Source organism: Streptomyces sp. NPDC060031 (assembly GCF_042736805.1).
Classification (GTDB): domain Bacteria; phylum Actinomycetota; class Actinomycetes; order Streptomycetales; family Streptomycetaceae; genus Streptomyces.
Map to the genome: position 1 here is coordinate 55,003 of NZ_JBHWVM010000001.1, position 56,266 is coordinate 111,268.

The following is a 56,266-nucleotide window of genomic DNA, read 5'->3' on the forward strand; positions in this document are numbered from 1 at the left end:
GGGGTGCCAGTGGTCCACTACATCATCCGACGCCAAATAGGCGTGAATGTCTGGGTTCTTCTGGATCAGCTCCATGGACCCGGAGCATAGCTACGCCCTCGACCGTAGATCAATAGATTTACAGTCGAGGGCATAAACATGCGTCCATCGGAGCTAGCGGGCCAGCTCTTCCTTCAGCGCCTGGAGGAAGCCGTCCACGTCTTCTTCCTGGGTGTCGAAGCCGCACATCCAGCGGACGTCACCGGCGACCTCGTCCCAGAAGTAGAAGCGGTAACGGTTCTGCAGCCGACGCGACACCTCGTGCGGCAGGCGCGCGAACACCGCGTTGGCCTGCACCGGGTAGAGGATCTCGACCCCGTCCGTCTCCCGGACCCCCGCCGCGAGCCGCTGCGCCATCGCGTTGGCGTGCCGGGCGTTGCGCAGCCACAGGTCCTTCGCGAGCAGCGCCTCCAGCTGCACCGACACGAAACGCATCTTGGAGGCGAGCTGCATCGACATCTTGCGGATGTGCTTCATCTGCCGGACCGCGTCCGGGTTGAGCACCACCACGGCCTCGCCGAACATCATGCCGTTCTTGGTGCCGCCGTACGACAGCACGTCCACGCCGACCGTGTTCGTGAAGGTGCGCATCGGCACGTCGAGCGAAGCCGCGGCGTTGGCTATCCGGGCCCCGTCGAGGTGGACCTTCATGCCCTTGCCGTGGGCGTGCTCGCAGATCGCCCGGATCTCGTCCGGGGTGTAGACCGTGCCCAGCTCGGTGTTCTGGGTGATCGACACGACCTGCGGCATCGCCCGGTGCTCGTCCTCCCAGCCCCACGCCTGCCGGTCGATGAGCTCGGGGGTGAGCTTGCCGTCCGGGGTCGGGACGGTGAGCAGCTTGAGGCCCGCCATCCGCTCGGGCGCGCCGCCCTCGTCGACGTTGATGTGCGCCGTCTCGGCGCAGATCACCGCGCCCCAGCGGTCGGTCAGGGCCTGGAGGGCCGTGACGTTCGCGCCGGTGCCGTTGAAGACCGGGTAGGCCTCGGCGTACGGGCCGAAGTGACTGCGGATGATCTTCTGCAGGTGCTCGGTGTACTCGTCCTCGCCGTAGGCGACCTGGTGGCCGCCGTTGGCCAGCGCGACGGCCTCCAGGATCTCCGGGTGGACTCCCGCGTAGTTGTCGCTCGCGAAACCGCGCACCGCCGGGTCGTGGTGCCGGCGGGCGTCGGTCTTCGCGGAAGCGGTCCTCACGGTTGCGGAGTGAGCCACAGACGCTGTCCGTTCACATCGGGGGCGGGCCGCTCCCAGACGCCGGCGATGGCCTCGGCCAGCTCCTTGACGTCGGTGAAGCCCGCGAACTTCGCATTGGGACGCTCGGCGCGCATCGCGTCGTGCACCAGTGCCTTGATGATCAGGATCGCAGCCGCGGCGCCGGGACCCTCCTCGCCCCCCGCCTTGCGGAAGGAGTCGGCCATGGCGAGCGTCCAGGCCTCGGCGGCCGCCTTGCCCGCGTTGTACGCGGCGTTGTTGGCGACCGGCTTGTGCGCACCGGACTGGCTGACCAGGACGTAGCGGCCGCGGTCGCTGCGCAGCAGCCCGTCGTGGAAGGCGAGCGAGGTGTGCTGGACCGTGCGGATGAGGAGCTTCTCCAGGAAGTCCCAGTCCGCGAGGTCGGTGTCGGTGAACGAGTTGCTCCCCCGCCACCCGCCGACGAGGTGCACGACCCCGTCGATGTGCCCGAACTCCTTCTCGGTCTGCTCGGCCCAGGCCTTGGTGGCCGCCAGATCGAGCAGGTCGACGGTGTCACCGGTGATGGTGGCGCCGCCGTGCGCGTAGCGCGCCGCGTCCACGGCCTCCGCGAGCCGTCCCGCGTCGGCGTCGGACGCGACCACCACGGCGCCCGCCTCGGCGAGGCGGAGCAGGGTGGCGCGGCCCGCGGGCCCGCCGGCCCCGGCCACCGCCACCACCGCGCCGTGAAGCTTGCCGTTGCCGTTCGAGGAGCCGTTCATCTGTGCAGCCTCCTGGGGTGAAACGCTCACGCGGCGACCTGCGCTGCGTTCTCGGCGTCCGCGTTGTGGGCCGTGATGCCCCGGGTCGAGGCGATCACGCCCTTGAGCTTCTTGGCGAGGGCCTCATAGAACATGCTGAGCGGAAACTCGTCCGCAAGCACGTCGTCCACGAGCTTGCGGGGCGGCTGCGTCGTGTCGAGGGCGTCGGGGCCCTTGGCCCACTTGGATCCCGGGTGCGGGGCGAGGTAGGTGGAGACCAGCTCGTAGGCCTTGAACCAGTGGACGAGCTTCGGGCGGTCGATGCCGGCCCGGTAGAGGTCCTCGATCTCGGCGCAGAGCTGGTTGGTGACCTGCGGGGCCCGCATCCAGTCGATCTTCAGCTTGTTGTCCGTCCAGCGTACGACGTCGTGCTTGTGGAGGTACGCGAAGAGGAGCTGGCCGCCGAGGCCGTCGTAGTTGCGGTTGCGGTCGCCGGAGACCGGGAAGCGGAACATCCGGTCGAACAGCACGGCGTACTGCACGTCGCGGCCGTGCTCGTTGCCCTCGGACTCGAGCTTCACGGCCTCCTTGAAGGCGGTGAGGTCGCAGCGCAGCTCTTCCAGGCCGTACATCCAGAACGGCTGGCGCTGCTTGATCATGAAGGGGTCGAAGGGCAGGTCGCCGTGGCTGTGGGTGCGGTCGTGGACCATGTCCCACAGGACGAAGGCCTTCTCGCAGCGCTCCTGGTCCTCGACCATGGCGGCGATGTCCTCGGGCAGCTCGATGCCCAGGATGTCGACCGCGGCCGCGGTGACCTTGCGGTAGCGGGCGGCCTCGCGGTCGCAGAAGATGCCGCCCCACGTGAAGCGCTCGGGGGCCTCGCGCACGGCGATGGTCTCCGGGAAGAGCACGGCGGAGTGGGTGTCGTACCCCGGGGTGAAGTCCTCGAGGGTGATGCCGAGGAAGAGCGGGTTGTCGTACCGGGTGCGCTCCAGCTCGGAGAGCCACTCGGGCCACACCATCTTCAGCGCGACGGCCTCCAGATTGCGGTCCGGGTTGCCGTTCTGCGTGTACATGGGGAAGACGACGAGGTGCTGCAGCCCGTCGATCCGCTCGGCGGCCGGCTGGAAGGCCAGCAGCGAGTCCAGGAAGTCCGGCACGCGGAAGCCGTCGGCCGCCCACTTGCGCAGGTCGGCGACGAGCGCCTGGTGGTACGCGGTGGCGTGCGGGAGCAGCGGGGAGAGCGTCTCGACCGCGCCGATCACCCGCTCCACGGCGGCCTCGGCGGTGGCCCGGGCGGGAGCGCCCTCGGCCTCGAAGTCGATGGAGCCGTCCTTGGACTGCCAGGGGCGGATCTCCTCCACGGCGGCCTTGAGCGCGGGCCACGCGGGGTGGTCCACCACCCGCGCATCGGCGGATATCACGGTACCGCCGGTACCCGGCACAAGAGTTTCCGTCATGTCACTTCCTCCACAGGAGAACCTCACGTCGAGACAGCGTAAGCATGTGAGGCTCTTCCACTCAAGAGGCAGCACGGGAAATTATCCTGCACTACCCCCTTCTCGACCGGAATTCTTCCCGTCCGTCAGGGTGGAAGCGATTACTCCGCCCAATTTCTCCAAAGCCCGCCGGGCGGGCGGGAGTACGTCCGCCAGCGCGAGGAATCCGTGGCACATCCCGGGGTGGCCGTCCAGGGCGGAAAGGACGCCGCTGTCGATCAGCCGGTAGTGGTACGTCTCACCCTCGTCCCGCAGCGGATCGCACCCGGCGACCAGCACGTGGGCGGGCGGCAGCCCGCTCAGGTCGGCCGCGAGCGGGGAGGCGAGCGGGTCGCGGCCGTCGCCGCCGGGCCCCAGGTACTGCTCCCAGAACCAGCGCATGTGCGCGGCGGTCAGGAAGTAGCCGCTGCCGTCGAGACGGTACGACTCGGTGTCCTGGCCCGCGTCCAGCACGGGGTAGAGCAGCAGCTGGAGCGCGACCGCCGGTCCCCCGTGGTCCCGGGCCAGCAGCAGCGAGGCGGCGGCGAGGTTCGCGCCGGCGCTGTCCCCGGCGACCACCAGCGCCGCCGGGTCGCCGCCCAGCTCGGCCAGGTGCCCGCCGGCCCAGCGCAGGGCGGCGAACGCGTCCAGTGCGGCGGCGGGGAAGCGGGCCTCCGGGGCGCGGCGGTAGTCGACGGAGACGAAGACCGCGCCGGAGGCCCGGCAGAGCTCCCGGACGAGGGTGTCGTGGCTGTCGAGGTCGCACAGGACCCAGCCGCCGCCGTGGCAGTACACCACGGTCGGCCGGGGCCCCGGCCAGCGCCGCGGGTCGGGGCGGTAGATCCGTACCGGGACCGGCGGCGCCCCGGCGAACCCGGGGACCTCGCGGTCCAGCACGGCGCCCACGGCGGGCGGCGGGCCCGGCCGCGCGTCCTTGCCCGCGGCCCCGGCGGCGAGGACCCGGCGCGCCTCGACGGCATCGGTGACGGCCCCGCCGAGATCGGGGAACCGGGCGGCCATCGCATCGACGTACGGCCGGGCGGCGGGATCGAGCCGGTCGGCGGGGGCGGGCGGCGCGGCGGGCCCGGCCCGGCCGGGCCCGCGCATCTCGGCGGCGCTCACGCGTCCCCGCCCGCCGTCCGCCGGTCCGCGAAGTGCGGGATGACCTTCTCGCCCCACTGCCGCAGGGTCTCCAGGCAGGCCTCCTGCGGCACGGTGCCCATCTGGATCAGGCACATGATCTCGTCGGCCCCCGCCTCCCGGAGCCGCTCGACGTAGGCGATGGCGTCGTCCGCGCTGCCGTACGCGTGGTCGGCGTTGAAGGTGGCCGTGGAAGCGGGCCGGACCGGAATGTCCTGCTCGTTCAGCCGGGCCACCACCTGCTCGGCGGCCCTGCGCATGTCCGCCGCCTCGTCGGCACCCTCGACCACCGCCTCGTCCGGGACGCCGGCTCCGCCGTACCAATGGCCGATCGACTGGGCGAAGAACCGCTGCCCCCGGGTGCCGATCCGGCGCGCCTCCTGCGGATCGTCGAGCACGATCGTCGGACACAGGACCGAGAAGTGGTCGTTGACGACGGTGGACACGAAGCGGCCCCCGTCCCGCCCGGCGATCGCGGCGTCGTAGACGGACCGCATCGCCGCGATCGACTCGGGTCCGGCGAAGCCCATCACCAGTGCCCCGATCCCCAGTTCCGCCGCCTGCACCAGCGTCTCGCCCCGGCTGCACGCCAGGAACAGCGGCGGATGCGGGCGCTGCGACGGGCGCGGCAGGATCGGGTGCGGATCGATGTCGATCAGCTCCCCGTGATACTCCAGCTCCTCCTCCTGCCAGGCCTTTCCGATGATCCGCAGCGCCTCCTCGACCTCCGCCGCCGTGCGGTCCCGGTCGACCCCGCACAGCGAGGTCTCCTGCACGGTGCCCCCGCGTCCGGCGCCGAGGTCCAGGCGCCCGCCGGACAGCAGGTCGAGCATGGCGGCCCGCTCGGCGACCCGGACAGGGTGGTTGAAGTTGAAGGGCATGCACACGACTCCGTGCCCGATGCGTATGGTGTCCGTCCGGGCCGCCACCCAGGTCAGGAAGATCTCGGGAGCACTCATGTGGGCGTACCACTTCAGCGAGTGGTGCTCGACCGCCCAGATCCGGTCGAATCCCATCCGCTCCGCGAGCACCGCCTGCTCGACGCAGTCGCGGATCACCTGATGCTCCCGTGCCACCGTCGGGTCTGCCAGCTGAGCTTCGAAGATCACGGAGAACTTCACGATGCCTCCAGGGTTGCGTCCCGTGCCCGGCCTTACTTCAATAAGGAATATGACTAGTAGTCAGACGTCGAAGAAGCAAGAGAAGAGGCAGGCGGACCTGCCGCCGACCGCGTGGGCGGTGCTCGGTCTGCTGTCCTTCCCCGGGGAACGGACCGGGTACGAGCTGAAGAAGTGGGCGGACGCCTCGCTGCGCTTCTTCTACTGGTCGCCCGCCATCAGCCAGATCTACGCCGAACTGCGCCGCCTGGAGGAGCTGGGTTACGCGGCCTCCGCGCGCTCGGGGCCGGAGGAGGCGCGGGCCAAGCGCCGCTACGCCATCACCGAGGCCGGGCGCGCGGCGCTGGCCGGCTGGGCCCGCGACACCGCCGAGGCCGGGCCCCCGGTGCTCAAGCACGGGCTGCTGCTGCGCGTCTGGCTCGGGCACCTGGCCGAGCCGGAGCGGCTGCGCACGATGGTGGAGGAGCACCTGGAGCGCACGCGGGGCGAATTGGCCGCCGTACGGGAGGCCATGGAGCACGCGGGCGAGGTGCCGCAGTGGGCCTTTCCCGCGCTGGCGCTGCGCTGGAGCGAGCGCCAGCACCTGGCGGAGCTGGAGCTGGGCGAGGCACTGCTCGCGGACCTCGCGGGCCTCGCGTCGCACCTCGCCGCCGACCTCGCCGCCGGGGCCGGTCCGGCGGCGCCCGGCGGGGCCTTCGCCGCGGGCCGTCAAGCCGATGGGGACGCGCCCACGCCCGGGTGACGCCGCAACACCGCGACGGCGCGCGCCGCGGCCCCACGGCCCGGACGGGCAACGGCCGAAGGGCACGTACGGGCCGCCGCACGGGCGGTCTCATCGCACCCGCGGCGCACTAGCATGCGTCCTCACCGCGCGCGGCCGGTAGGGACACCGCGACCGCGCGGGGAGCCGCCGTCGACGGAAGCGAGAGAACCTTGACTTTCCTCACCATCGGTCACCGCGGGGTCATGGGTGTCGAACCGGAGAACACCCTGCGGTCGTTCGTCCGCGCGGAACGCTCCGGCATGGACGTCATCGCGCTGGATCTGCGACTCAGCAAGGACGGCGCCCTGGTCGTCCTGCACGACGCCGAGGTGCACCGGACCACCGACGGCTCGGGAGCCGTCGCCGACCTGACCCTGGCCGAGCTGCGCGAGCTGGACGCCGGTGACGGCCAGCACGTGCCGGTCCTGGAGGAGGCCCTGGACGCCGTCCGGGCTCCGCTCCAGGTGTCGGTCCGGGACCAGGGCACCGCCGGGGTGCTCGCGGAACTGCTGCTGAGCCGCGACCTGACAGGGCGGGTCGAGGTGGCCTCCTTCGACGACGCGGTGCTGGGCGAGGTCGCCCGGCTGGTGCCCGGCGTACGGACCAGCCTGTACGCGGACCGGCCCGAGGCCGCCAGCGGGACCCTGGTGGACCGGGCGCGGACCGTCCGTGCGGGGACGCTCGCCCTGAACATCCGCCGGATCAGCCTGGAGGCCGTGGAGGAGGCCCACGCGGCCGGGCTGCGGGTGACCGGCTGGACGGTCAACACCCTGGAGCAGCTGCGGCTGGCGCGCGCACTCGAACTGGACGGCGTGGTCACCGACTTCCCGGAGATCCGCAGCACGGGCCGCTTCACCGCCTGACGAAGTCCGCCTACAGCGACTTGACCAGCAGCTCGAAGGCCAGGTCCGTGCGGAGCGGGACGCCGAAGCGCTCGTCCCCGTAGGGGAAGGGGCTCATCTCACCGGTGCGCCGGTAGCCGCGGCGCACGTAGTAGGCGATGAGCTCCTCGCGTACGTTCACCACCGTCATCCGCATCTCCTTGGCGTCCCACTGCTCCCGGGCGCGGCGCTCGGCCTCGGCGAGGATCTCCTTGCCGAGTCCGCCGCCCTGGAGCCCCGGGCGGACCGCGAACATCCCGAAGTAGACGTGGTCCCCGCGGTGTTCGAGCTGGCAGCAGGCCACGAGCTCGCCGCCGCGCTCCACGACGAGGAGGGTGCCGTCCGGGGTCTCGATGACCCGGCGGACGCCGTCCTCGTCGGTGCGCTGCCCCTCGAGGTAGTCCGCCTCGGTGGTCCAGCCGCCACGGCTGGCCTCGCCCCGGTACGCCGATTCGACGAGCGCCACAAGTTCCGGCACGTCGGACTCGACGGCGCTGCGGAAGCTCAGGGTGTGGGATTCGGCGGTCGACATCGGGTGGCTCCGTTCTCTGCCTGGCATATGACATGCCCGGTCCGGCACGGAGAGCCTATCCCTGTCCGGCGTGCGGACCTCCCCGCCCGGGCATCTCTTCCGGTGACGCCGACGAACCGGGAGGTTCCGCCGTGCACGGTCCCGCGATGTCCCTCTCCTCCTCCGTCTCCGCCTGGCTGCTGGTCCTGCTGTGCGCGGGGAGCGGTGCGTACTGCCTGGGACGGGTGCGCAGATCCGGGAGCGGGCCGCGCGGCGGTTCGGCGGCCGGCGGGGAAGCGCTGATGGGGTTCGGGATGGCGGTGATGGCGCTGCCGCTCGGGATCGGCGGGGGCTGGCAGGTGCCCGTCCTGTCTGCGGTCTTCTGCGCGGCCGCCCTGCACTCGGTGTGGCTGCTGCGGGACGGGGCGCACCACACCCACCACCTCGTGGGCTCGCTGACGATGGTCTACATGGCCTTGGCGGCCGGCTCCGGTCCGGGACACGGGCACGGGCATGCGCCGACGGCCGGACTGCCGCTGCTGACCGGGCTGCTGCTCGTCTACTACGCCGTGTACGTGGTGTTCGGCGGGGCCCGGTTGGTCACGGTGGGCGCGGGCGGCGGCGCGGGCGGCGGGCGGGGCGGGAGCGCGGAGCTGCTCCGGGCCTGCCGGCTGGCGATGGGGACGGGGATGCTGGCGATGCTGCTGGCCATGTGACCGCCGGGAGGGGAGCCGCGGCGGAGTGTGCTGCGTCACCAATCGCCCGGACCATACCCGCAGGTAGCCGGGCGCTCATAAGGTGGGGACCATGATGGTCCCCGCAGCACTCCTGCTGCTCGGCGCCCTGACCGCGGTGCTCGCCCCCCGTCTGCTGGCGCGGGCCCGGTGGCCCGAGCATGAACCGGTCGTCGCCCTGTGGGTGTGGCAGTGCGTGGTGGGCGCGGTGCTGCTGTGCTTCGCGCTGTCGATGCTGCTGAGCGCCGCGGCCGCCTGGCAGGCGGTACGGGGCCGGCTGTTCGCCGCCGCGCCGACCGGGGTGGTCGACGCCTACGCCCTGGGCGCCGCGGGCGGCGCCTGGGCGGTCGGCACCGCGCTCGCGCTGGCCGGCGGCGGGCTGTGGACCGGCGCGATGCTGACCCGGGAGGTCCTGCGGGCCCGCGCCCGGCGGCGCGTACAGGGGGCCGAACTGCTGCTGCGGGCACCGCTGTTGCCCGGGGAGGATCCCACGGGAGTACGGCTCGTCGTACTGGAGGGGCAGCGGCCCGCGAGCTGGTGGCTGCCCGGCGCCGCCCCTCGGCTGGTGGTCACGACCGCGGCGCTGGGCCGGCTCAAGGGCAGCCAGCTGGATGCCGTGCTGGCGCACGAGCAGGGGCACGCGGCGGCGCGGCACGACTGGCTGCTGCACTGCTCGCGGGCACTGTCCGGCGGGTTCCCGCAGGTGCCGGTGTTCGCGGCGTTCGAGGAGGAGATGCACCGGCTGGTGGAGCTGGCCGCGGACGACGTGGCCTCGCGGCGGTTCGGGCGGCTCACGGTCGCGCTGGCGCTGGTCGGGCTGAACGAGGACAGCGGGGTGTTCGGGCCCTACTCGACCCCGCAGGCGCACGTCCCGCAGCGGGTCCGGCGGCTGCTGTCGGCGGCGCCCCGGCTGTCGGCGGGGCGCAGGGTGCAGCTGACGGCGCTGGCCACGCTGGTGCCCGCGGTGCCGCTGCTGGTGGCTTTCGTACCGGCGCTGAGCACTCTGGCGTAACCGCCGCGCGGATCGGCCCGGATGCGGCCGGGCCGATCCGGCAGCAGGCTGGGGGCATGGAGCATGCGCCGATCGTCGTGCACCGGATCTCCGCGTCGGGCGGCCGGCGGGTCACCATCCGCGTGCAGGGGACGGAGACCCCTCTGGGCCTCGCCCATTCGGATGCGGACGTGATCGAGTTCCTGCGCCGGATCGAGGTGCCGGAGCCGGACGAGGTGGTCCTCGGCGACGAGTCCGCGCTGATCGAATGGCAGGGCGACACGCCGCACCAGTACGAGCCCGAGCCGCCGACGCTGGACCTGCCCTGACCTGAAGTTGCGCGTGCGCGGATGTCGTGCGGATGTGCCTGCCCTGGGCGATCCCCCGCGTCGCCCAGAGCAGACGGCCCCGCGCGCTGAGTATATTGGCTGGAAGCCAGTCAACGCAGGAGTAAGCATGTCCCCGCGCAGCGCATCGGTCAATGAAGAATTGCGCAGACGTTCCCGCGAGCGGCTGCTCCAGGCCACGGTCGATCTCGTCGGCGAACGCGGCTACGAGTCCACGACGCTCGGCGACATCGCCGACCGGGCGGGGGCGGCGCGCGGCCTGGTCTCGTACTACTTCCCGGGCAAGCGGCACCTGCTCCAGTCGGCCGTGCACCGGCTGATGCACCTCACCCTGGAGGCGGCGCTGGAGCACGAGCCGTGCAGCGACGACGGCCGCGAGCGGCTCGCCCGCGCCATCGACGCGATCCTGGGACTGGCCCGCGACAACCCGCTGCTGATGCGCACGCACATGGCGGGCATCCTGCAGGCCGAGGGCTTCGTGCAGTGCCCCGAGCAGCAGCGGCTCGCCGAGCTGCTGCGGGACACCGTCACCCGGTACGGCTCACCGGACGTGGACACCGACTACCCGCTGCTGCGGGCGCTGCTGATGGGCGCGGTGGTCGCGGTCCTGCTGCCCGGCGCGCCGATGCCGGGGCCGCGGCTGCGGGCCGAGTTGTTCCAGCGTTACGGGCTGGACTGGGAGCTCGGTGTCCCGCCGGACGGCGGACCGCCCGACGGAACGTTTCCGCGTTGATGACCGGCATGACCGGCCGCTGCCGCTACCGGTACTCGGGCTGGCTCTGTACGTTCAGCCGGTCCAGCCACACCCACTTCGCGCTCTCGGTGCGCCAGTCGTCGAGCCGCAGCACGTCGAGGCCCTTGGTGATGTCGTTCGAGTAGATGTGCCCGTTGTAGTAGTACGCCGACCAGGAGCCGCCGACCTGCAGCGCGTCCGTGCTGAGCGGGCCGCGTTCGAAGTAGCCGATCTCCTTGGGGTTGGCGGAGTCGGTGAAGTCCCACACCGAGACGCCGCCCTGGTACCAGGCCTGCACCATGATGTCGCGGCCGCCGCCGACCGGGATCAGCGAGCCGTTGTGGGCCACGCAGTTCTCGGTGTCGGCCTGGTGGCGCGGGATCTTGAAGTAGCCCCGGAAGACGAGCTTGCGCTGGTCGCCCCGGCCGGTGATGTCGTAGATCCCGTCTGCGCCCCGGTTCGGGCCGGTGGCCTCGTTGCAGGTGGCGCCGCCCCCGCCGCCGAGCTCGTCGGTGAACACCACCTTGTTCGCCTGCTCGTTGAAGGTGGCCGAGTGCCAGAACGCGAAGTTCACGTTGTCCTGCACCCGGTCGATCACCCGCGGCTGCTCGGGCTTGCTGATGTCGAAGAGGATGCCGTCACCCATGCAGGCGCCGGCGGCCAGGTTCTTGGACGGCAGCACCGTGATGTCGTGGCAGCCGGTGGTCTTGGAGACGCCCGGGTTGGCCGGCCCGCCCGGGTTGCCGCCGTCCGGGAAGAGGATCGGGAAGGAGACGACCGCGGCCCGGGTCGGCGCCTTCTTCGGAACCTTGATCACCGAGATGCCGTCGTGCGGCGGCTGGCAGTCGGGGAACGCCTCGCTCGGCGAGTACGAGGACACGTAGAGGTAGACGTCCCCGCGGTCGCCCGGCACCAGGGAGTGGGTGTGCGAACCGCAGTTGGTCTCGACGGACTTGATGTACTTGGGGTTCTTCTTGTCCTTGATGTCGAAGATCTTGATGCCCTCCCACGAGGACTTCTCCGTGGCGGGCTGCGAGACGCTGTTGCAGGAGTCGTCGCTGCGCGAGGAGTCGGTGGAGAGGAAGAGCAGGTCCCCCTGGACGGAAATGTCGTTCTGGCCGCCCGGGCAGAGCACCTGGGAGACCGTTTTGGGGGCCTTCGGGTTGCCGATGTCGTAGATGGTGAACCCCGAGTAGTTGCCCGCGTAGGCGTACTTGCCCTGGAAGGCCAGGTCGGAGTTGATGCTGGTGGGGTCGGTACTGGGGATGTTGGCCAGCTGCTTGATGTTCCGGCTGTGGACGATCTCGTCCTGGCCGGGGATCTCGCCGGGTGCGAGCTCCCGGCCGTCCGGGGCGGCGTTCGCGCCCTGGCGGGAGCCGGCGCCGCCGGGTGTTAAGTCCCCCGGATCCGGGCTCGCCGATGCCGGGCCCGCGGCGAGGAGCGTGGCGAGGAGTCCGGCCGCCGCGAAGGCGGCTCCCGCCAGGCTCCGGGTCCCCACTCTGCTGGTGCGCAACGAGGTCATTGTGCCTCCCATGGGAGTCCTGTCGGTTCCGCTCGGGATGGGAACGGAACCAGGACCCCGGCAGTATCTTCCTTTCATGGACATGGCAAAAGGCTTACTCCGTCGAATGGCCGGGGCCGCCCTGGCCGCTTCCTTGCTCCTCGCCCTCGCCGGCTGCGAGGAGGAGGGCGGCGAGAACGGGACGAAAGACGGCGCCGCCTCGGTGATCGCGCCGGGCAGGCCGGGCGAGAACTCCCGCACCCTCTCCCCCGAACAGGCCGCGAAAGAACGGCCCGACGACAGCCCCAACGCGGCCGACCAGACGTACGTACGGAACATGGTCGAGCACCACCGCCAAGCCCTGGAGATGAGCGCGCTGGCGCCGGACCGGGCCTCGGCCGAGGGGGTCAGGCGCGTCGCCGAGCGGATCACGGCCGCCCAGCGGCCCGAGATCGGCGCGATGGAGCGGTGGCTGGGGCGCTACCCGGCACCCGCCGCCACCGAAACCGGCGGCCACGAGCACGACCACGGCGCGATGCCGGGCATGGCGACGCGGCAGCAGCTCGACGAGCTGGCGGCGGCCAAGGGGCCGGACTTCGACCGGCTCTTCCTCCGGCTGATGACCGCCCACCACGAGGGCGCGCTGAAAATGGCCGGCGAGGCGCTGTCCGGCGGCAACAACGTCGCGGTCGAGGAGATGGCCAACGAGGTCGTGGCCACCCAGAGCGCCGAGATCCACCGGATGCGCGCGATGAGCTGACGCCGTGGGTACCCGGTGGCATGCTGGGAGCACCTGCGGGAGGAGCTCCGCCGTGCTTCGTATCGCCGTCGTCGGATCGGGCCCCAGCGGGGTCTACGCCGCTCAGACACTGGTCCAGCAGCGCGAGGTCCCGGGCGTGCGCGTCGACGTGCTCGACCGGCTGCCGGCACCGTACGGGCTCGTGCGGTACGGGGTGGCCCCCGACCACGAGAAGATCAAGTCCCTGCAGGGCAGCCTGCGCACGGTGCTGGAGGACGAGCGGATCCGCTTCCTCGGGAACGTCGAGGTCGGCGGACCGCAGCTGCCGACCGCCCGGCTCCTGGAGCTGTACCACGCGGTGGTGTACTGCGTGGGCGCCGCCCGGGACCGGCTGCTGGGGATTCCGGGCGAGGAGCTGGCCGGGGTGCACTCCGCGACCGCCTTCGTGGCCTGGTACAGCGGCCACCCGGACGCGGCGGCCGAGGCCTTCGACCTGCCCGGGGTGGACGCGGCGATCGTGGTCGGAGCGGGCAACGTCGCCGTGGACGTGACGCGGATCCTGGCCCGCGGCGTACCGGAGCTGGCGCCGACGGACATGCCGCACGCGGCCCTCGGCGCGCTGGGCGCCAGCGGGGTGCGCGAGGTGCAGATGGTGGCCCGGCGCGGTCCGTCCCAGGGCAAGTTCACCACCAAGGAGCTGCGCGAGCTGGGCACGATGCCGGGCGTGGACGCCGTGGCGGACCCCGCGGAGCTGGCCCTCGACCCCGCCTACGCGGACCCGGGCGCGGCCCTGCCCGCGGTGAACCGGCGCAATGTGGAAGTGCTGCGCGGCTGGGCCGCCGAGCCCCCGCGGGACGGCGGGCGGCGGATCGCGCTGCGGTTCTTCCTGCGCCCGGTGGAGGTGCTCGGCGGCCCGGACGGCCGCGTGACGGCGATGCGGTTCGAGCGGACGGTTCCCGACGGCCGCGGCGGGGTCACCGGGACGGGCGGCTACGAGGACATCCCGGCGCAGCTCGTCCTGCGCTCGGTGGGGTACCAGGGCGTCCCGCTGCCGGGCCTGCCGTTCAGCGAGGCCACCGGTACGGTCCCGCACGCGGCGGGCCGGGTCGTGCGCGCGGGCCGCGCCTCGGTCGGGGAGTACGTGGCGGGCTGGATCAAGCGCGGCCCGACGGGGGTCATCGGCACCAACCGGCCCTGCGCCAAGGAGACGGCCTCCTCACTGCTCCAGGACGCGGGGGAACTGGCCCGGCGCGCGCTGCCGCAAGATCCACTGGAGGCGCTGCGGGAGGCGGGGCTGCGGCCGGTGGAGTGGCCGGGCTGGCTGGCCATCGAGGCGGCCGAGGCGGAGCTGGGGCACTCGCTGGGCCGCCGCTCCGTAAAGATTCCGGACTGGGAGGGCCTGCTGGGCGCGGCCGCGGGCCGGGCCGGCTGATCAGCCGGCGAGCCGTGCCTCCTCGGCGGCGGCCGCCGTGAGGACACTGTCCAGGAGCCCGGGGAACAGCTCCTCCAGGTCGGTGCGGCGCAGCCCGTTCAGCTTGGTGGTGCCGCGGTAGCACTGGCGTACGACACCGCTCTCGCGCAGGACCCGGAAGTGGTGCGTGGTCGTGGACTTGGTGACCGGGAGCTCGAAGTACGAGCAGGCCAGCTCGGCGTCCGTGGCCGCGAGGTCGCGGACGATGGACAGCCGGACCGGGTCGGAGAGGGCGTGCAGGACGCCTTCGAGCCGGATCTCCGCGGCCTCGGGGTGGGCGAGGGCGCGGGCCGCGTCACGTTCCGCCATGTCCGTGCTCCACTCGCTGGGGTGATCCGGGGTCGGGGTCCATCGTACGAGAACCGTCGTAGCACCGGAGGCTGCGCCGGGGTGGAAGTGCGGCGCGGGGGGCGTGGGCTCCGCGCCGCACCCGGTTCACCAGGAGCGGTGGTACTGGTCGGGCGTACGGATCTCGGCGCCGAGCTCGGCGGCCGCGCGGCGGGCCCAGTACGGGTCGCGCAGCAGCTCCCGGCCCAGCAGGACGGCGTCGGCCTCGCCGTTGGCCAGGATCTTCTCGGCCTGCTCCGGTTCGGTGATCAGACCCACGGCGGCGACGGGGAGGCCGGTCTCGGCCTTGACGCGTGCCGCGAAGGGCACCTGGTAGCCGGGGCCGACGGGGATGCTCACGCCGGGCGCGAGGCCCCCGGTGGAGACGTCGAGCAGGTCCACGCCGTGCTCCAGGAGCAGCGCGGCCAGCCGGACGGTGTCGTCGGCGGTCCAGCCGTCCTCCTCCAGCCAGTCGGTGGCGGAGATCCGGAAGAACAGCGGGAGTTCCTCGGGCCACGCGGCCCGTACGGCGTCGACGACTTCGAGGGCGAGGCGGGTGCGGTTCTCGAAGGAGCCGCCGTACGCGTCGGTGCGCTTGTTGCTGTGCGGGGAGAGGAACTGGCCGATCAGGTATCCGTGGGCGCCGTGGATCTCCACGACCTGGTAGCCGGCGGCGAGCGAGCGCCGGGCGGCGGCCGCGAACTGCTCCACGACCTCCCGGATCTCCTGGGCCGTCAGCTCGTGCGGGACCGGGTGGCCCTCGGCGAACGGCACGGCGCTCGGGGCGCTCGGCTGCCAGCCGTGCGCATCGGGTCCGACGGGGCGCCCGCCCTTCCAGGTGCGGTCGGTGGAGGCCTTGCGGCCGGCATGGGCGAGCTGGATGCCGGGGACGGCGCCCCGCGCCTTGACGAAGGAGGTGATCCGGCGCAGCGCCTCGACCTGGGCGTCGTTCCAGATGCCGAGGTCGTACGGCGAGATCCGCCCCTCGGGGGCGACGGCCGTCGCCTCCTGGATGATCAGGCCGGTGCCGCCGGCGGCGCGGGCCGCGTAGTGCGCGAAGTGCCAGTCGTGGGCCACTCCGGCGTCCGGGCCGAAGGCCTCGGCGCTGTACTGGCACATCGCGGCCATCCACACCCGGTTCGGGATGGTGACCGAGCGGATGGTCCACGGCTGGAACAGGGCGGCGAAGGCAGCGGGGGCAGCACTCATGAGGACTCCGTAAGTTGTTGGGTGGCCCCGGGGACCGGCGTCTAAGTACGAGAGTCACCGTACTACGAAATCCCTCGTAGTACGAGACCTCCCGTACAACCGGTCCGCCGCACGCGCGGCGACCGGCCGCTGTCAGTGGCCGGGTGCACACTGGCGGAAAGCTGCCGTGCAGGACAACGACGTCCGGAGGTGTCGGCCATGACCGACGTAGTGCTGCTCGCCGGAACCCGCAAGGGACTGTTCATCGGCCGCCGGAGGGACGGCGGACCGTGGGAGTTCGACGGGCCCCACTTCAACGCCCAGGCCGTCTACGCGGTCGCCCTCGACCGGCGCGGCCCCGCGCCCCGGCTGCTGGTCGGCGGGGACAGCTCGCACTGGGGGCCGTCCGTCTTCAGCTCCGACGACCTGGGCGCGACCTGGCGGGAGCCCGCCGCGGCCGCGGTGAAGTTCCCCAAGGACACCGGCGCCTCGCTGGAGCGGGTCTGGCAGCTGCATCCGGCCGGCCCCGAGGCCCCCGACGTCGTCTACGCGGGGACGGAGCCGGCCGCGCTGTTCCGCTCGGCCGACCGCGGCGAGTCCTTCGAGCTGGTGCGGCCGCTGTGGGACCACCCGACCCGGTCGGGATGGGTTCCGGGCGGCGGTGGCGAGGGCCTGCACACGGTGATCACCGACCCGGCCGACCCGGACGCGATCACCGTGGCGGTCTCCACCGCCGGGGTGTTCCGGACCCGGGACGGCGGCGCGAGCTGGACCCCGTCCAATGACGGGGTCTCGGCCGTGTTCCTGCCGGATCCGCATCCCGAGTTCGGGCAGTGCGTGCACAAGATCGCCCAGGACGCCGGGGACACCGGCCGGCTGTACCTGCAGAACCACTGGGGCGTGTACCGCAGCGACGACGCCGGGGCCCGCTGGAGCGACATCGGCGCCGGGCTGCCCTCGGACTTCGGCTTCGCGGTGGCCGCCCATCCGCACCGGCCCGACACCGCGTACGTCTTCCCGCTCAACGCCGACTCCGACCGGGTCCCGGCGGGCCACCGCTGCCGCGTCTTCCGCACCCGGGACGCGGGAGCCACCTGGGAACCCCTGACGAAGGGACTGCCCACCGGGGACCACTACGGCACGGTGCTGCGCGACGCGCTCTGCACGGACGACGCGGACCCGGCGGGGATCTACTTCGGCAACCGCAACGGCGAGCTCTACGCCAGCCAGGACGACGGCGACAGCTGGCAGTTGCTGGCCGAGCACCTGCCGGACGTGCTGTGCGTGCGGGCGGCCTTGATCGGCCAGTAGAGTGACCCGACGTGGCAGCACGACCGTTGAACGAGATCGTCGAGCCGGGCTGGGCCCGTGCTCTGGAGCCGGTGGCGGGGCAGATCGCCGCGATGGGCGACTTCCTGCGCGCCGAGATCGCGGCGGGGAGAACGTACCTGCCGGCCGGGGTGAATGTGCTGCGCGCCTTCCAGCAGCCCTTCGACGAGGTCCGGGTGCTGATCGTCGGCCAGGATCCGTACCCCACGCCGGGCCACGCGATGGGCCTCTCCTTCTCGGTGGCGCCCGACGTCCGCCCGGTGCCGCCCAGTCTGGACAACATCTTCCGCGAGCTCCACGCCGACCTCGCGATGCCCCGCCCCGACAACGGCGACCTGACCCCGTGGACCCGGCAGGGCGTCCTGCTGCTCAACCGCTCTCTGACCACCGCCCCGCGCAAGCCCAACGCCCACCGGGGCAAGGGCTGGGAGGCCGTCACCGAGCAGGCGATCCGGGCGCTCGCGGCGCGCGGCAAGCCGCTGGTTTCGGTGCTGTGGGGTCGCGAGGCCCGCAACCTGCGGCCGCTGCTCGGGGACTTGCCGGCCGTGGAGTCCGTCCACCCCTCCCCCATGTCCGCCGACAACGGGTTCTTCGGCTCCAGGCCGTTCAGCCGGACCAACGACCTGCTGGTACGGCAGGGCGCCCAGCCGGTGGACTGGCGGCTGCCGTCCTCCGGTTGACCGAGCAGTTGAACGATTGGTTGAACCGTATATGACATTCCACGGATAAATACGGACAGATGCCGCCCGATTGGGCCCTGCCCGAACACCCCGTTCCGATAAGCCAGTAGCATGCGGCGCCATGAGCTCCCCCACTGGGCCCGCAAATGGCCTGCCCGTACGAATGCCGCGACCCCGCCAGACCGGACGGCACCGCCGGCCCGAGCCCGCGGTGGCGCCCGAGGGCGCGCCCGCGCTGGTGCTCGCCGTGCCCGGTGCCCCTTCGGCCGCCTCGCGGGGGCTCGCGGACGAGATCATCAGCATCGGCCGCTCCGAGCTGCCGGGCCTGGACGCCCGCGTCGGTTTCCTCGACGGTGACGACGCCACCGAATTCCCGTCCCTGTCCGGCGTGCTGACCGCCGTCGCGCAGGAGCGTGTCGCGCGCGCGGAGTTCGCCCGCGCCGCCGGGCACGAGGTGCCCAAGCCGACCGGCCCCGACGCCGTGGTCGTGCCGCTGCTGGCCGGCCCCGACGGCGGCCTGCTGCGCCGCATGCGCCAGGCCCTGATGGACTCCTCGGCCGCCGCCGAGCTGGCCGACGTACTCGGTCCGCACCCGCTGCTCGCCGAGGGCCTGCACGTGCGGCTGTCCGAGGCGGGCCTGTCCCGTGCCGACCGGGCCCGGCTCTTTTCGGTGACCACGGCCGCCGACGGCATCATCCTGGCCACCACCGGCGGCGAGGAGGCCGTGAAGGCCGCCGGGATCACCGGCATGCTGCTGGCAGCCCGCCTCGCGGTTCCCGTGATGGCGGCCGCGCTGGACGAGGAGGGCTCGGTGGCCGCGACGGCCGAGCAGCTGCGCCGCGAGGGCTCCACGCAGCTCGCGCTGGCCCCTTACCTGATCGGCCCGGAGGCCGCCGACGGCCTGCTGGACACCGCGTGCAAGGAGGCCGACTGCGCCACCGCCGAGGTGCTGGGCGCGTACTCGGCGCTCGGCAAGCTCGCCGTCACGCAGTACTCCGCCGCGCTCGGCCTCGCACCGAGCGCCGCCGCCCGCTGATACCACCGCGTGCGCGACGAGGGCCCGTACCCCGGGATCGACGGGGGTACGGGCCCTCGCGCGTACGGGCTTCGAAGCGGGTCGGGTCAGCCGAAGACCACGCACGTGGCGGCGGGCACCGCGACCGAGCCCGCCCGGCGCGGCTGCCCGGTCAGCGGGTCGACGTCGAACCAGGTGACGTCCCCGGAGCGCTCGTTCGCCGCGTACAGCCGACGCCCGGCGGGGTCGGCCGCGAGGTCGCGCGGCCAGCTGCCGCCGCACGGCACGGTGCCGGTGAGCTGCGGTTTCTCGGCGCCGCCGGCCAGGGAGAAGGTGGCGATGGCATCGGCTCCGCGCACGGCAGCCCAGACGAAGCGGCCGTCCGGCGAGGCCACGATCGCCGAGGGGTAGGCCCGTACGCCGCCTGGAGCGCCCGTGGAGGCGACCGGAACCTCGCCGACCGGTTCCAGTCGCCCGGACTCCGCGTTCCACCGGCAGACGGTCAGCTGCGGCTCCAGCTCGTGCAGTACGTAGGCCACCTCGCCTGCCGGGTGGAAGACCAGGTGCCGGGGGCCGGTCCCGGCACGCAGCACGGTCTCGGAGTGCACCCGCAGGCTCCCGTTGGCCGGGTCGGACGCGCAGATCCGTACCGAGTCGGTGCCCAGGTCCGTGCTGAGCACCCAGCGGCCGCTCGGGTCGGGCAGCACCTGGTGGGCGTGCGGCCCCTCCTGCCGGCCCGTGTCGGGGCCGGAGCCCTGGTGGGTAAGCACGGAGGCGGGACCCGCGATGCCGCCGTCGGCGGCGAGCGGCAGGCTGCTGACGCTGCCGGAGGTGTAGTTGGCGGTCAGCAGCCGGCCCCCGGCCAGGCTGAGATGGGTGGGCCCGGAGCCGCCGACGCGCACGGCCGGCCCGAGGGCGGTCAGCCCGTCGGCGGTGGCCTTGAAGGCGCCGGCCGCGCCCCGTTCGGTCTCGCTCACCGCGTAGAGCACGCCGGTGCGCCGGTCGTGGGCGAGGTAGGAGGGGTCCGCGAGGACGTCGGTGGCCGTGAGCGGGGTGAGCGCTCCGGTGAGCGGATCCACGGCCGCGGTGGTGACACCGCGACCGCCCCCCGAGGTGAACGAGCCGATCCAGGCCCGGTGTCCGCCGCTGTGGTCCGTACTGTTCGCGCCGCCCACGGGATGTCCCTCTCCGCCGTTCCGGATCCGTTCGGAGCGACGGTAACAGAAGGGTCTAGACCAAATCCCGCCCTTGGGCCCTTTCCTGAGCGCCGTCGTGGTGCACGTAGGCGGTCGCGCTCGGCCGGTCCTCGTACGTGCGGTGGAAGACCGGGGTCGCCGATCCGGAGATCGGGGGCACGATCCAGGACCAGTCGGCGCCCACGTCGCGGCCCTTGCGCTCCTCCTTCTCCAGATGGGCCAGGAAGCGGCGGGACTCGGTGTGGTGGTCGGCGATGGTGACGCCGGCCCGGTCGAAGGAGTGCAGCACCGCGCGGTTGAGCTCGACGAGCGCGCGGTCCTTCCAGAGCGAGCGGTCGCTGGTGGTGTCGAGGCCGAGCCGTCGGGCGACGGCCGGCAGGAGGTTGTAGCGGTCGGTGTCGGCGAGGTTGCGGGCGCCGATCTCGGTGCCCATGTACCAGCCGTTGAAGGGGGCCGCCGGGTAGTGGACGCCGCCGATCTCCAGGCACATGTTGGAGATCGCGGGTACGGCGTGCCAGCGCAGCCCCCAGTCCGCCCAGCCGCCCCCGCCCGCTTCGGCGTCGGGGTGCTCGATCGGCACCTCCAGCACGGCGTCCGCGGGGGTGTCGAACCAGCGGGGCTTGTCGTCCACGCCCTGGACCACGAGCGGGAGGAGGTCGAAGGGGGTGCCGGCGCCGCCTTCCCAGCCGAGCCGCAGCAGGGCCTCGGTGAGCGGCGCGTTGCGGGCATCGCCGACGGTTATGGAGTGGTGGTCTCCGTAGCCCGCGTACCGGACGAGCTGTTCGCTCCAAATCAACGGGCCGGGGCGGTCCGGGGTGTCGGGCGCGAAGACCGTGATCGTGGGGCGGACCCGGCCGCCGTTGGTCGCCTCGCGCAGGTGCTCGAAGCACTCGTCCGCGATCCGGTCGGCGTCGGTGAGCTCGCGGCGGTCGCGCACCCTCAGCGAGTTCCAGTACAGCCTGCCTATGCACCGGTTACTGTTCCGCCAGGCCACTCGAGCCCCATGAGCCAGCTCCTGCGGCGTGTGCCGGTAGGTACCGGTCTCCGCGAGCTCGGCCCGTACGGCGGCGAGCCTGGCACGCGGGTCACCGGAGTCCGGATGCTCCCGATGGAACAGCCGGATGAACTCCTCGGCCGCTTCCCACACCTGAGCGGTGGTGGAGCGCTGTTGAAGTATTTCCATTCCGGGCGGTTACCCCCTGTCCTACCAGATCCACCCTGTACATGCCGGATGAATGTGCAATGAACAATCACCCGTTGTACATGCCGCAGGTCAACGCCGTACGACGAGAGCGTGGGGAGCACTCCTCCGAGTGGTCTTCATCGATGGGGCTGCGGGAGGGGGCTGACGCGACGTAACATCCGCCCACCGCCCGGGCCCTGCCACAGGGGTCGGCCGCGCGGTCGGGCACGGTCAGGCGCGTGGTCAGGCGCTGATGACCAGCGGGGAGCGCGGGTGGGTCCGCAGCGGGCCGTGGAGGGCCGCCAAGGCGTGCTCCAGGCCGTGCAGATGGACGAGGGCGGGCTCGGCGGCGGCCGGGCGGGGTGCCGCCGGAGCGGCGAGTTCCGCGGCGCTGCCCGGGGCGGTCAGGGCTTCCACGGCCGCCTCCACGCGCCAGCAGGCCGCCGCCAGTCGCGCGTCGTGCGAGGCCTGCGGGTCGGCGGCGACGGCAACCAGCCCGCGCACCTCCCGGGCACAGTCGTCGAGCAGCGCCAGGACCTGCCGGGCCCTGGCCTTGCGGGCGCGCAGGGGGCTCAGCGGGTGGACGAGGGGCGCGAGCGCCATCCGCACCCGGCCCAGCAGCAGTTCGAGCTCGGCGGCGTGCGGGGCCGGATCGGCCGCCGGGTCCCCGCCCAGCCGGTCGAGGGAGGCGGCGGTGGAGGCCCGTACGCAGTGCAGGGCGCGCTGGATCCAGGCGTCGTTGGCGGCATGGGTGGTCACCGGGAGGACGAGGACGACCGCGAGGGACGCGCCCAGCGCGCCGACCGCGGTCTCCTCGAAGCGCAGGATCAGCAATCCGGGGTGGAGCACGCCGAGGAGCCCGTAGAGCAGGCCCGCCATGACGGTGACGAAGAACATCATCCAGGAGTAGGAGGGGGCGGCGGTGTAGAAGATGCCGAAGACGCATACGGCGACCAGTGCGGCCGTGGGCGCGGGGGCGCCGTGCAGCGGAACGGCGACCAGCAGTCCGGCGGCGATGCCGACGACGGTGCCGAGGACCCGGCGGAAGCCGCGCACCAGTGTCTCGCCGCGCGAGGCGGTGTTGACGAAGATCCACCACGCGGTGCCGACGGCCCAGTACCAGCGGTCCTCGGAGAGCACCTGACCGATGCCGAGCGCGAAGGCGCAGGCGGCGGTGGCCTGGAAGGCCTGGCGGGTGGTGGGGCGGGCGAGCCCGGTTCCCGGCAGCGCGGGCGGGGCGGCGGCGGGCGGGGTGCGCCGCTCGATGGGCCACAGCCCGAAGCGGACCGCGCCGGCGGACAGCAGCGCCAGCCCGACGGCCGCGTACAGCTCGGGCAGCTGCGCGGGGACGGCGTGCAGGAACTGGGTGACGAAGAACATCATGAAGCCGAAGATCCCGAGGGCGTGCCCGCGCGGGCCGAAGCGGCGGGCGTAGACCCCGGCGAAGACGACGGCCAGGAAGGCGGCGTCGCGGGCGAAGGGCACCCCGTGCAGGGTGGTGGCCAGCGCGAGGACGGGGAAGCCGGCGACGGGCAGCAGCGCGGTGGTGACCCGCTGGGCGCGCAAGGTCGAGTCGAGCACCGTGAAGAGCGCGAGCAGGGCGGCCAGCCCGCCGGTGATGGAGGCGGTCAGGGACAGGCCGGACAGCTCCGCGACGGCCACGGCCGCGGCCACGCCGATCACTGCGCGCAGCGAGTTCCTGAGTCTCACACGCCCCGGATCCGGAGCCACGAACATCCTCTTCACGGCGGTGTGCCGCCCCCCTTGCGATGGTGCACGCGGGCCCGCGTCCGCCCGGGGTGGTGGGCGGGGTACGGGCACAGCGAAGGCGCCGCGCTCCGGACCGGCGTCGTTGCCGTCCGGCGCCGCGCGGCGCCGTAAGTACTTGGATATGACACAGATAAGCACCTGTGGGCCCACTGGCTCAAGTCAAGGGCTTCGCACTGGTCCATTGGCATGGTCGGACGGGCCTTCTCCCGGCCATCCGGATGCCAACGGACCTACGGCTGATCCGCGTCACCCGTCGGAACGCACAGCACCGGCACCGGTGACAGGTGCAGGAGCTTGTGGGGGGTGGAACCGAGGAGGGCGCCGCGGATCGGGCTGTCGCCCCAGCTGCCGACGATGATCACGCGGGCCCGGTGCCGCTCCGCCGCGTCCAGCAGGGCCTGGGCCGGTTTCTCGTCGACCACCTCGACCGCGGAGGGGACACCCGCCTCGTCGGCCGCCGCCACGGCGCGGGCGAGCGCGCTGCGGCCGGCCTCGCGGACGGCTTCGCGGTGGGCGCGGTGCTCCTCCCCGGTCGCGCCGGGGGCGGCCGCGCCGTAGACGAGCACCAGCGGCTCGCCGAAGGCGGCGGCCACCTCCAGCGCCACGCGCAGGGCGCGCTCCGCGCCGGGCGACTCGTCGTACCCGAGGACGACGGACATGGGGCGGCCTCCTCAGGAATCCGGCTCGGACTCCGGCTTGGACTTCGGCTCGGAATCCGGATCGGACCCCGGCCGCGGCTTCGCCTTCTTGGCGTGTACGAGCGCCGGGTCGGCCACCCCGCGCCGCTCCTGCCAGAAGCGGCCGTCCCGCAGCCTCCAGAAGCACATCACCAGCACCCCGACGACGGCGATGGCGATGCCGATGACCAACGGGGGGCCCAGCCCGAACCAGGCGATCCCGCCCGCCGAGTTCTCCGGGTTCGACATGTCGCCGATCGACTCCACCAGCAGCCAGGCCAGCAGGCCCGCCCCGAGCACCGGCCCGAGGCCGATGAGCAGGAAGTTGTGCACGCTCTCCAGGAGGTGGCGGCGGTAGTAGACGGCGCAGGCCAGGCCCGTGAGCGCGTAGTAGAAGGAGATGAGCAGGGACAGCGCGGTCAGCGAGTCGAGCAGCGCGTTCTCGCTGATCTGGTTGACGACGAGGTACCAGCCGATGGCGATGGCGGCCACCCACCACGTGCTCACGTCCGGGGTACGGAAGCGCGGGTGGATGTGCGCGAGGTGCGGGGGCAGCGCGTGCCGGCGGGCCATGGACAGGGCGGTGCGCGAGGCGGGGATGATCGTGGTCTGGGTGGAGGCGAGGGCGGAGGTGCAGACCGCGAGGAGCACCACCCAGTCCCAGCCGCCCATGACCTCGTGGGCGAGCACGGCGAAGACGGCCTCCTCCTCCCCGGCGTTCTCGGCGAGGAACGTGGTCCCGGCGTAGCCCACCACGGCGAAGCCGACGGACAGGTAGGTGACCAGCAGCACCACCGTCGACCAGATCCCGGCCTTGCCGGGCGCGGTGGCGGAGTCCTCGACCTCCTCGGTGAGGTTCACCGCGGACTCCCAGCCCCAGTAGATGAAGACGCCGAGCAGCAGTCCGCCGGTGAGGGCGGCGCCGCCGGCGCCGAAGGGGTTGAGCCACCCGATGGAGGGCTCGATCGAGTCGAGGGTGCTGGTGTCCGCGTAGATCCGATAGATGGCCACGACGGCGAAGACCAGCAGGAAGAACACCTGGGCGAGGATGAGGACGTCCTGGAGGTGGGCCGACATCTCGGTGCCGATGACGCAGATCAACGTCATCACGAGGATCACGAGGACGGCGAGGCCCTGACGGACGGCCTCGTTCGCGGCCCAGCCGTCGAGGCCCGCGGCGAGCAGGCCGAAGTGGACGGCGACGTCGGCGAGCGAGCCGATGACGAGTACGCCGGTCATGGCGATGGCCCAGCCGCCGAGCCAGCCCGCCCAGGGGCCCATGGCGCGCGTCACCCACGAGAAGGTGGTTCCGCAGTCCTGGTCGACCTTGTTGAGGTAGTAGAACGCGGCGGCGATCAGCAGCATCGGCACGAAGGACACCAGCATCACACCCGGTGCGTAGATCCCGGCCAGGGCCACGATCGGGCCGATGACGGCGGCCAGCGAGTAGGCGGGCGAGGTGGAGTTCAAACCGATGACGAGCGCGTCGAGGAAACCGATCGCGCCGGCCTTGAGCCCCGCGTCCGCCTCCGGGAGCACGCCCGCCGGGTCGCCGCCCTCGCCTTGGTGGGCCATGTACGCATCGTCACGCAGGGGCCGTCGGCGCGCGAGGCGGGAGGGCCTTCAGGGGCTGGTGTTCCAGCCCGCGATCACCGGGAGGCCGTGTTCGGTGGAGAGCACGCTGAAGGTGCCGGTGCGCAGCAGGAAGAGCCGCCCGTCCTGCGGCGGCAGTCCCAGGTAGCGGGCGGTGAGCACCCGCAGCAGGTGGCCGTGGGCGACCAGGACGACGTTGCCGCGGTCCTCGCGCAGCACGTCGGCCGCCCGGGCCAGTACCCGGTCCGCGCGGGCGCCCACTTCGGCGGCGCTCTCGCCGGGGTGCTCCGCGTCCCCGGGCGGGACCCCGTCGGTCCACAGGGACCAGCCGGGCCGGTCCCGCTGGATCTCGGCGGTGGTGACGCCCTCGTAGCCGCCGTAGTCCCACTCGTACAGGTCGGGGTCGCTCACGCCGCCGGCGAGGCCGGCGAGGTCGGCGGTCGCGACGGCCCGTCCCAGCGGGCTGGTCAGGACGAGGGCCGGCTGCCGGTCCCGGAAGAACGGGGCCAGCGAGAGGGCCTCATCGACTCCGCGCGCGGTCAGCGGGACGTCGGTACGGCCGGTGTGCCGCCCGTTCGCGCTCCACTCGGTCTCTCCGTGCCTCACCAGCAGCAGGTCACTCACGTCTCGGACCTTAAGGCCTGCGGCGCGGTGGCGCCGGGGTTGCGGCGGGCGTGTCCCGTCGGATTCGATGCGCAAACGATGCGAGTTGGCCCCGCGCCCCTCGATGGCGAGGCTCGGGACATGGACGAGGTGGAGCGCGAGGAACGCGTCGCGGCCGGTTTCGCGGCGGGCGACGAGGCGTGCATGGAAGCGGTCCACCGGCGTTGGCGGCCGCTGGTGCACTCCCTCGCCCGACGCGCGCTGGGCGACGAGCGGGAGGCCGAGGACGTGACCCAGCAGGTCTTCCTGGCCGCCTGGCGCGGCCGCGGCGGCTACCGCCCGGGCCCCGGCGGGCTGGGGGCCTGGCTGACCGGGATCACCCGGCACAAGGTGGCCGACGCCCTGGACGCGCGGACCCGGCGGGCCCGGGTGGCCGACGCCGCCCGGCGCTTCGGTCCCCGCCCCGGCCCGCAGCCGGAGCCGGAGCAGGTCGTGGAGCGGGTGGTGGTCCTCGGCGAGCTGGCCCGGCTGCCGTCGGCGCAGCAGCGGGTACTGAGCCTGGCGTTCTACGGGGACCTGACTCAGACGCAGATCGCGGAGCGCACCGGGATGCCGCTGGGCACCGTCAAGAGCCATATGCGGCGGGCGCTGCACGTGCTGCGCCGGTCACTGCGGACGTTCCCGCCGCAAGCGATTCGATGACGGCCAGGCCCGAGCGCAGCCCGAACAGCCGCTCGGTGCGCGGGGCCGCGCCGCGGGTCCCCCAGCCGGGCCCGGCCAGCAGCAGCGCGGGGTGTCCGCGTGCCCCGCGCGGCCCCCACTCGATGGCGGCCACCGACCGGGCCAGGGCTTCGTCGGCGGTCGTACGGGACTGCGCCCACAGCACGACGGCCCGCGGGCCGGTGCGTCGCACGGCCTCGCGCAGGGCGTCGGCGGGCAGCGCCGCGCCGAACATGCGCACGGGCAGGCCGCGTTCCCCGAGGGCCGCGGTCAACGCCTCGATCGGCAGGCTGTGCTGCTCCCCCGGCGCGCACGCGAGGAGCAGCGGCCGGGTCCGAGGCCGCTCCGCCACGGGGCGGATCCGGCTCATGGCCGCGGAGATCTGCCAGGACAGCAGGTGTTCCACCTCCACGTAACGCTCCCCGGCCGAGGCCCACTTGCGACCCACCGCGTGCAGGGTCGGCGCGAGCACCTCCTCCCACGCGGTCACCAGGCCGTGCTCCGCCAGGGCCGCGGCCAGCAGGTCCGCCACGGCCGGCGCGTCGAGTCGTACGGCGGCCCGTGCGAGTCCCCTGCATGCCGGGCGGACCTCCCCCAGGGGAAGGGCGTTGGGCCCGCCCGGCGCCCCGGCCGCGGCCCGGGGCACGCCGACGGCCCCGGGGCCGGGGGTCCCGCCGAGGGCGGCCCGCGCCGCCTCGGACGGGGGCACGCCCTGCGCGGTCAGCCGGCACATCAGCTCCAGGCGGGCGATGTCCCGCGGGGTCCAGCGGCGGTGCCGCCCGTCCTCCCGGAAGGCGGGGCCGATGGCGTAGCGGCGCTCCCAGGACCGCAGGGTGGTCGGCGAGACCCCGAGGTGCCGGGCGACGGCCCCGGTGCTCAGCGCGGCGTCGGGCCCGCCCCGAACGGGTCCGGTCGGCGCGGGGTCGGGCGGCGCGGGGTCGGTCGGCGGGGGTTCGGTCGGCGGCTCGGGGTCCACCCGTTCACGGTACGGCTCGGCCGCCGGGCGGGAGGTCACTCGAGGCCGCGCCCCCGCCGGAAGCGGTCCAGCCCGTCGGCGAGCCCGGCCACCGGCTCGGGGTAGTCGTACCGGGCCCGCTCCGGTGCGGGCAGCCGCCACGGCTCGTGCACGCGCGGTGCGGGCAGGTCGGCGAGTTCGGGGACCCAGCGGTGCACGTAGGCGCCGTCGGGGTCGTACTTCAAGCCCTGGCGGACGGGGTTCAGGACGCGGTTGGGCCGGGTGTCGGTGCCCGTTCCGGCCACCCACTGCCAGTTGAGCTGGTTGTTGGCGAGGTCCCCGTCCACGAGCAGGTCCAGGAAGTGCCGGGCCCCGGTCCGCCAGTCCACGTACAGGGTCTTGGTGAGGAAGCTCGCGGCGAGCAGCCGGCCGCGGTTGTGCATCCAGCCCTCGTGGCGCAGCTGTCGCATGGCCGCGTCGACCACCGGGTAGCCGGTGCGGCCGTCCTTCCAGGCCCGGGTCTCCTCCTCGGCGGCCGGCCCGGTGCGCCAGCGGTCCTGCCGGGCCCGGTAGTCGGCGGTCGCGACCGCCGGCCGGGCGGCGAGCACCTGGTGGTGGAAGTCGCGCCAGCACAGCTGCCGGACGAAGGCCGCCGCGCCGGGGCCGCCGAGCGCCCGCGAGCGGTGGACGGCCTCGACGGGCGAGAGGGTGCCGAAGTGCAGGTGCGGCGAGAGGCGGGAGGTGGCGTCGCCGGCGAGGTCGTCGTGGGCCTCCTCGTAACCCGCGATCCCGGAGCGCAGCCAGCCCGTCAGGAGGCGGCGGGCCTCGCTCTCGCCTCCCCGCGCCAGGCCCGGCGAGACTCCGGCGACGGCGGTCCGGTCGGGCAGCGGCTCGGAGCCGACGCGGTCGGGGACGCGTACGGAGCGCGGGGCGGACCAGACGGCGCGCAGGGGCAGGTCCGCCCAGCGGTGCAGGTAGGGCGTGAAGACCGCGAAGTGGTCGGAGCCGGCCGGGAGCACGGCTCCGGGCGCGACGACGGTCACCACCGTGTCGTGGACGTAGAGCCGGCGGCCTTCGGATTCGAGCGCGGCGCGCAGGCGCTCCTCGCGGGCCCGGGCGTAGCCGCTGACCCCGGCCGCCATGTGGACCTCGTCGGCGTCGCACTCGCGCACCAGGGCGCAGACCTCGGCGACGGCGTCGGCACCGGAGCGGACCACGAGGCGGCCGCCCCGGTCGCGCAGCGCGGAGTCGAGGTCGGCGAGAGCGTCCGCGAGGAAGGCGAGCCGGTTGGGCGCCGCGAAGGAGGCGACCGGGGCGCCGCGGTCGCGGACGAAGAGCGGCACCACCTGGTCGCAGGAGGACATCGCCGCGCGCAGCGGTGGATGGTCGTGCAGGCGCAGGTCGGAGGTGTACAGGACGACCGCGACGTTCATGGCTCTCGCTCCGCGTCAGGGCTGTGGGGGACGGCTGTCGTGGGGTACTTCGGCGGTGGGGGCCGCCGCGGATGCGGGGGCGCCCCGGCCGGCCTGCCGGTCGAGGCGTTCGGCGGCGCGGGCGATGTTGCGGGCCATCCCGCCGAAGACCAGCGCGTGGAACGGGGACACGCTCCACCAGTACAGGTGCCCGAGCAGCCCGCGCGGGTGGAACAGCGCGCGCTGTCGGTACCGCGACCGCGGCGGCGGACCTCCGGCGGGGGCCGGACCGGGGGCCTGCGCGGGCTCCGCGTACATCTCCAGCCAGGCGAGGCCCGGCAGCCGCATCTCCGCGCGCAGCCGCAGCAGGCGGCCGGGTTCGATCTCCTCCACCCGCCAGAAGTCGAGGGAGTCCCCCACCCGGAGCCGGGCCGCGTCGCGGCGGCCGCGGCGGATGCCGACCCCGCCGACGAGCCGGTCCAGCCAGCCCCGTACGGCCCAGGCCAGGGGGAAGGAGTACCAGCCGTTGTCGCCGCCGATGCCCTCCACCACCCGCCACAGCGCTTCGGGCGTGGCCGCGACGGAGCGTTCGCGCCGGTCGGTGTAGAGGCTGCCGCCCGCCCAGTCGGGGTCGGTGGGCAGCGGGTCGCTGGGCACGCCGGGCACGGCGGCGGAGGACCACCGGGTGGTCACCTCGGCCTCGCGCACCCGCTGGAGTGCGAGGGACAGGGCCTGGTCGAAGCCGATGGGGGCGCCGGGCGGGTCGGGGACGTACCGGGCGATGTCGTGCTCGTCGCAGACCACCTCGTGGCGCAGGGATTCGGCGAGCGGCCGTGCCAGTGCCCGCGGCACGGGCGTCACGAGCCCGATCCAGTGGCTGGACAGGCGCGGGGTGAGCATGGGGACGCGCAGGATGAGCCGGTGGGGCAGCCCGGCGACGACCGCGTACCGCCGCATCATCTCCTCGTACGTGACCACGTCCGGGCCGCCGATGTCGAAGGCCCGGTCGACCTCGGGCGGCATGGTCGCGCTGCCGACGAGGTAGCGCAGCACGTCCCGTACGGCGATGGGCTGGCAGCTGGTGCCGACCCAGCTCGGGGTGATCATGACGGGGAGGCGTTCGGTGAGGTAGCGCAGCATCTCGAAGGAGGCCGAGCCGGACCCGATGATGACGGCGGCGCGCAGGTAGGTGGCGGGCACCGGCGAGGCGAGGAAGATCTCGCCGACCTCGGCGCGCGAGCGCAGGTGCGGGGAGAGTGCGTGGACCGGGATGCCCGCGGGGGTGAGTCCGCCCAGGTAGACGATGCGGCGGACGCCGGCCGCGTGGGCGCGCTCGGCGAAGACGCGGGCCGCGGCGCGGTCGCGTTCCTCGAAGCCCGCTCCGGTGCCGAGGGAGTGCACGAGGTAGTAGGCCACGTCGATGCCGCGCAGGGCCGCCCCGACGGACTCCGGGTCGGTGACGTCCCCGCGGACGACCTCGGCCCGTCCGGCCCACGGGTGGTCGCGCAGCTTTTCCGGGGAGCGTGCGAGGCAGCGGACCCGGTGGCCGGCGCCGAGGAGTTCGGGCACCAGCCGGCCGCCGATGTAGCCGGTGGCTCCGGTGACCAGGCAGTGCAGGCCCGTCATGGCTCTCTCCGCTCTTCGATGTCCGTGCTGTCCCTGTACTGAGTTCCCGCCGTCCGGTGCCTTCGGATGCACGGGTCCCCCGATCGGCCCATCCCGCTCCCGGCCCGGCCCCCTCCGGCTCCGGGGCGGCTCCGGTGCCACGGTGGCGGTGATCTGGCCCGCGAGGGGGCCATTGGTACAGTCGCGGCATGGCTGTGGACGAGCTCGACACCAGGATCCTGCGCCTGCTGATCGAGCAGCCGCGCACCAGCGTGCGCGAGTACGCCCGCCTCCTCGGCGTGGCGCGCGGCACCCTGCAGGCCCGGCTGGACCGGCTGGAGCGCACCGGGGTGATCACCGGGACCGGGCCGGTCCTCTCCCCTGCCGCGCTCGGGCATCCGGTGCTGGCGTTCGTACACATCGAGGTCACCCAGGGCCACCTGGACGAGGTCGGCGACGCGCTGGCCGCCGTACCCGAGATCATCGAGGCCTTTTCGATCACCGGCGGCGGGGACCTGCTGACCCGGGTGGCGGCGCGGGACAACGCGCACCTGGAGGACGTCATCCAGCGGCTGATCCGGCTCCCGGGCGTGGTCCGCACGCGCACCGAGGTCGCGCTGCGCGAGCGGGTCCCGCACCGGCTGCTGCCGCTGGTCGAGGCGGTGGGACGAGCAGCGGGCAAATCCTGACAAGATGGTCGAGACACGCATACGACCGGCAGGACGGGCACAGCGGATGATTTCCGTCATATTCGATCTCGACGGCACCCTCGTGGACAGCGAGCCGAACTACTACGAGTCGGGCCGCCGCACCCTGGAGCGGCACGGGGTCCCCGATTTCACGTGGGAGCAGCACTCCCGCTACATCGGCATCGGAACCCTGGAGACGCTGGAGATCCTCAGGGACCAGTACGCGATCCAGGCCCCGGTGGAGCAGCTCCTCGCCGAGCAGAACGCCGCCTACCTGGAACTGGCCCGCGCCGAGACCGAGGCCTTCCCCGAGATGCGCAAGTTCGTGGAGCGGCTGCACTGTGACGGGACCCCGATGGCGGTGGCCTCCGGCTCCTCCCGCGAGGCGATCGACGCCGTGCTGGCCGGCACCGGGCTGGACGCGCTGCTGACCACGGTGGTCTCCGCCGAGGAGGTGGCGCACGGGAAGCCCGCCCCGGACGTCTTCCTGGAGGCGGCGCGGCGCCTGGGCGCGGACCCCGCCGACTGCGTGGTCATCGAGGACGCGGCCCCCGGCGCACAGGCCGCCCGCGCCGCCGGCATGGGCTGCCTGGCCGTCCCGTACGTGTCGGCCACCGCCGACGACCCCGCCTTCGCGACGGCGGGCCTGCTGTTCCGGGGCGGGCAGCCCGAGTTCAGCGCGGACACCGCGTACGAGTGGCTCGGCGAACACCGGGCCGCCTGACCCCGCCGGGACGACCCGGATCAGAGCGGACCGGCCAGCGCGTCGGCGACGGCCCGGCCGGTCGCGGCCGCCGTCAGATAGGGCCGCACGTCGTGCGCCCGGGCGCCGTTGTGGATCGACAGGTCCCGCACCCGGTCACCGAACCGCGGTCCGAGCTGCTTGGCCAGGGCCACGACATCCCCCCGGTCGGCGACGTTGACCCACTGCCGCACCGGCGCGGGCCAGCGGCCCCGGCCCTGGGCGGGCTCGGGCCGGAGCCGGTCGAAGACGATGTTCCGCACCCCGAGCGGGGACCCCAGGGTCACCAGCGCCAGGTCCGGCCAGTCCGGGCGCGCGCACAACGCCTCGTACGCGACGACCGAGCCGAGGGAGTGCGCGACGATCACCTCGGTCCGGTCGGTGACGGCGTCGGCGAACCGCTGCTGCACCTGGTCGCGCAGGATGGGCTCGGTGAAGTACCGCCGGACCTGCCGGGCGGCGCCGATCATCAGGCGCTCGCTGAGCCCGGCGAAGAAGGTGGAGTGGCTGAGGGCATCCAGGGCCCGTTGCACCACATGCGGGGTGCGCAACCGGCTCCGGTCCTCCGGCCCCGACACCCGGGACTCCAGTTCGGCGGCGGACTCCCACCACTGGAGCAGGAGTTCGCGCTCGATGCAGTCCTCCACATCGCCGGCATCGAGCTCGGGGGTGCCGGGGCCGCGGTGACCGGCGTGCCGGAAGAGGTCTCCGTAGAAGGCCATGGAAACCTCCTCGCGCGGGATCCCGGTCCCCGCGCCGAGGGTGAGTCCGTCGAGGAGCGCGGGGTACCAGTCGGCGAGCAGGGTCTGCGGGCCGCCGGTCTCCTGGGCGATGCCGTGCACGAACACGATCCGGGTCACGGTCGGACCTCCGTCAGGGTCAGGGCGACGACGCCCATGTCGGTGGCCACGCAGATGCGGCCGGCGCCGTCGAGGGCAAGGCCGTTGATGCCGCTGCCGATGTGGACCTCCGTCGTCCACACGCCCTCACGGACGTCCCCCACGCGCAACAGGCCGTACCGGTCCGCTGCGATGAGGGTGGGTGTACCGCGTACGTCCGTGACACGGGCGGCACTGACCCCGGTCGGAAAGGACGGGAGCTCCGCGCGAAGTCGCCAGCCGCCCGCGCGGGCGTACACGCGCAGGCTGCCGTCGCCGGAACCGGTCACGAGCAGCTCGGCACCATCCACCAGGGCCAGTTCGAGCCCGGTGGCTCCCAGCTCGTGGCCGTCGAGCGGCGGGCAGACCGGCGATCCCGTGAGCGGGTCCCAGAAGCGGACGGTCCCGTCGTAGGAGGAGCTGGCGACGGTGTGCCTGCCGTCGACGACGCCGGTCCGCAGTGCGGTCAGAAAGCCCGTGTGGCCGGACATCGGGGCACCGATCAGGGACTGGGTACGCAGGTCCCAGGCGTGCAGCGTGTAGTCGACGGCGGCAGAGACCACGATCTGCCGCTCCCCCATCGCGAACACGTCGGTTCGCCAGGTGGTACCCGGCCGCTTGGCCAGGCGACTGGGCCGCCTCAGGTTCCACATGTCCGCGTGGGCCCAGCCGCTGCGCGCCACCACCGTCTCCTCGCCCAGGCAGGCAGCACTGGCGTGCTGGATGATCGGCGCGGTCGAGGTGAGCTGGGGCGCCACCTGGGTGCCGTCGGCCAGGTCGTGCTGGCGGACCACACCGTCCCGGCCACCGGTCACCACCAGGCTCCGCCCGTCCCGGCCCGGCACGATGTCGGCCGACAGCAAGGCCTGTTCGGCCCCGGACAGCGGTTCCCCGATCGCGTGCCGACCGACGATGTCCCAGATCCGAACGTCAGTCGAGCCGGCCGTGACGAGGACGGACACCCCGTCCACGCGACCGAAGACAGGGGGTGTCCTGGCTCCGGTGGGCCCCATTGAGTTGAACGTCTCCAGCGGCGGGCCGAGGGGCTCGCGGGTCCGCTGATCCCAGAGGCGCACCGTGTCGTCGATGCCGCTCGTCGCGAGCACCGTGTCACAGCCGATCCGCCCGAGGGCGCCGGCTTGGACGTGGTCGGTGTGACCGGAGAACGGCCCCGCCACCTGGATCCCGTCGCCCACGTCGTGCAGGTACACGTTGTTGCCGGCGTGCGCGCCGAGAACCACGGCGCGCCCCTGGTGGAAGGCCACGCCCAGGATCCGGGCGTGCAGGCTCACGTCCGCGATCTCGAAGTGGGCTCTCGGGCGATCCGCCCACCGGGACGCGTCCGCTTGCAGCTGCCAGAGATACGTGTGCCCCAGAGCGGTGGAGAGGACGATCTCCAGGTTCCGCCCGGACCGGCGTACCGCCAACCGGTCGATGCCGCCCACGTGGCCGGACAGCGGTGGACCGACCGGCCTGCCGGAGAGCGCGTCCCAGACCCGGACCGTGCCGTCCTCACTGCCGCTGACCACGACGGCTCCGCCGTCCAGTTCGCCGAAGGCCAGGCATCCCACGGCGTTGGTGTGCCCGGCCAGCACGATCGCGTCCGGGCCGTGCAACGGCTCCCACAGCCGGACCGTGGTGTCGGAGCCACCGGTGGCGACCCGCAGCCGCCCCTGGACCGTCGCGCACGCCACGGCCAGGACCTGACCCGTGTGCGCCTCCATCGGGGCGCACAGCTGCTCCCGGGTCCGCAGGTCCCAGAGCCGGGCGGTGCTGTCCTCGCTTCCCGTCACCACCATGGCGCGCCCGAGCGCGTCGTGGAAGGCGGTGGCGCAGACCGGCCGGGTGTGGCCGGCGAGCGGCTGGTCCGCCGTCAGGTCCCAGATCCGGGCGGTGCGGTCATCGCCGACCGTCACCGCCAGCGAGGCACCGTCGCGCTGCGCCAGGGCTGCGCCTCTGAGGTCCTCGACGTGGCCGCGCAGCTGGTGCGCGAGCGGTTGCAGGGTGCGCAGATCCCAGAGCCGGGCGCCGCGCGGACCGCTGGTCAACGCCACTGTCTGATCGCCGAATTCTCCGATGGAGGCGGAGAACACCCCGCTGCGGCTGATGTGCACGTGTGCCATCACCGGCTCGCCGATCTGGCGCCGCTCAGTCAGGTCCCAGCGGCTGAGCATGCCCGCCTGGTCCCCGACAAGGGCCACCGTGCGACCGTCGAGGCGCGCCACGCACACCGCCGTGACGGCCATCGCGGGGCCGATCAGCGGGCTGCCGTCGAGCCTCGCGTCGCCGCCGTCCGGGATGTCGGAGAGGTCCCACACGTGGACGGCCTTGTCCTCGCCGCCCGTGACGGCGATCGGCCGGCCGTCGAGCTCCCCGAGATCCGCCGCGCGTACCGAGCGGCGGTGGGCGTGCAGGTCCCGGCCGAGCTGGCGGCGAGCGGCCAGGTCCCAGATGCGGGCCGTGCCGTCGGCGCTGGCGGTCAGGACCACCGGGTGGTCGCGCACCGCCCCGATGACGATGGACTCGACGCGGTTGGTGTGTCCCTTCAGCGGCTCCCCGTACTCCTGGCCGGAGGACAGGTCCCAGATCCGGACGGTGCCGTCGTCGCCTCCCGTCAGCACCACCGTGTAGTCGCCGAGGTCCCCGATGGCCAGGGCGCTGACGGCGATGCCGACGGGCAGCGGGTCACCGATCTGCCGTTGTGCGGTGAGGTCCCACACCCGGGCGGTGCGGTCCTGGCTGCCCGTCACGGCGATGGGGCGGCCGTCCAGGAGCCCGGCCGCGACGCAGCCGACGGCGCGGGTGTGGCCGGCCAGCAGCCGGTGCACTCCGCTCGTGGACCACCAGGCCCAGCGCGCCGACCAGGGCCGGGCCAGGGCGAGTTCCTCCACCCGGTCGGCGAGGCGGTCCGCGGCACAACGCCGGGCCGAGAGCTGGAGGTCGGCGGCGCGTTCCCCGAGGGGCCGGTCGGCGGTCAGTCGGTGGGCCACCTGTTCGTAGGCGCCCCGGATGCGGCGGGCGGCCTCTCCCTCGATGGCGGCGAACGCCCTCAACAGGGAGAGCGGTTCGCCGGCGAGCAGGAACCCCGGGTCCTCGATCAGCTCGGCGAGCCCGCCCGCCGCCGCCGCGTGGGTGGCCAGGTGCTGGCGTACGTAGGCCACCGCGGCGAACCAGTCGGGGCGGCCGTCAGCCGCGCCCGGGACGAGGGAGCGCAGGGCCTCGACCACGGACTGCTGGATCTCGGCGGGCGGCCGGTCGGCGGTGGCCCGCAGGTGCTCGGCCAGGGCCTTGTGGTAGAGCCGGTAGGCGGAGCGGCGGTCGTCGTCGACGACCTCGGCGATGTACGCACCGGCGATGTTCAGGAGCCAGCTGACGTCATGCTCGTCACAGGGCACTCCGGAGATGACCGAGCTCAGGGCCGTCCAGACCCGGCCGCGCGGCAGTCCCTTGCCCTCCGAGAAGGCGAGGGCGAGCAGCATCCGCCGGACCCGGGGCTCGTCGGGGCCGAAGCGGGCCAGGTAGTCGTCGAAGGCGTCTCCGACCTCGCTGGGCAGGTCGTCGGCCCAGCCCGGTCGGGCGGTGTCGACGGGTTCCTCGTCGGAGCGGAGCGTACGTGCCGTGGTGCGGGCGTAGAGATAGACCCCTGCAGCCTTGTCGGCCACCCCGCGGGCCACGGCCCGGGCCAGTTCGGGGCGGTCGCGGTAAGGGGTGCGTACGTCGGACTCCTCGGCGGCGAGCAGGACCCGGGCGACATAGCCCGTGACGTCCTCCCGCCCGGCCCGGTACTGCGCACGGTCCAGATCCAGGCGGACGAAGGTGGGCCCGAGGGGGGTCACGAGTTCGTGCCGGGTGCCCACGAGGAGGCGTACTCCCTGGATCTCCGACATGGGCCGCAGCAGCTCACGGGTGATGCGGCGGGGTTCGCCGTGGCCGCCCGCATCGGCGGCGGTGTCGGAGCCGGCCTCGTCGACGGCATCGACGACGATCACCAGCGGGGGCCCCTGGCGGCCGCGCCGCGTCAGTTCCTGCAGCAGGGCGGCCGCGCCGTCCGCCTCGGCGCCCAGGGCGGCGGCGATCCTGTCGACGATCTCTTCGAGGCGCTTGTGGCGGGCGTGCACGGCGGCGGTGACACAGCCCTCGGGAACCACGGAGCGCGGGTCGACGTCGCTCAGGTCGAGCCGGGCCCGGTAGGCGGGGTCCGAGAGCGCGACGATCCGGCCGAGAACCGCGGACTTGCCGCATCCGGGGCTGCCGGTGACGACGCGGCCGCGGCCGTCACCGTCGGCGGCCGTCAGCCAGCCCACCAGTTCCGAGAGGACTGCCACCCGGCCACTGAAGTAGAGCCCCTGCTCCGACTCGAACTCCACGCCGCGCGAGCGAGGTCCGAAGTGCTCGGTGAGGTCGCGTTCGACGACCCGGCGCTGGACCTCCAGGTCCGTGCCGAGCGGCGGTAACTCCTCGCGGTAGCCGGAGTTGGCGAGGAACGGGGCGAGTCCGGTGACGAGCCCGCTGGCGAGTTCGGCGCGCTGACCGCGGCCGTCGGCTTCGAAGCGCTCGTTGACGGCCTTCACGAGCTCGGTGAGGTCGAGGTACTGCTGGCGCTGTCCGGTGCGTTCGGTCGTGGTGACGACCGCCCCTCCCAGCGCCGTCACGAAAGCGCCGTCGTCGGCCACGTCCTTGCGCCGGGCGGAAGCCAGGAACCAGAGCCCGGCGGAGGCATCGGCCGCGGCTCCCCGGTAGACGATGGTCTGCAGGGCGACCGCGGAGGCGTCCGCGCTGCCCGCGCCCGCGGAGCAGGTGTCCAGGATCAGCAGGAGGTGGCGCAGGCCGCCCTTGCAGAGGATGCGGACGAGGTCCTCGGTGGCCAGGGCCGTGGCGGCGAGGTCGGCGTCCTGCGAGTCCCAGCAGAGCAGGTAGTGCCGGTCGCGCTCCTCGACGGCGCCGTGTCCGGCGAAGTAGACCACCACCACGTCGTCACCCGTGAGGGCCGCGTCGGCGGACCAGTGGCGCAGTTTCTGGCGGAGCTGTTCGGCGCCGTCGTACTCGCCGAGGCCGGGGAGTACGGAGGTGTACCCGAAGGACGAGAAGAGCGTGGACACGGTGTGGATGTCCGTGGGCACGGAGGCGAGTTGCTCGTCCTGGGGAAGGTGGCAGTACCTGCCGCTGCCCATGCCGATGAAGAATCGTCGCGCCACCCAGCCGCCCCCGCCGCTCGCCGCTGTCTCCCCTGATGAGCTCCGACCATAGCGAGCACCCCGGCCCCGCGCAGCGGCATCCACCGACGGGTGTCCCGATGTCGGAGACGGCGGGTCCAGCGCGCGGTCCGGCCACGCTGCCCCCCGGCCGCTGCCGGAGGTCTGCTCCCGGGTCGGGCGATGTCGCCCCCGCCTCCGGGAAGATCCCGCGGCCGTCCCGAGTTAGTAGAACCGTGAACGAATTTGCGGTGGGCGCGGTGGACGTGGACGTGGTGGTCGTCGGCGCCGGGCAGGCGGGGCTGTCCAGCGCCCATCACCTGGCGCGGGCGGGGATCGGCCACGTGGTCCTGGACCACTCGCCCCGCCCGGGCGGGGCCTGGCAGTTCCGGTGGCCCTCGCTCACCTACGGCAAGGTCCACGGCATGCACGCCCTGCCCGGGATGGAGCTCACCGGCGCCGATCCGCTGCGGCCATCCTCGGAGGTGATCGGCGCGTACTTCGCGGCGTACGAGGAGCGGTTCGGCCTGCGCGTACGGCGGCCCGTGGACGTCACGGCCGTACGCGAGGGCGCCGGCGGGCGGCTGCTGGTGGAGTCCTCGGCCGGCGCCTGGTCGACGCGGGCCCTGGTCAACGCCACCGGGACCTGGGACCGGCCGTTCTGGCCCCGCTACCCGGGGCAGGAACTCTTCCGCGGCCGCCAGCTGCACACCGCGAACTACCCCGGGCCACAGGAGTTCGCCGGGGCCCGCGTCATCGTCGTCGGCGGGGGCACCTCGGCGGTGCAGCACCTGCTGGAGATCGCCGAGGTGGCGGCGGAGACCACCTGGGTCACCCGGCGGCCCCCGGTGTTCCGCGACGGCGGCTTCGGCGAGGCCGAAGGCCGCGCGGCGGTGGCCCTGGTGGAGGAGCGGGTACGGCGCGGACTGCCGCCGCAGAGCGTGGTCGGCGTGACCGGGCTGCCGCTGAACGAAGCGGTCCGGAGCGGGCTGGAGTCGGGGGTGCTGGAGCGGCGGCCGATGTTCGACCACCTCACCGCCACGGGCGCCGGCTGGGCCGACGGGCGGCGCGTGGACGCGGACGTGATCCTGTGGGCCACCGGTTTCCGCGCGGCCATCGACCACCTGGCCCCGCTGCGCCTGCGCGAACCGGGCGGCGGCATCAGGGTCGAGGGCACCCGCGCGGTCCGCGACGAACGCGTCCACCTGGTCGGCTACGGCCCGTCGGCGTCCACCATCGGCGCCAACCGCGCGGGCGCCGCCGCCACCCGGGACATCCGCCGGCTCCTGGCGCCCGGGCCGTCGCCTGCCACCGCCGTGCCCGTTCGCTGACCTCAGGAAGCGTCCCCGGGCGCGCCCGCCTCGGCCCGTCCGGCCGCGGCGCGGTTCCGGTTGAACTCCGCGACGTGCTTCTTGTGCTCCTCGTACGTGGCCGAGAAGCGGGTGTCGCCCGCCTTCACGGTGACGAAGAACAGCCAGTCGCCGGGCGTCGGGGCGACCGCCGCCGCCATGGCCTCCAGGCCGGGGCTGTCGATCGGGGTGGGCGGCAGGCCCTGGCGCTCGTAGGTGTTGAACGGGCTGTCGATCCGGGTCTCGCTCAGCTTGGTGTCCACCGTGGAGCGGTTCAGCGCGTAGTTGATGGTGGAGTCCATCTGGAGCGGCATCGACTTGGCCAGCCGGTTGTGCACCACGCGGGCGACCTTGCCCATGTCGGCGCGGGTGTCCGCCTCCGCCTCGATGATGCTGGCGAGCGTGGCCGTCTGGTACGGGGTCATCCCGTGCGCCTCGCCGCCGTCGGCGACGGCCTTGGTGGCGAGCTTCTCGCGGGCCGTCTGCACCATGTACCGCAGGACGGTGGCGGGCGTGCTGTTCGAGGTCACCGGGTAGGTGGCCGGGAAGAGGTACCCCTCCGGGTTGCCCTTCGCCTCGGCGGGCAGGTCCAGTGCGGCCGTGGCGACCGCCGCCTTGGCGGAGCCGGCCGGGAGCTTCAGCTCGCGGTCGATCGCGGCGTAGACCTGCGGGGCCCGCCAGCCCTCGGGAATCAACAACTGGCGCGGCTTCTCGGGCGCTTCCTCGCCCGGCAGCATCGGGATCAGGACCCCGGCCCCGATCGCGAGCAGCATGCCGAGGAAGAGCGCCAGCCGGCCCCGGCGGGTGAGCCTGGAGCGGCGCGGCGATGGCGGCCGGTACTCATGACGCATACGGGCACGCTAACCCGCAAAGTGTCACATTTCTGGCATCCGACCCGTGTGGTGCCGGTCATACGATCAGATCACACGTTCACCGGGACCGGCTCAGCCTCCCCCGCCTGCGCGGCCGACTGCGACACGGACACCGGCTCCGGCTTCGACACCGGCTGCGGCTTCTGCTCGGCCTCGCGGTCCCGCCGGACCAGGGCGGCGTAGCGGCCGTCCGCCTCCAGCAGCTCGTCGTGCGTACCGCTCTCGGCGATGCGGCCCTTGTCGAGGACCACGATCTGGTCCGCGTCGCGCACGGTGGAGAGGCGGTGCGCGATGGTGATGGTGGTGCGGCCGGCGGAGAGGTTGTCGATGGCCCGCTGGACGGCATGCTCGGTGCGGGTGTCCAGGGCGCTGGTGGCCTCGTCGAGGATCAGCACCGGCGGGTCGCGCAGGATGGTGCGGGCGATGGCGAGGCGCTGCTTCTCGCCGCCGGAGAAGCGGTAGCCGCGCTCGCCGACCAGGGTGTCGTACCCGTCGGGCAGCGACTCGATGTGCTCGTGGATCTGGGCGGCGCGGGCCGCTTCGGCTATCTCCTCGTCGGTCGCGTCCGGCTTGGCGAAACGCAGGTTGTCGGCGACGGAGGCGTGGAAGAGGTAGGTCTCCTGGGAGACCACTCCGATGGAGCGGGCCAGCGAGTCGAAGTCGAGGTCGCGCACGTCCACCCCGTCGAGGGTGACCCGTCCGCCGGTCACGTCGTACAGCCGGGGCACGAGGTAGCTCAGGGTGCTCTTGCCGGATCCGGTGGGGCCGACCACGGCGAGCGAGCCACCGGCCGGGACCGTGACGTCGAGGCCCTTCAGGGTGGGCCCGTGCTTGGCGTCGTACGCGAAGTCCACGCCCTCCAGCCGGACCTCCCCCTTGGCACGGCCCAGCCGGACCGGGTCCTCGCGCTCGGTGATGTCCACCGGCAGGTCGAGGTACTCGAAGATGCGGGCGAACAGCGCGAGCGAGGTCTGGATCTGGACCCCGGTCGACAGCAGGCTCACGGCGGGCCGGAACAGGCCCTGCTGGAGGGTGACGAAGGCGACGAGGGTGCCGATGGAGAGCGAGGGAGCACCGGACTGGAGGGCTATGCCGGCAGCCCAGTAGATGAGCGCGGGCATGGCGGCCATGACGATGCCGATGGTGGACATCCGCCAGCGCCCGGCCATGCTGGAGCGGACCTCGAGGCCGACGAGCTTCTCGGACTCCTCGGCGAACGACGCGGTGAGCGAGTCGGCGCGGCCCATGGTGCGGCCGAGCAGGATGCCGCTGACCGACAGGGACTCCGTGACCGTCGCGGCCATCGCGGCCATCTGCTTCTGGCGCTGCGTGGTGATCTTCTTGCGCTCGCGGCCCACCCGGCGGCTGATCCACACGAAGACGGGGAGCAGGAGGAGCGAGACGAGCGTGAGCCGCCAGTCGAGGGCGAGCATCGCGACGACGGAGGCGATGACGGCCGTCAGGTTCGACACGAGCGAGGTCGCCGTCGAGGTGACGGTCGCCTGCATGCCGCCGATGTCGTTGGCTATGCGGGACTGCACCTCGCCGGTGCGGGTGCGGGTGAAGAAGGCCAGCGGCATCCGCTGGAGCTGGGCGTAGACGCCGGTGCGCAGGTCGTGCATGACGCGCTGGCCGACCGTGGTGGAGATCAGGGTCTGGAGCACGCCGAAGACGCTGGTGACGACGGCCGTGAGGATCATGCCGAGGGCGAGCAGGCTGAGCAGCCCGGTGCGCCCCTGCGGGATCGCGACGTCGAGGATCTCCCTGAGCAGGAACGGCGAGGCGACGCCGACCAGCGAGGAGGCGCCGACGAGCAGGCCGACGACGGCCAGGCGGCCGCGGTACGGCCGGAAGAGGCCGACGATGCGGCGCAGCTCACGGGGCTGCTCCGCAGGGGCCGGGCGGCTGGGGTCGAGGGCTTCCTTCGATGGGGTCCACTCGGGCTCTTTGGGGCGCATGGGCCTCCTTCTGACGAGACTCGCATGAGCATAGCTCATTGTTACCTATACTCACAATGAATCTGGTCCTGATAGTGTTCCCAGTATGAGCACCGCTTCCGAGACCGACACCACAGACGGCGTCCTGGCCGAGCAGCTGCTGCGCCTGACCCGGCGGCTCCATCGCATCCAGAAACGCCATCTCGAGCCACTCGGAATCACCCCCGCCCAGTCCCGGCTGCTGCGCCTCGTCTCGCACTACGACAGCGCCGAGCCGCCCCGGATGGCGGACCTCGCCGCCCGCCTGGAAGTCGTGCCCCGCGCCGTGACCACGCTGGTCGACGGCCTGGAGACGGCCGAGTGCGTACGCCGCGCGCCCGACCCGGCGAACCGGCGCGTCATACGGATCGAACTCACCGACACCGGCCGCGCCACGCTGCGGCGGCTGCGCAACGCGCGAACCGACGCGGCAGAGGAGATCCTGGCTCCATTGACCGCCGCTCAGCGCAAGGTGCTCGGCGGCCTGCTCAACGCGCTCGCGGACGCCCCGGCGGAGCGGCGCTGCTGAGAACGCACGCACCGGCCCGGTCCCGTGACCCGGGGCTGGGCCGAACGAGTGAGGCGAGGGGTCGCACATGCCGCTGCTGGAACCGAAGCCCGGGACCCTGCGCCCGCGGACCGTCAGCGGCCCCGCCCCCGACCGGGTTCCCGAGCGGCGGGCCACCGGCACCCCGGAGCCGCTGCGCACCGAGCTGAGCGAGCTGCTGGGCGCGGAGAAGGTGCTGTGGAAGGTCTCCGACCTGGTCCGCTACGCCTCGGACGCCTCCCCGTACCGATTCGTACCGCAGGTCGTCGTGATCGCCGAGGACATCGACGACGTCTCCGCGGTCCTCTCGTACGCGCACGGCAGGCAGCGCGAGGTCGTCTTCCGCGCCGCCGGGACCTCCCTCAACGGCCAGGCCCAGGGCGAGGACGTCCTGGTCGACGTACGCCGCCACTGGGCCGGCGTCGAGGTGCTGGAGGGGGGCCGGAGGGCGCGGATCCAGCCGGGCACCACCGTCCTGCGGGCCAATGCCGCGCTCGCCCGCTACGGCCGGGTCCTCGGCCCCGACCCGGCCAGCGCCATCGCCTGCACCCTCGGCGGGGTCGTCGCGAACAACGCCTCCGGGATGACCGCCGGTACCACGCGCAACTCGTACCGCACGCTCGCCTCCCTCACCTTCGTGCTGCCCGGCGGCACCGTCGTGGACACCGCGGATCCGCTGGCCGACGAGGAGCTGGCCCGCGCCGAACCGGCGCTGTGCCAAGGCCTGATGGACATCAAGAGGGAGATCGAGGCCGACCCCGGGCTGGTGGCCCGCATCCGCGCCAAGTACGAGATCAAGAACACCACCGGCTACCGCCTGGACGCCTATCTCGACGGCAACACCCCCGTGGAGATCCTGCGCGGGCTGATGGTCGGTTCGGAGGGCACCCTCGGCTTCATCTCCGAGGTCGTCTTCGACACCCTCCCGCTGGACCGCGAACTCACCAGCGCGCTGCTGTTCTTCCCCTCGCTGCCCGCCGCGGCCGCCGCCGTGCCCCTCTTCAACGAGGCCGGCGCCCTCGCCGTCGAGCTGATGGACGGCAACACCCTGCGCGCCTCCGTCAGCGTCGCGGGAGTGCCCGCCGACTGGGCCGGGCTGCCCAAGGACACCACTGCGCTGCTGGTGGAGTTCCGGGCCCCGGACGAGGCGGGCCGCGCCGCGTACGAACGGCGCGCGGCCGAGGTCCTCGCCGGGCTGGAACTGGTCGCGCCCGTGGCCTCGGTGACCAACGCCTTCACCCGGGACCCGAGGACCATCTCCGGCTACTGGAAGGCCCGCAAGGCCTTCGTGACCGCCGTCGGCGGCACCCGCGCCTGCGGCACCACCCTGATCACCGAGGACTTCGCGGTGCCCCCGTCCCGGCTGGCCGAGGCCTGCGAGGCGCTCCTCGAACTCCAGGCGCAGCACGGCTTCGACGCTGCCGTCGCCGGTCACGCGGCCCACGGAAACCTGCACTTCCTGCTCGCCTTCGACGCGGCCGAGCCCGCCGACGTCCAGCGGTACGCCGCCTTCATGGACGCCTTCTGCCGGCTCACCGTGGAGCGGTTCGACGGTTCCCTGAAGGCCGAGCACTCCACCGGCCGCAACATGGCCCCCTTCCTGGAACTGGAGTGGGGCCCCAAGGCCACCGAGCTGATGTGGCGCACCAAGCGGGTCGTCGACCCGGACGGGGTGCTCGCCCCGCGGATCCTGCTCGACCGCGACCCGCGGGCGCACCTGCGCGGCCTGAAGACCATCCCGCGGGTCGAGGCCGTCGCCGACCCGTGCATCGAGTGCGGGTTCTGCGAACCGACCTGCCCCAGCGAGGACCTGACGACCACGCCACGGCAACGGATCGTGCTGCGCCGGGAGATGATGCGCCAGCAGCCCGGCTCCCCCGTGCTCGACGGCCTGCTCGACGCCTACGGCTACGACGCCGTGGACACCTGCGCGGGCGATTCCACCTGCAAGCTCGCCTGCCCGGTCGGCATCGACACGGGCGCGCTGATGAAGGACTTCCGCCACCGCCGACACAGCCCGCGCGAGGAGCGCGCCGCCGAGCTGGCCGCGCGGCGGTTCCGTGCCGTCGAGGCCTCCGCCCGGCTGGCCGTGGCCGCCGCCGACCAGATCACCGACCTGGTCGGGGACCGGCTGCTCGAAGCCTTGACGGGAGCCGCGCGCAAGGCCGTACGACCCGACCTGGTTCCGCAGTGGCTGCCGCAGATCCCCGGCGCCGCGGCCCGGAAACTGCCCGCGACCCGGCGGGTGGGCGCCTCGGCCGTGTACTACCCGGCCTGCGTCAACCGGATCTTCGGCGGCCCCGGCGGGCAGCCCGGACCCTCCCTGCCACAGGCCCTCGTGGCGGTCTCCGCGCGCGCCGGAAAGCCCGTGTGGATCCCCCGGGACGTCACCGGGACCTGCTGCGCGACCATCTGGCACTCCAAGGGGTACGACGCCGGGAACCGGGTGATGGCGAACCGCATCGTGGCGGCCGCCTGGGGCTGGACGGCGGGCGGGCGGCTTCCGTTGGTGGTCGACGCCGAGTCCTGCACGCTCGGCATCGCGCAGGAGGTGGTCCCTCACCTGACCGCGGACAACCGGGCGCTCCACGCGGAACTGCGCATCGTCGACTCGGTCGTCTGGGCGGCGCAGGAGTTGCTGCCGCACCTGGAGATCCGGCGCACGGTCGGCTCGGCGGTGCTCCATCCCACCTGCTCGATGCGGCACTTGGACGACGAGGCGCACCTGCGGGCGGTGGCCGGGGCCTGCGCGCGGGAGGTGGTGGTTCCGGACGATGCGGGCTGCTGCGCCTTCGCCGGCGACCGCGGCATGCTGCACCCGGAGCTGACCGCCTCCGCGACGGCCCGCGAGGCGGCGGAGGTGACGGCGCGGCAGTTCGACGCGCACCTGTCGGCGAACCGGATGTGCGAGATCGGCATGGACCGGGCCACGGGGCGCAGCTACTACTCGGTGCTGCTCGAACTGGAGCGCGCCACCCGTCCTTGACCGCCCGGGAGTGCTTTCGCACCACGGAAAATCGATTGCCCGAGGGCGGTCCGGAAGGCGAACCTTGCACGGTTTGAACCACTCGACCAGTCATGGGGCGTCATGCAGATCAGCGATCTTCCGTATCCGGACCCAGGGGTACCCGACGCTCGCTCCGGCCCTCGATTCCTGCTGTGGCTGGGCCTCGGCCAACTCGGCGGACAGGCCAGAAGCCTGTGCTGGGGGCTGCTGCACTTCTCCGGCGTCGCCGGACTGCCGTACGTGGTGGGCCTGGGCATCGATGCCGTCGTCGACCGCGATTCCAGCCGGCTGCTGCTCGTCGGCGGGCTCCTGGTCCTGCTCGGGGTGGCCATCTCGATCGGCGACGCCATGCTCCACCGCACCGCCGTCACCAACTGGATCACGGCCGCCGCGCGCGTGCAGCAGCTGCTCGCGCGCAAGACCGCCGAACTGGGCTCCGCCCTGACCCGGCGGGTCGCCGCGGGCGAGGTGGTCGCGGTCTCCACCGGCGACGTGGAGAAGATCGGCTGGTTCGTCGAGGCCGTCTCCCGTTTCCTGGCCGCCGCCTTCGCCGTCGTCCTCGTCTGCGTGGGCCTGCTCTTCTACGCCCCGGCGCTCGGCGTGGTCGTGGCGATCGGCGTGCCCGTGGTCGCCCTTGCCGCGCTGCCGCTGCTGCCACGCGCCACCAAACGCGCGGACTTCCAGCGGGAGAAGGCCGGCAAGGCCACGGAGCTGGCCTCCGACACCGTCGCGGGACTTCGGGTCCTGCGCGGCATCGGTGGCGAGGAGCTGTTCCTCAGCCGCTACCGCGAGGCCTCGCAGGAGGTCCGCAAGGCCGCCGTGCGCAGTGCCCGGATGTGGGCGCTGATCTCCGCGATCCAGGTGCTCCTGCCGGGCGCGCTGCTGATCACCGTCGTCTGGTACGGCGCCGCGCTGGTCGTGGACGGGCGCATCGAGGTGGGTGAACTCGTCGCGGCGTTCAGCGCGGTGGCGACCCTGCTCTACCCGCTGCGGCACTTCGAGGAGATCGCCATGGCGTACTCCTTCTCCCGTCCCTCCGCGAAGCGGGCCGCCCGGGTGCTGTCGCTGACCCGCACGGAGGCGGACACCGCCGAACCGCAGGCCCTCGTGGTGCCGGACGCGCCCGCTCCGGGCGGCGACCTGTACGACCCGGGGACCGGGCTGCTCGCTCCGGCGGGCCTGTTCACCGCCGTGGTGTGCGGGGACCCGGACCTGGCGGGGCGGCTCGCGGAACGCCTCGGCGGCCATCCCGTCGATGACGCGGCCGACGCGGCTGGCGCGGCTGGCCCGGCCGGCGGCGGTGCCCCGGTGCTACTGGGCGGAGTCGCGCTGGACGAGCTCGCGCTGGACACCGCGCGCACGCTGGTCCTCGTGCAGGACAAGGACCCGGTGCTGCTGTCCGGGACGCTGCGCGAGCTGTTCGACGTACCGGCGTCCGGAGCGGTCGGGCCGGGGGCCGCCCTGGACGCCGCCCAGTGCGCGGACGTGCTGGACGCGCTGCTGCAGTCCGCTCCGGACGGGGTGGCGGACCCGATGGACGCGCGGATCACCGAGCGCGGCCGGTCGCTGTCCGGCGGGCAGCGCCAGCGGCTCGCGCTGGCCCGGTCCCTGGTGACCGACCCGGAGGTGCTGGTGCTCGACGAACCGACCTCGGCGGTCGACTCCCACACCGAGGCGCGGATCGCGGACGGCGTCGCGGCCCTGCGCGCCGGGCGCACGACGGTGGTACTGGCGTCCTCGCCGCTGCTGCTGGACCGTGCCGACCGGGTCGTCCTCATCCACGAGGGCGCTGCCGTGGCGACCGGAACGCACCGCGAACTGCTGGTCGGCGAACCGCGCTACCGGGCGGTGGTCACGCGCGAGACCGACGCGGAACAGCGGATGGCGCGGATGGCGCGGATGGAAGAAGCACTCACAGAAATCGAGGAGTCCGCATGATCGGCATCGCGCCGCCGGATCACGATCCGGCGGCCCCCGATACGGCCGCGACCCTGCCCGTGGGCACGTCGGCGACCGTACGGGGCTACGTGCGCGGCCTGCTGCGCCGCCACCGGCGGGCCTTCGTGGTGCTGGTGACGGTCAATACGGTCGCGGTGACCGCCTCCATGGTCGGCCCGTACCTGCTGGGCCGGGTCGTGGACGAGCTCGCGGCGGGGGCGCGCGAGCTCCATCTGGGGCGGGTGGCGCTGCTGTTCGCGCTGGCGCTCGTCGTGCAGACGCTGTTCGTCCGCCTCGTCCGGCTGCGCGGGGCGATGCTCGGCGAGGAGATGCTGGCCGACCTGCGCGAGGACTTCCTGGTGCGCTCGGTCGGCCTGCCTCCGGGTGTGCTGGAGCGCGCCGGCACCGGGGACCTGCTGTCGCGGATCACCACCGACATCGACCGGCTGGCCAATGCGATGCGCGAGGCCGTGCCGCAGCTCGCCATCGGCGTGGTGTGGGCGGGGCTGCTCTTCGGGGCGCTCGCGGTGACCGCGCCGCCGCTGGCGCTGGCCGCGCTGGTGGCCCTGCCGGTGCTGGTGATCGGCTGCCGCTGGTACTTCAGGCGGGCGCCGTCGGCGTACCGCTCCGAGGCGGCCGGCTACGCGGCGGTCGCGGCGGCGCTCACCGAGACGGTGGACGCGGGCCGCACCATCGAGGCGCACCGGCTCGGCTCGCGCCGGATCGAGCTGTCGGAGCGGCGGATCAAGGAGTGGACAGCGTGGGAGCGGTACACGCTGTTCCTGCGGACCGTGCTCTTCCCCGTCGTCAACGTCACCTATGTGACGATCCTCGGCTCCGTGCTGATGATCGGCGGCTACTGCGTGCTGCGGGGCTGGATGTCGGTCGGTCAGCTGACCACGGGTGCGCTGCTCGCGCAGATGATGGTCGATCCGATCGGCCTGATCCTGCGCTGGTACGACGAACTGCAGATCGCCCAGGTCTCGCTGGCCCGGCTGGTGGGCGTACGGGAGATCGAGCCGGACGCGGGGGACGCGAAGGTCGTGCCGGAGGGCCGGGACGTACGGGCGGACGAGGTCCGCTTCGGCTACCGGGAGGGCGTGGACGTCCTGCACCAGGTGTCGATGTCCGTGCCGCCGGGCACCCGGATGGCACTGGTCGGCCCGTCGGGCGCGGGCAAGTCCACCCTGGGGCGGCTGCTCGCGGGCATCTACGCGCCGCGGACCGGCGAGATCACCCTCGGCGGGGCTCGGCTGTCGCAGATGCCGGCCGAGCGGGTGCGCGAGCACGTGGCGCTGGTCAACCAGGAGCACCACGTCTTCGTGGGCTCGCTGCGCGACAACCTGCGCCTCGCACGGAGCGGCGCCGAGGACGGCGAACTGTGGGCGGCGCTGGGCGCGGTGGACGCCGATGGCTGGGCTCGGGCCCTCGAGTCCGGTCTGGACACCGAGGTCGGCTCCGGCAGCACGGCGCTGACCCCGGCGCAGGCGCAGCAGGTCGCGCTGGCCCGGCTGGTGCTGGCGGACCCGCACACGCTGGTGCTGGACGAGGCGACCTCACTGCTGGACCCGCGTGCGGCCCGGCACTTGGAGCGCTCGCTGGCCCGGGTGCTGGACGGCCGCACGGTCATCGCGATCGCCCACCGGCTGCACACCGCGCACGACGCGGACGTGATCGCGGTGGTCGAGAGCGGCCGGATCAGCGAACTGGGCTCGCACGAGGACCTGGTCGCGGCCGACGGCGCGTACGCGGCGCTGTGGCGGTCCTGGCACGGCTGAGCGGCTGGCTGAGCGGCCGGTCTGGGATCCGCGACTTCGTTAGCAGTGGGTTGGCGAATCCGCGATCGCGTTGACAATGGCTACGTTCAGTAGCGGTCTCCTTGCAGGGCGCGGAGTGTGACGAACGTGAGGTGGAGCCTTCCGTCGGTGGAAGGCCCCACCTCAAGCCCCCGGACAGCTGAGGGTCACGAGCGGTCGTGCGTTCTCGGGGAATTCGGGCCAGGAAGCGTGCGGGTTCTCGCCTTCTGCCCGGCAGGCGCTCGGCAGGTCAGGCCGAAAGACACACGGCTTGATGTTGGACGAAGTCGCCGGACAGCGGATACCGGGCCTCGTCGCGGATCGCGTCGCGGCGGTACTGCTCGGGGTCGCGCGGCCACGACGTGCGGGTGTCGGCGCAGAGGACGGCCCAGGCGCTCGCGGCTTCATTGTCCGAGGGAACGTCACGGGCGGACGCCGGCCGGAGGGCGCTCGGGACCTGCTCGGGCGTGCCGGACGGATCCGGCTTCTTGCCCTCGGCCGCCTTCTTCAGCCCGGCGACCCATGCGGCGGCCTTAGAGAGGCGGTTCTCGTGTTTCGCACAGTCATGCTCGTCCTTGCTGGGGAGAAGTCGCCCTTCGCCGGTCAATTCCCGGTGAGCTGCTGGTGGACGCAGTGCTGCTCGCCGCCGGGCAGCACGGTGACGGCCTTGAGGCCCGGGAAGTAGCGGAAGGCGAGCGACGGCTTGCCGGTGCCCGTCAGTCGGCCGACCATCACGCCGAAACGATTCACCTCCTCCACACTGCCCGCCGTGTAGCCCGCCGCCATCGGGACGGCGTGCACGGCGGCGCCGAGCCAGTAGGCGGCCTGTTCTGGGAACGGCCGACCGAGAGGTTCAGCGGGCCGAGCCCCTTCACCTCGGTGGTCGGGGTCCACGAAACCTCCCCGGGGCCCGGCAGCGACTCCAGCACCCGGACGCCCGGCCGGCAGCCCTTGGCCGCGGCGTCCCCGTCGGCCGCTCGCGCGGCCGGGGCCACCACCAGCGTCGCGAGCGCCGTGGCGATCACGAGGACTGCCCGGGTGCGCGGGCGGTCTCCGCTGTTCGTGTGCGTCTTGCTGTCCTAGTTCCTGTTCACGACTCCCCCTGGGTCTGTTTCGGGCCGAGCGCTCCGCCGGCCCTGCCGGTTTCCGGCGGGCCGTACCTGGTGCTGTGCGTGGTGGCCGTGGCGACCGCACCGCGACCTGGGTGCGGGGGCTGACGGCCATGAGACCGAAGCGGTGCACGGCCGCCACGCTGCGCGCGCCGACTCCGGCGGCCAAGGGTACGGCGTGCACGGCGGTGCCCAGCCAGTACGCCTGCGGCTACCGGGAGCCCGAGCGGTCCGGTCGTGTTCACCTGGCCCGTGTGCACGGGTTGTCGCCGTCCGGGCCGGTCAGTGACTTCCCTGCCCGGACGGCCGGCTCGCGGCCCGTCCGGGTACGGAGCCGCCCGGGCCGGTACGCGACGGCGAGCGGGACGAGGAGGGTCCCCGCCACGCTCGCGCCGATGGTGCTGCCTGTCTTGCCCATGGGTCCCCCCGGACGTCATGCGAGCCGACGGCTCGTCGGCTCACATGATGTCCGTACGGGACGGGGCAGGGTAGACGACCTCTGGCGGATGGTCTCCCAGAGCCTCTAGATGAAGCCGAGGGCCGCCGCGCCGCCCACGCCCGAGAGCAGCATGAACACCGGCATCAGGACCTTGAGCTCCACCCAGCTGCCGGCCCGGAAGCGCATCATCTTCGGGGGGCCGATCGGGTACCAGCGCTTGCCGGCGATGGGCAGGGGCCACAGGATCGGACAGCCGGAGACGGTCAGGGCGTCGCCGATGTCGTGGACCAGGGCCCCCAGCAGGATCGGCAGGCCGAGCCAGAGGTACTCCTGGCCGGGGCCGGTGAACAGCCAGTCGGAGCCGTTTCCGGGCTGGTCGAGCACGCCGGCCAGTATCCAGGCGCTGGTGGCGCCCAGCAGCCAGACCAGGACGTCACTGGACATCCGGGCGGCCCGCCACAGCAGGCCTTCGACGGCAAGGACCAGGTGGACGAAGAGCAGGACGAGCACACCCCAGCGGTCGGCGGTGACGGCGAGGGCGGAGGAGCCGGCGCCGATCAGGACGGCCCAGAGCCAGGTGTGGGTCAAAGTGCGGTGGCCGCCGCTGCGGCGGGCGTCGCGCGGGGCCCGGGTGGCCTTGTAGACGGAGTACGAGATCTTGTCGACCACCTCGCACAGACCCTTGGAGAGCGGGCCGAAGGCGCGCGAGATCGTCGCCGACTTGTGGTCGAGGTCGGGGGCGAGAGCCGCGCCGGCACAGATCAGTGCGCCGACGACGAGAACGGGCCAGGGCATCGGACGCCCGGCTGCCGCTGTCGCCGCGCCGACCCCCAGCCAGGCCGCCGCCCCGGACAGAGAGTGCGCGGGCCCCATCATGGTCGTTCCCCACCCCGGTCATGTGCTGGTCGGGCCCTGGTGACGGATTCGTTCGGGCCGCATCGACGGCACAGCGTACCGTCGATGATCTTCCCTCCGGCCGCCGGTTCCCTCATCCGGGGGGAAGCCAGGCAAGATGGGGGGTGTGACCCTCATTGATCAGCTCCCGCCGAACGCCGACCCCGACGCACTCTTCGAGGCTTTCTCCTCGTGGGCGGAGGACCAGGGCATCACCCTGTACCCGGCTCAGGAGGAGGCACTGATCGAGGTCGTCTCCGGGGCGAACGTGATCTTGTCCACTCCGACCGGCTCCGGCAAGAGCCTGGTCGCGGCGGGCGCGCACTTCACCGCCCTGGCCCAGGACAAGGTCACCTTCTACACCGCCCCGATCAAGGCGCTCGTGTCGGAGAAGTTCTTCGACCTGTGCAAGCTCTTCGGCACCGAGAACGTCGGCATGCTCACCGGCGACGCCTCCGTGAACGCCGACGCCCCGGTGATCTGCTGCACCGCCGAGGTGCTGGCCTCCATCGCCCTGCGCGACGGCAAGTACGCCGACATCGGCCAGGTCGTGATGGACGAGTTCCACTTCTACGCGGAACCGGACCGCGGGTGGGCCTGGCAGATTCCGCTGCTGGAACTTCCTCAGGCGCAGTTCATCCTGATGTCGGCGACCCTCGGCGACATGAAGCGGTTCGAGGAGGACCTGACCCGGCGCACCGGCCGGCCGACCACGGTGGTCCGCTCCGCGACCAGGCCCGTCCCGCTGTCGTACGAGTACGTCACCACGCCGATCACCGACACCATCACCGAGCTGCTCGAGACCCGGCAGGCGCCGGTCTACATCGTGCACTTCACGCAGGCCCAGGCGGTCGAGCGGGCGCAGTCGCTCATGAGCATCAACATGTGCACCCGCGAGGAGAAGGACAAGATCGCCGACCTGATCGGCAACTTCCGCTTCACCACCAAGTTCGGCCAGAACCTCTCCCGCTACGTCCGCCACGGCATCGGCGTGCACCACGCGGGCATGCTGCCCAAGTACCGGCGCCTGGTGGAGAAGCTGGCCCAGGCCGGTCTGCTGAAGGTCATCTGCGGCACCGACACCCTCGGCGTCGGCGTCAACGTCCCGATCCGCACGGTGCTGTTCACCGCTCTCACCAAGTACGACGGCAGCCGGGTCCGCACGCTGCGCGCCCGCGAGTTCCACCAGATCGCCGGCCGCGCCGGCCGGGCCGGCTTCGACACGGCGGGCTATGTGGTGGCCCAGGCGCCCGAGCACGTCATCGAGAACGAGAAGGCCCTCGCGAAGGCAGGCGACGACCCGAAGAAGCGCCGCAAGGTGGTCCGCAAGAAGGCTCCCGAGGGCTTTGTGGCCTGGTCGGACACCACCTTCGAGAAGCTCATCGCCGCCGACCCGGAGGCGCTGACCTCGCGCTTCAAGGTCACCAACATCATGCTCCTGTCGGTCATCGCCCGGCCGGGCGATGCCTTCAAGGCGATGCGCCACCTCCTCGAGGACAACCACGAGCCGCGCAAGGCCCAGCTGCGGCACATCCGCCGGGCCATCGCGATCTACCGCTCGCTGCTGGACGGCGGGGTCGTCGAGAAGCTCGACACCCCCGACGCCGAGGGCCGCACCATCCGGCTCACCGTCGACCTCCAGCAGGACTTCGCGCTCAACCAGCCGCTGTCCACCTTCGCACTGGCCTCCTTCGACCTGCTGGACCCGGAGTCCCCCTCCTACGCGCTGGACATGGTCTCGGTCGTCGAGTCCACGCTGGACGACCCGCGCCAGATCCTGGCCGCCCAGCAGAACAAGGAACGCGGCATGGCCGTGGGCGCGATGAAGGCCGACGGGATCGAGTACGAGGAGCGCATGGAGCGGCTCCAGGACGTCACCTATCCCAAGCCCCTCGAAGAGCTGCTCCTCCACGCCTACGACGTGTACGCCAAGAGCCACCCGTGGGTGCGCGACCACCCGGTCTCGCCGAAGTCGATCATCCGTGACATGTACGAACGCGCGATGACCTTCACCGAGTTCACCTCCTATTACGAGCTCGCCCGCACCGAGGGCATCGTGCTGCGCTATCTGGCGGGCGCGTTCAAGGCGCTGGACCACACCATCCCCGACGACCTCAAGTCCGAGGACCTCCAGGACCTCATCGCCTGGCTTGGCGAGCTGGTCCGCCAGGTCGACTCCAGCCTGCTCGACGAGTGGGAGCAGCTGGCGAACCCGGAGGTGGAGACGGCGGAGCAGGCGCAGGAGAAGGCCGACCAGGTCAAGCCGGTCACCGCGAACGCCCGCGCCTTCCGCGTCCTCGTCCGCAACGCCATGTTCCGGCGGGTGGAGCTGGCCGCGCTGGACCACGTGAACGTGCTGGGCGAACTCGACGCCGGGTCCGGCTGGGACGCCGACGCCTGGGGCGAGGCCATGGACGGGTACTGGGACGAGTACGACGACCTGGGCACCGGCCCCGACGCCCGCGGCCCCAAGCTCCTGCAGATCGAGGAGGACCCGGCGCACGGCCTGTGGCGCGTCCGCCAGACCTTCGCCGACCCCAACGGCGACCATGGCTGGGGCATCAGCGCCGAGGTCGACCTCGCGGCCTCCGACGAGGAGGGCCGGGCGATCGTCCGGGTCACCTCGGTCGGCGAACTCGGCCAGCTCTGACCGCCCCCCAGACGCCGACGACCGGCGCCAACGTAACCGCCTGACCCGCCGGAACCGCCGGACCCGACACTGGAGAACCTCTGATGACGAACCCCGCCGAGAGACTCGTCGATCTGCTCGACCTGGAGCAGATCGAGGTCAACATCTTCCGGGGCGCGAGCCCCCAGGAGTCGCTCCAGCGCGTGTTCGGCGGGCAGGTCGCCGGCCAGGCCCTGGTCGCCGCGGGCCGAACCACCGAGAGCGACCGGCCGGTCCACTCCCTGCACGCGTACTTCCTGCGCCCCGGGATCCCCGGGGTACCGATCGTGTACCAGGTGGAGCGGGTGCGCGACGGGCGTTCCTTCACCACGCGCCGCGTCACCGCGGTCCAGCAGGGCAAGACCATCTTCAATCTGACCGCCTCCTTCCATCACCCGGAGGAGGGCAGCATCGAGCACCAGCTGCCTCCTCGCCTCGACTTCCCGCACCCGGACGCGCTCCCGAAGGTCGCGGACGAGATCCGCGAACACCTGGGCGCGCTGCCGGAGGCCCTGGAGCGGATGGCCCGCCGCCAGCCCTTCGACATCCGGTACGTGGACCGGCTCCGCTGGACTCCCGAAGAGCTCAAGGACGCCGATCCCCGCAGCGCGGTGTGGATGCGCGCGGTCGGCCCGCTGGGCGACGACCCGCTCGTGCACACCTGCGCCCTCACCTACGCCAGTGACATGACCCTCCTCGATGCGGTGCGCATCCCCGAGGAACCGCTGTGGGGCATGCGCGGCTTCGACATGGCCTCGCTCGACCACGCCATGTGGTTCCACCGGCCGTTCAGGGCGGACGAGTGGTTCCTGTACGACCAGGAGTCCCCGATCGCGCACGGTGGCCGGGGCCTGGCCCGTGGTCGCATCTACGACCTGGAGGGCAGGCTGCTGGTCTCCGTGGTCCAGGAAGGCCTCTTCCGCCCGTATCCGCCCGAGTCGGCCAAGCCGGCCGTGTCACCGCAGTAGTTCTCGCCGCCCTACGCGCCTCCTCTCACCTTCCTCATCTCCCGCACCCCTTGCACCCTCCGCACCCGAAGAGCTGAGCCCCCATGCCCGTACCGGCCCTCCCCTGCCCCTGCGGGCTGCCCGCCGCCTACCCGGAGTGCTGCGGCCGCTTCCACTCCGGTGAGCGGCAGGCACCCACCGCCGAGCTGTTGATGCGCTCCCGGTTCAGCGCCTTCGCGGTCGGCGACACCGCCTACCTGCTGCGCTCCTGGCACCCGTCCACCCGCCCGGCCGGGCTCGACCTGGATCCGGGGCAGCGCTGGGAGCGGCTGGAGATCCTGGCCACCGAGCGCGGTGGGATGTTCGAGACGCAAGGGGCGGTGGAGTTCCGGGCGCACTACCGCGAGGGCCGGCACACCGGTTCCCTGCACGAGCACAGCAGCTTCTCCCGCGAGGGTGGGGCCTGGCTCTACGTCGGCCCCCTCTCCCCCGTCGACTTCGACTGACCGCGGGCCCCGGTCAGGGCGAAGTCCAGGCTGGTGCGGTACCAGTGGATCTCGTCAGGCGGCTCCGCCAGCAACAGCCGTGCCGCCACG

At 72.9% G+C, this 56,266-nt stretch carries 50 protein-coding genes (2 of these 50 running past the window's edge); 22 read left to right on the forward strand and 28 right to left on the reverse strand.

Features of this window, described 5'->3' with window-relative positions; all coding sequences use genetic code 11:
* The 6 genes from ACFWB8_RS00260 to ACFWB8_RS00285 form a co-directional block, all read right to left on the reverse strand.
* Positions 1-75: the start of a transglutaminase family protein gene (locus ACFWB8_RS00260; protein WP_385220149.1), read on the reverse strand. Its footprint begins 531 nt before the window's first position; 75 of the gene's 606 nt are visible here — the first part of the coding sequence; the start codon lies at positions 73-75; its stop codon lies beyond the left edge, outside the window.
* Positions 76-153: 78 nt separating this feature from the next.
* Entirely contained in the window at positions 154-1,230 is a 1,077-nt protein-coding gene (locus ACFWB8_RS00265) for a threonine aldolase family protein (RefSeq protein WP_385220152.1), read from the reverse strand.
* The gene (locus ACFWB8_RS00270) at positions 1,227-1,988 is read right to left on the reverse strand and encodes an SDR family NAD(P)-dependent oxidoreductase (RefSeq protein WP_385220155.1); all 762 of its coding nucleotides are present in this window, start codon (positions 1,986-1,988) and stop codon (positions 1,227-1,229) included. Before ACFWB8_RS00270 ends, ACFWB8_RS00265 begins: the two co-directional genes overlap by 4 nt.
* A 26-nt stretch (positions 1,989-2,014) precedes the next feature.
* On the reverse strand, positions 2,015-3,427 hold the full coding sequence (locus ACFWB8_RS00275) for a DUF6421 family protein (RefSeq protein WP_385220157.1): 1,413 nt from the start codon (positions 3,425-3,427) through the stop codon (positions 2,015-2,017).
* Between the two features lie 81 nt (positions 3,428-3,508).
* The gene (locus ACFWB8_RS00280; protein ID WP_385220160.1) at positions 3,509-4,567 is read right to left on the reverse strand and encodes an alpha/beta hydrolase; all 1,059 of its coding nucleotides are present in this window, start codon (positions 4,565-4,567) and stop codon (positions 3,509-3,511) included.
* The gene (locus ACFWB8_RS00285) at positions 4,564-5,706 is read right to left on the reverse strand and encodes an LLM class flavin-dependent oxidoreductase (RefSeq protein ID WP_385220163.1); all 1,143 of its coding nucleotides are present in this window, start codon (positions 5,704-5,706) and stop codon (positions 4,564-4,566) included. The genes ACFWB8_RS00280 and ACFWB8_RS00285 overlap by 4 nt, the downstream gene beginning before the upstream one ends.
* Before the next feature lie 49 nt (positions 5,707-5,755).
* Here ACFWB8_RS00285 and ACFWB8_RS00290 point away from each other — a divergent pair, with 49 nt between their 5' ends.
* Both ACFWB8_RS00290 and ACFWB8_RS00295 read left to right on the forward strand, forming a co-directional pair.
* Positions 5,756-6,445, forward strand: coding sequence for a helix-turn-helix transcriptional regulator (locus ACFWB8_RS00290; RefSeq protein ID WP_385220165.1), 690 nt, complete (start codon positions 5,756-5,758; stop codon positions 6,443-6,445).
* Positions 6,446-6,636: 191 nt separating this feature from the next.
* Positions 6,637-7,329 (forward strand): glycerophosphodiester phosphodiesterase, encoded by a 693-nt coding sequence (locus tag ACFWB8_RS00295; RefSeq protein ID WP_385220168.1) that lies wholly within the window; start codon positions 6,637-6,639, stop codon positions 7,327-7,329.
* A 10-nt stretch (positions 7,330-7,339) separates the two neighbouring features.
* Here the strand turns inward: ACFWB8_RS00295 and ACFWB8_RS00300 are convergent, their stop codons facing one another.
* Positions 7,340-7,879, reverse strand: coding sequence for a GNAT family N-acetyltransferase (locus ACFWB8_RS00300; protein ID WP_385220170.1), 540 nt, complete (start codon positions 7,877-7,879; stop codon positions 7,340-7,342).
* A gap of 146 nt (positions 7,880-8,025) precedes the next feature.
* On the opposite strand from ACFWB8_RS00300, the gene ACFWB8_RS00305 reads away from it, so the two are divergent.
* The 4 genes from ACFWB8_RS00305 to ACFWB8_RS00320 all read left to right on the forward strand — a co-directional run bounded on the left by ACFWB8_RS00305 (position 8,026) and on the right by ACFWB8_RS00320 (position 10,663).
* The gene (locus tag ACFWB8_RS00305) at positions 8,026-8,574 is read left to right on the forward strand and encodes a DUF5134 domain-containing protein (RefSeq protein ID WP_385220173.1); all 549 of its coding nucleotides are present in this window, start codon (positions 8,026-8,028) and stop codon (positions 8,572-8,574) included.
* Positions 8,575-8,665: 91 nt separating this feature from the next.
* A complete protein-coding gene (locus tag ACFWB8_RS00310; protein WP_385220176.1) occupies positions 8,666-9,604 on the forward strand; it encodes a M56 family metallopeptidase in 939 nt (312 codons plus the stop codon).
* 56 nt (positions 9,605-9,660) lie between these two features.
* Positions 9,661-9,912 carry a hypothetical protein gene (locus tag ACFWB8_RS00315; protein ID WP_385220179.1) on the forward strand — a complete coding sequence of 84 codons (252 nt, stop codon included), beginning with the start codon at positions 9,661-9,663 and terminating at the stop codon, positions 9,910-9,912.
* Positions 9,913-10,039: 127 nt separating this feature from the next.
* Positions 10,040-10,663 (forward strand): TetR/AcrR family transcriptional regulator, encoded by a 624-nt coding sequence (locus tag ACFWB8_RS00320; protein WP_385220182.1) that lies wholly within the window; start codon positions 10,040-10,042, stop codon positions 10,661-10,663.
* A 25-nt stretch (positions 10,664-10,688) separates the two neighbouring features.
* Here ACFWB8_RS00320 and ACFWB8_RS00325 read toward each other — a convergent pair whose 3' ends face one another.
* Positions 10,689-12,185: an LVIVD repeat-containing protein gene (locus ACFWB8_RS00325; RefSeq protein WP_385220184.1), complete on the reverse strand. Its 1,497-nt coding sequence runs from the start codon at positions 12,183-12,185 to the stop codon at positions 10,689-10,691.
* Positions 12,186-12,291: 106 nt separating this feature from the next.
* On the opposite strand from ACFWB8_RS00325, the gene ACFWB8_RS00330 reads away from it, so the two are divergent.
* Both ACFWB8_RS00330 and ACFWB8_RS00335 read left to right on the forward strand, forming a co-directional pair.
* Complete coding sequence (locus tag ACFWB8_RS00330; protein WP_385220187.1) at positions 12,292-12,924, forward strand: DUF305 domain-containing protein; 633 nt, start codon at positions 12,292-12,294, stop codon at positions 12,922-12,924.
* Positions 12,925-12,976: 52 nt separating this feature from the next.
* On the forward strand, positions 12,977-14,335 hold the full coding sequence (locus tag ACFWB8_RS00335) for an FAD-dependent oxidoreductase (RefSeq protein ID WP_385220190.1): 1,359 nt from the start codon (positions 12,977-12,979) through the stop codon (positions 14,333-14,335).
* On the opposite strand, the gene ACFWB8_RS00340 is transcribed toward ACFWB8_RS00335, so the two are convergent.
* Together ACFWB8_RS00340 and ACFWB8_RS00345 are read right to left on the reverse strand one after the other, a co-directional pair.
* A complete protein-coding gene (locus tag ACFWB8_RS00340) occupies positions 14,336-14,683 on the reverse strand; it encodes an ArsR/SmtB family transcription factor (protein ID WP_385220193.1) in 348 nt (115 codons plus the stop codon). It abuts the gene before it with no gap.
* 126 nt (positions 14,684-14,809) lie between these two features.
* Positions 14,810-15,910, reverse strand: a complete 1,101-nt coding sequence (locus ACFWB8_RS00345; protein ID WP_385220196.1) for an NADH:flavin oxidoreductase/NADH oxidase — start codon at positions 15,908-15,910, stop codon at positions 14,810-14,812.
* 198 nt (positions 15,911-16,108) lie between these two features.
* Here ACFWB8_RS00345 and ACFWB8_RS00350 point away from each other — a divergent pair, with 198 nt between their 5' ends.
* The 3 genes from ACFWB8_RS00350 to ACFWB8_RS00360 all read left to right on the forward strand — a co-directional run bounded on the left by ACFWB8_RS00350 (position 16,109) and on the right by ACFWB8_RS00360 (position 18,934).
* Positions 16,109-17,200, forward strand: a complete 1,092-nt coding sequence (locus ACFWB8_RS00350) for a WD40/YVTN/BNR-like repeat-containing protein (protein ID WP_385220199.1) — start codon at positions 16,109-16,111, stop codon at positions 17,198-17,200.
* A gap of 11 nt (positions 17,201-17,211) precedes the next feature.
* Positions 17,212-17,898 (forward strand): uracil-DNA glycosylase, encoded by a 687-nt coding sequence (locus ACFWB8_RS00355; RefSeq protein ID WP_385220201.1) that lies wholly within the window; start codon positions 17,212-17,214, stop codon positions 17,896-17,898.
* Positions 17,899-18,019: 121 nt separating this feature from the next.
* Positions 18,020-18,934 carry a sirohydrochlorin chelatase gene (locus tag ACFWB8_RS00360; protein WP_385220203.1) on the forward strand — a complete coding sequence of 305 codons (915 nt, stop codon included), beginning with the start codon at positions 18,020-18,022 and terminating at the stop codon, positions 18,932-18,934.
* 86 nt (positions 18,935-19,020) lie between these two features.
* Here the strand turns inward: ACFWB8_RS00360 and ACFWB8_RS00365 are convergent, their stop codons facing one another.
* From ACFWB8_RS00365 to ACFWB8_RS00390, 6 genes are all read right to left on the reverse strand, one after another.
* Positions 19,021-20,088 (reverse strand): lactonase family protein, encoded by a 1,068-nt coding sequence (locus ACFWB8_RS00365; protein ID WP_385220206.1) that lies wholly within the window; start codon positions 20,086-20,088, stop codon positions 19,021-19,023.
* A gap of 55 nt (positions 20,089-20,143) precedes the next feature.
* The gene (locus ACFWB8_RS00370) at positions 20,144-21,292 is read right to left on the reverse strand and encodes a nitric oxide synthase oxygenase (protein ID WP_385220208.1); all 1,149 of its coding nucleotides are present in this window, start codon (positions 21,290-21,292) and stop codon (positions 20,144-20,146) included.
* Between the two features lie 243 nt (positions 21,293-21,535).
* Positions 21,536-23,029 (reverse strand): FUSC family protein, encoded by a 1,494-nt coding sequence (locus ACFWB8_RS00375; RefSeq protein ID WP_385220482.1) that lies wholly within the window; start codon positions 23,027-23,029, stop codon positions 21,536-21,538.
* 263 nt (positions 23,030-23,292) lie between these two features.
* Positions 23,293-23,721, reverse strand: a complete 429-nt coding sequence (locus tag ACFWB8_RS00380; protein ID WP_385220209.1) for a universal stress protein — start codon at positions 23,719-23,721, stop codon at positions 23,293-23,295.
* Positions 23,722-23,733: 12 nt separating this feature from the next.
* The gene (locus tag ACFWB8_RS00385; protein ID WP_385220212.1) at positions 23,734-25,314 is read right to left on the reverse strand and encodes an APC family permease; all 1,581 of its coding nucleotides are present in this window, start codon (positions 25,312-25,314) and stop codon (positions 23,734-23,736) included.
* Between the two features lie 48 nt (positions 25,315-25,362).
* Positions 25,363-25,956 carry a histidine phosphatase family protein gene (locus ACFWB8_RS00390; protein WP_385220215.1) on the reverse strand — a complete coding sequence of 198 codons (594 nt, stop codon included), beginning with the start codon at positions 25,954-25,956 and terminating at the stop codon, positions 25,363-25,365.
* Between the two features lie 120 nt (positions 25,957-26,076).
* On the opposite strand from ACFWB8_RS00390, the gene ACFWB8_RS00395 reads away from it, so the two are divergent.
* Entirely contained in the window at positions 26,077-26,637 is a 561-nt protein-coding gene (locus tag ACFWB8_RS00395) for an RNA polymerase sigma factor (protein WP_385220218.1), read from the forward strand.
* Here ACFWB8_RS00395 and ACFWB8_RS00400 read toward each other — a convergent pair.
* Genes ACFWB8_RS00400 through ACFWB8_RS00410 form a run of 3 tightly spaced genes read right to left on the reverse strand, consistent with a single transcriptional unit; the run spans position 26,561 to position 30,648 of the window.
* Positions 26,561-27,631, reverse strand: coding sequence for a MerR family transcriptional regulator (locus tag ACFWB8_RS00400; RefSeq protein WP_385220220.1), 1,071 nt, complete (start codon positions 27,629-27,631; stop codon positions 26,561-26,563). The genes ACFWB8_RS00395 and ACFWB8_RS00400 overlap by 77 nt on opposite strands.
* 35 nt (positions 27,632-27,666) lie before the next feature.
* Positions 27,667-29,043 carry a cryptochrome/photolyase family protein gene (locus tag ACFWB8_RS00405; RefSeq protein ID WP_385220223.1) on the reverse strand — a complete coding sequence of 459 codons (1,377 nt, stop codon included), beginning with the start codon at positions 29,041-29,043 and terminating at the stop codon, positions 27,667-27,669.
* A gap of 15 nt (positions 29,044-29,058) precedes the next feature.
* Positions 29,059-30,648: an SDR family oxidoreductase gene (locus ACFWB8_RS00410; protein ID WP_385220226.1), complete on the reverse strand. Its 1,590-nt coding sequence runs from the start codon at positions 30,646-30,648 to the stop codon at positions 29,059-29,061.
* Positions 30,649-30,836: 188 nt separating this feature from the next.
* Here ACFWB8_RS00410 and ACFWB8_RS00415 point away from each other — a divergent pair, with 188 nt between their 5' ends.
* The gene (locus tag ACFWB8_RS00415) at positions 30,837-31,316 is read left to right on the forward strand and encodes an Lrp/AsnC family transcriptional regulator (RefSeq protein ID WP_385220228.1); all 480 of its coding nucleotides are present in this window, start codon (positions 30,837-30,839) and stop codon (positions 31,314-31,316) included.
* 46 nt (positions 31,317-31,362) lie between these two features.
* Positions 31,363-32,040, forward strand: coding sequence for an HAD family hydrolase (locus ACFWB8_RS00420; protein WP_385220230.1), 678 nt, complete (start codon positions 31,363-31,365; stop codon positions 32,038-32,040).
* A gap of 20 nt (positions 32,041-32,060) precedes the next feature.
* Here the strand turns inward: ACFWB8_RS00420 and ACFWB8_RS00425 are convergent, their stop codons facing one another.
* Positions 32,061-32,918 (reverse strand): hypothetical protein, encoded by an 858-nt coding sequence (locus ACFWB8_RS00425; RefSeq protein WP_385220233.1) that lies wholly within the window; start codon positions 32,916-32,918, stop codon positions 32,061-32,063.
* On the reverse strand, positions 32,915-38,131 hold the full coding sequence (locus tag ACFWB8_RS00430) for a caspase family protein (RefSeq protein ID WP_385220235.1): 5,217 nt from the start codon (positions 38,129-38,131) through the stop codon (positions 32,915-32,917). The genes ACFWB8_RS00425 and ACFWB8_RS00430 overlap by 4 nt, the downstream gene beginning before the upstream one ends.
* Positions 38,132-38,364: 233 nt before the next feature.
* Here ACFWB8_RS00430 and ACFWB8_RS00435 point away from each other — a divergent pair, with 233 nt between their 5' ends.
* The gene (locus ACFWB8_RS00435) at positions 38,365-39,459 is read left to right on the forward strand and encodes an FAD-dependent oxidoreductase (protein ID WP_385220238.1); all 1,095 of its coding nucleotides are present in this window, start codon (positions 38,365-38,367) and stop codon (positions 39,457-39,459) included.
* Positions 39,460-39,461: 2 nt separating this feature from the next.
* Here ACFWB8_RS00435 and mltG read toward each other — a convergent pair whose 3' ends face one another.
* Entirely contained in the window at positions 39,462-40,328 is an 867-nt protein-coding gene (gene mltG, locus ACFWB8_RS00440; protein WP_385220240.1) for an endolytic transglycosylase MltG, read from the reverse strand.
* Between the two features lie 71 nt (positions 40,329-40,399).
* The gene (locus ACFWB8_RS00445) at positions 40,400-42,307 is read right to left on the reverse strand and encodes an ABC transporter ATP-binding protein (RefSeq protein ID WP_385220243.1); all 1,908 of its coding nucleotides are present in this window, start codon (positions 42,305-42,307) and stop codon (positions 40,400-40,402) included.
* An 85-nt stretch (positions 42,308-42,392) separates the two neighbouring features.
* On the opposite strand from ACFWB8_RS00445, the gene ACFWB8_RS00450 reads away from it, so the two are divergent.
* From ACFWB8_RS00450 to ACFWB8_RS00465, 4 genes are all read left to right on the forward strand, one after another.
* Positions 42,393-42,854 (forward strand): MarR family winged helix-turn-helix transcriptional regulator, encoded by a 462-nt coding sequence (locus tag ACFWB8_RS00450; RefSeq protein WP_385220246.1) that lies wholly within the window; start codon positions 42,393-42,395, stop codon positions 42,852-42,854.
* A 67-nt stretch (positions 42,855-42,921) separates the two neighbouring features.
* Positions 42,922-45,858, forward strand: coding sequence for an FAD-binding and (Fe-S)-binding domain-containing protein (locus ACFWB8_RS00455; RefSeq protein WP_385220249.1), 2,937 nt, complete (start codon positions 42,922-42,924; stop codon positions 45,856-45,858).
* Positions 45,859-45,960: 102 nt separating this feature from the next.
* Positions 45,961-47,817, forward strand: a complete 1,857-nt coding sequence (locus ACFWB8_RS00460; protein ID WP_385220251.1) for an ABC transporter transmembrane domain-containing protein — start codon at positions 45,961-45,963, stop codon at positions 47,815-47,817.
* Complete coding sequence (locus ACFWB8_RS00465; RefSeq protein WP_385220255.1) at positions 47,814-49,595, forward strand: ABC transporter ATP-binding protein; 1,782 nt, start codon at positions 47,814-47,816, stop codon at positions 49,593-49,595. The genes ACFWB8_RS00460 and ACFWB8_RS00465 overlap by 4 nt, the downstream gene beginning before the upstream one ends.
* A gap of 268 nt (positions 49,596-49,863) precedes the next feature.
* Here ACFWB8_RS00465 and ACFWB8_RS00470 read toward each other — a convergent pair whose 3' ends face one another.
* The 4 genes from ACFWB8_RS00470 to ACFWB8_RS00485 all read right to left on the reverse strand — a co-directional run bounded on the left by ACFWB8_RS00470 (position 49,864) and on the right by ACFWB8_RS00485 (position 52,037).
* On the reverse strand, positions 49,864-50,220 hold the full coding sequence (locus tag ACFWB8_RS00470; protein WP_385220257.1) for a hypothetical protein: 357 nt from the start codon (positions 50,218-50,220) through the stop codon (positions 49,864-49,866).
* Entirely contained in the window at positions 50,217-50,414 is a 198-nt protein-coding gene (locus ACFWB8_RS00475; RefSeq protein WP_385220260.1) for a hypothetical protein, read from the reverse strand. Before ACFWB8_RS00475 ends, ACFWB8_RS00470 begins: the two co-directional genes overlap by 4 nt.
* A 549-nt stretch (positions 50,415-50,963) precedes the next feature.
* Positions 50,964-51,140: a hypothetical protein gene (locus ACFWB8_RS00480; RefSeq protein WP_385220262.1), complete on the reverse strand. Its 177-nt coding sequence runs from the start codon at positions 51,138-51,140 to the stop codon at positions 50,964-50,966.
* Between the two features lie 105 nt (positions 51,141-51,245).
* Positions 51,246-52,037, reverse strand: a complete 792-nt coding sequence (locus ACFWB8_RS00485) for a metal-dependent hydrolase (protein WP_385220265.1) — start codon at positions 52,035-52,037, stop codon at positions 51,246-51,248.
* Positions 52,038-52,182: 145 nt separating this feature from the next.
* On the opposite strand from ACFWB8_RS00485, the gene ACFWB8_RS00490 reads away from it, so the two are divergent.
* The 3 genes from ACFWB8_RS00490 to ACFWB8_RS00500 all read left to right on the forward strand — a co-directional run bounded on the left by ACFWB8_RS00490 (position 52,183) and on the right by ACFWB8_RS00500 (position 56,176).
* The gene (locus tag ACFWB8_RS00490) at positions 52,183-54,705 is read left to right on the forward strand and encodes a DEAD/DEAH box helicase (RefSeq protein WP_385220267.1); all 2,523 of its coding nucleotides are present in this window, start codon (positions 52,183-52,185) and stop codon (positions 54,703-54,705) included.
* 83 nt (positions 54,706-54,788) lie between these two features.
* Complete coding sequence (locus ACFWB8_RS00495) at positions 54,789-55,691, forward strand: acyl-CoA thioesterase (protein WP_385220270.1); 903 nt, start codon at positions 54,789-54,791, stop codon at positions 55,689-55,691.
* Between the two features lie 83 nt (positions 55,692-55,774).
* On the forward strand, positions 55,775-56,176 hold the full coding sequence (locus tag ACFWB8_RS00500; RefSeq protein ID WP_385220273.1) for a YchJ family protein: 402 nt from the start codon (positions 55,775-55,777) through the stop codon (positions 56,174-56,176).
* On the opposite strand, the gene ACFWB8_RS00505 is transcribed toward ACFWB8_RS00500, so the two are convergent.
* Positions 56,140-56,266, reverse strand: partial view of a DUF6397 family protein gene (locus ACFWB8_RS00505; RefSeq protein ID WP_385220276.1) — the 3' end only. Its footprint extends 737 nt past the window's final position; only the last 127 of its 864 coding nucleotides appear in the window; its start codon lies off the right edge, out of view; it ends in the stop codon at positions 56,140-56,142. The two genes, ACFWB8_RS00500 and ACFWB8_RS00505, sit on opposite strands and share 37 nt — an antisense overlap.

Coding starts and splice junctions, on each gene's coding strand:
- ACFWB8_RS00270 (WP_385220155.1), bottom strand. CDS start 1,988: ATGAACGGCTCCTCGAACGGCAACGGCAAGCTTCACGGCGCGGTGGTG.
- ACFWB8_RS00275 (WP_385220157.1), bottom strand. CDS start 3,427: ATGACGGAAACTCTTGTGCCGGGTACCGGCGGTACCGTGATATCCGCC.
- ACFWB8_RS00290 (WP_385220165.1), top strand. CDS start 5,756: ATGACTAGTAGTCAGACGTCGAAGAAGCAAGAGAAGAGGCAGGCGGAC.
- ACFWB8_RS00300 (WP_385220170.1), bottom strand. CDS start 7,879: ATGTCGACCGCCGAATCCCACACCCTGAGCTTCCGCAGCGCCGTCGAG.
- ACFWB8_RS00305 (WP_385220173.1), top strand. CDS start 8,026: ATGTCCCTCTCCTCCTCCGTCTCCGCCTGGCTGCTGGTCCTGCTGTGC.
- ACFWB8_RS00310 (WP_385220176.1), top strand. CDS start 8,666: ATGATGGTCCCCGCAGCACTCCTGCTGCTCGGCGCCCTGACCGCGGTG.
- ACFWB8_RS00315 (WP_385220179.1), top strand. CDS start 9,661: ATGGAGCATGCGCCGATCGTCGTGCACCGGATCTCCGCGTCGGGCGGC.
- ACFWB8_RS00320 (WP_385220182.1), top strand. CDS start 10,040: ATGTCCCCGCGCAGCGCATCGGTCAATGAAGAATTGCGCAGACGTTCC.
- ACFWB8_RS00325 (WP_385220184.1), bottom strand. CDS start 12,185: ATGACCTCGTTGCGCACCAGCAGAGTGGGGACCCGGAGCCTGGCGGGA.
- ACFWB8_RS00330 (WP_385220187.1), top strand. CDS start 12,292: ATGGCCGGGGCCGCCCTGGCCGCTTCCTTGCTCCTCGCCCTCGCCGGC.
- ACFWB8_RS00340 (WP_385220193.1), bottom strand. CDS start 14,683: ATGGCGGAACGTGACGCGGCCCGCGCCCTCGCCCACCCCGAGGCCGCG.
- ACFWB8_RS00345 (WP_385220196.1), bottom strand. CDS start 15,910: ATGAGTGCTGCCCCCGCTGCCTTCGCCGCCCTGTTCCAGCCGTGGACC.
- ACFWB8_RS00350 (WP_385220199.1), top strand. CDS start 16,109: ATGACCGACGTAGTGCTGCTCGCCGGAACCCGCAAGGGACTGTTCATC.
- ACFWB8_RS00360 (WP_385220203.1), top strand. CDS start 18,020: ATGAGCTCCCCCACTGGGCCCGCAAATGGCCTGCCCGTACGAATGCCG.
- ACFWB8_RS00370 (WP_385220208.1), bottom strand. CDS start 21,292: ATGGAAATACTTCAACAGCGCTCCACCACCGCTCAGGTGTGGGAAGCG.
- ACFWB8_RS00375 (WP_385220482.1), bottom strand. CDS start 23,029: ATGTTCGTGGCTCCGGATCCGGGGCGTGTGAGACTCAGGAACTCGCTG.
- ACFWB8_RS00380 (WP_385220209.1), bottom strand. CDS start 23,721: ATGTCCGTCGTCCTCGGGTACGACGAGTCGCCCGGCGCGGAGCGCGCC.
- ACFWB8_RS00385 (WP_385220212.1), bottom strand. CDS start 25,314: ATGGCCCACCAAGGCGAGGGCGGCGACCCGGCGGGCGTGCTCCCGGAG.
- ACFWB8_RS00395 (WP_385220218.1), top strand. CDS start 26,077: ATGGACGAGGTGGAGCGCGAGGAACGCGTCGCGGCCGGTTTCGCGGCG.
- ACFWB8_RS00405 (WP_385220223.1), bottom strand. CDS start 29,043: ATGAACGTCGCGGTCGTCCTGTACACCTCCGACCTGCGCCTGCACGAC.
- ACFWB8_RS00410 (WP_385220226.1), bottom strand. CDS start 30,648: ATGACGGGCCTGCACTGCCTGGTCACCGGAGCCACCGGCTACATCGGC.
- ACFWB8_RS00415 (WP_385220228.1), top strand. CDS start 30,837: ATGGCTGTGGACGAGCTCGACACCAGGATCCTGCGCCTGCTGATCGAG.
- ACFWB8_RS00420 (WP_385220230.1), top strand. CDS start 31,363: ATGATTTCCGTCATATTCGATCTCGACGGCACCCTCGTGGACAGCGAG.
- mltG (WP_385220240.1), bottom strand. CDS start 40,328: ATGCGTCATGAGTACCGGCCGCCATCGCCGCGCCGCTCCAGGCTCACC.
- ACFWB8_RS00445 (WP_385220243.1), bottom strand. CDS start 42,307: ATGCGCCCCAAAGAGCCCGAGTGGACCCCATCGAAGGAAGCCCTCGAC.
- ACFWB8_RS00450 (WP_385220246.1), top strand. CDS start 42,393: ATGAGCACCGCTTCCGAGACCGACACCACAGACGGCGTCCTGGCCGAG.
- ACFWB8_RS00455 (WP_385220249.1), top strand. CDS start 42,922: ATGCCGCTGCTGGAACCGAAGCCCGGGACCCTGCGCCCGCGGACCGTC.
- ACFWB8_RS00460 (WP_385220251.1), top strand. CDS start 45,961: ATGCAGATCAGCGATCTTCCGTATCCGGACCCAGGGGTACCCGACGCT.
- ACFWB8_RS00465 (WP_385220255.1), top strand. CDS start 47,814: ATGATCGGCATCGCGCCGCCGGATCACGATCCGGCGGCCCCCGATACG.
- ACFWB8_RS00480 (WP_385220262.1), bottom strand. CDS start 51,140: ATGGGCAAGACAGGCAGCACCATCGGCGCGAGCGTGGCGGGGACCCTC.
- ACFWB8_RS00485 (WP_385220265.1), bottom strand. CDS start 52,037: ATGATGGGGCCCGCGCACTCTCTGTCCGGGGCGGCGGCCTGGCTGGGG.
- ACFWB8_RS00495 (WP_385220270.1), top strand. CDS start 54,789: ATGACGAACCCCGCCGAGAGACTCGTCGATCTGCTCGACCTGGAGCAG.
- ACFWB8_RS00500 (WP_385220273.1), top strand. CDS start 55,775: ATGCCCGTACCGGCCCTCCCCTGCCCCTGCGGGCTGCCCGCCGCCTAC.